This window comes from Bifidobacterium samirii, from assembly GCF_003952945.1.
Classification (GTDB): domain Bacteria; phylum Actinomycetota; class Actinomycetes; order Actinomycetales; family Bifidobacteriaceae; genus Bifidobacterium; species Bifidobacterium samirii.
The window spans coordinates 1-57,671 of the sequence record NZ_QXGK01000003.1; the positions used below are offsets into that span (position 1 = coordinate 1).

At 64.3% G+C, this 57,671-nt stretch carries 46 protein-coding genes and 2 pseudogenes (1 of these 48 running past the window's edge); 35 read left to right on the top strand and 13 right to left on the bottom strand.

Features of this window, described 5'->3' with window-relative positions; all coding sequences use genetic code 11:
* Nucleotides 1-201: 201 nt before the first annotated feature.
* The 10 genes from rfbB (at nucleotide 202) to D2E24_RS02170 (ending at nucleotide 10,804) form a co-directional block, all read left to right on the top strand.
* Nucleotides 202-1,224, top strand: a complete 1,023-nt coding sequence (rfbB, locus tag D2E24_RS02130) for a dTDP-glucose 4,6-dehydratase (protein ID WP_125967692.1) — start codon at nucleotides 202-204, stop codon at nucleotides 1,222-1,224.
* A 79-nt stretch (nucleotides 1,225-1,303) separates the two neighbouring features.
* On the top strand, nucleotides 1,304-2,752 hold the full coding sequence (locus D2E24_RS02135) for a sugar nucleotide-binding protein (RefSeq protein ID WP_125967693.1): 1,449 nt from the start codon (nucleotides 1,304-1,306) through the stop codon (nucleotides 2,750-2,752).
* A 344-nt stretch (nucleotides 2,753-3,096) separates the two neighbouring features.
* On the top strand, nucleotides 3,097-3,996 hold the full coding sequence (gene rfbA / locus D2E24_RS02140; RefSeq protein WP_125967694.1) for a glucose-1-phosphate thymidylyltransferase RfbA: 900 nt from the start codon (nucleotides 3,097-3,099) through the stop codon (nucleotides 3,994-3,996).
* A gap of 87 nt (nucleotides 3,997-4,083) precedes the next feature.
* Nucleotides 4,084-4,749, top strand: coding sequence for a hypothetical protein (locus tag D2E24_RS02145; RefSeq protein WP_125967695.1), 666 nt, complete (start codon nucleotides 4,084-4,086; stop codon nucleotides 4,747-4,749).
* 537 nt (nucleotides 4,750-5,286) lie between these two features.
* On the top strand, nucleotides 5,287-5,466 hold the full coding sequence (locus D2E24_RS10535; RefSeq protein WP_241222811.1) for a hypothetical protein: 180 nt from the start codon (nucleotides 5,287-5,289) through the stop codon (nucleotides 5,464-5,466).
* A gap of 6 nt (nucleotides 5,467-5,472) precedes the next feature.
* On the top strand, nucleotides 5,473-5,694 hold the full coding sequence (locus D2E24_RS10540) for a hypothetical protein (RefSeq protein WP_241222812.1): 222 nt from the start codon (nucleotides 5,473-5,475) through the stop codon (nucleotides 5,692-5,694).
* Nucleotides 5,695-5,896: 202 nt separating this feature from the next.
* The gene (locus tag D2E24_RS02155; RefSeq protein WP_125967696.1) at nucleotides 5,897-7,117 is read left to right on the top strand and encodes a Shedu immune nuclease family protein; all 1,221 of its coding nucleotides are present in this window, start codon (nucleotides 5,897-5,899) and stop codon (nucleotides 7,115-7,117) included.
* Nucleotides 7,118-7,441: 324 nt separating this feature from the next.
* The gene (locus D2E24_RS02160; RefSeq protein ID WP_164520962.1) at nucleotides 7,442-8,500 is read left to right on the top strand and encodes a GmrSD restriction endonuclease domain-containing protein; all 1,059 of its coding nucleotides are present in this window, start codon (nucleotides 7,442-7,444) and stop codon (nucleotides 8,498-8,500) included.
* Between the two features lie 11 nt (nucleotides 8,501-8,511).
* Nucleotides 8,512-9,162: a HEPN domain-containing protein gene (locus D2E24_RS02165; RefSeq protein ID WP_125967698.1), complete on the top strand. Its 651-nt coding sequence runs from the start codon at nucleotides 8,512-8,514 to the stop codon at nucleotides 9,160-9,162.
* A gap of 205 nt (nucleotides 9,163-9,367) precedes the next feature.
* Nucleotides 9,368-10,804, top strand: a complete 1,437-nt coding sequence (locus D2E24_RS02170) for a glycosyltransferase family protein (protein WP_125967699.1) — start codon at nucleotides 9,368-9,370, stop codon at nucleotides 10,802-10,804.
* Between the two features lie 334 nt (nucleotides 10,805-11,138).
* On the opposite strand, the gene D2E24_RS02175 is transcribed toward D2E24_RS02170, so the two are convergent.
* Nucleotides 11,139-12,596 carry a hypothetical protein gene (locus D2E24_RS02175; protein WP_164520963.1) on the bottom strand — a complete coding sequence of 486 codons (1,458 nt, stop codon included), beginning with the start codon at nucleotides 12,594-12,596 and terminating at the stop codon, nucleotides 11,139-11,141.
* 457 nt (nucleotides 12,597-13,053) lie between these two features.
* Between D2E24_RS02175 and D2E24_RS02180 the strand changes: the two genes are divergently transcribed.
* From D2E24_RS02180 to D2E24_RS02190, 3 genes are all read left to right on the top strand, one after another.
* On the top strand, nucleotides 13,054-14,793 hold the full coding sequence (locus tag D2E24_RS02180; protein WP_241222813.1) for a DUF4012 domain-containing protein: 1,740 nt from the start codon (nucleotides 13,054-13,056) through the stop codon (nucleotides 14,791-14,793).
* 170 nt (nucleotides 14,794-14,963) lie between these two features.
* Entirely contained in the window at nucleotides 14,964-16,436 is a 1,473-nt protein-coding gene (locus D2E24_RS02185) for a tyrosine-protein kinase domain-containing protein (RefSeq protein ID WP_420897464.1), read from the top strand.
* A 144-nt stretch (nucleotides 16,437-16,580) separates the two neighbouring features.
* Nucleotides 16,581-17,633 (top strand): 5'-nucleotidase, encoded by a 1,053-nt coding sequence (locus D2E24_RS02190; RefSeq protein WP_125967703.1) that lies wholly within the window; start codon nucleotides 16,581-16,583, stop codon nucleotides 17,631-17,633.
* 42 nt (nucleotides 17,634-17,675) lie between these two features.
* Here the strand turns inward: D2E24_RS02190 and D2E24_RS02195 are convergent, their stop codons facing one another.
* The 3 genes from D2E24_RS02195 to D2E24_RS02205 all read right to left on the bottom strand — a co-directional run bounded on the left by D2E24_RS02195 (nucleotide 17,676) and on the right by D2E24_RS02205 (nucleotide 20,223).
* Nucleotides 17,676-18,485, bottom strand: a complete 810-nt coding sequence (locus D2E24_RS02195) for a hypothetical protein (protein ID WP_125967704.1) — start codon at nucleotides 18,483-18,485, stop codon at nucleotides 17,676-17,678.
* Nucleotides 18,482-19,549 (bottom strand): DNA-processing protein DprA, encoded by a 1,068-nt coding sequence (locus D2E24_RS02200; RefSeq protein WP_125967705.1) that lies wholly within the window; start codon nucleotides 19,547-19,549, stop codon nucleotides 18,482-18,484. Before D2E24_RS02200 ends, D2E24_RS02195 begins: the two co-directional genes overlap by 4 nt.
* Nucleotides 19,550-19,788: 239 nt before the next feature.
* On the bottom strand, nucleotides 19,789-20,223 hold the full coding sequence (locus tag D2E24_RS02205) for a hypothetical protein (protein WP_125967706.1): 435 nt from the start codon (nucleotides 20,221-20,223) through the stop codon (nucleotides 19,789-19,791).
* A 269-nt stretch (nucleotides 20,224-20,492) separates the two neighbouring features.
* Between D2E24_RS02205 and D2E24_RS02210 the strand changes: the two genes are divergently transcribed.
* From D2E24_RS02210 to D2E24_RS10245, 4 genes are all read left to right on the top strand, one after another.
* Complete coding sequence (locus tag D2E24_RS02210) at nucleotides 20,493-21,761, top strand: nucleotidyltransferase domain-containing protein (RefSeq protein ID WP_164520964.1); 1,269 nt, start codon at nucleotides 20,493-20,495, stop codon at nucleotides 21,759-21,761.
* 300 nt (nucleotides 21,762-22,061) lie between these two features.
* Nucleotides 22,062-27,353, top strand: coding sequence for a discoidin domain-containing protein (locus D2E24_RS02215; RefSeq protein ID WP_125967708.1), 5,292 nt, complete (start codon nucleotides 22,062-22,064; stop codon nucleotides 27,351-27,353).
* A 29-nt stretch (nucleotides 27,354-27,382) separates the two neighbouring features.
* Nucleotides 27,383-28,120: a hypothetical protein gene (locus D2E24_RS02220; protein WP_125967709.1), complete on the top strand. Its 738-nt coding sequence runs from the start codon at nucleotides 27,383-27,385 to the stop codon at nucleotides 28,118-28,120.
* Nucleotides 28,121-28,183: 63 nt separating this feature from the next.
* A complete protein-coding gene (locus tag D2E24_RS10245; RefSeq protein ID WP_164520965.1) occupies nucleotides 28,184-28,330 on the top strand; it encodes a hypothetical protein in 147 nt (48 codons plus the stop codon).
* Between the two features lie 104 nt (nucleotides 28,331-28,434).
* On the opposite strand, the gene D2E24_RS02225 is transcribed toward D2E24_RS10245, so the two are convergent.
* The 7 genes from D2E24_RS02225 to trxA all read right to left on the bottom strand — a co-directional run bounded on the left by D2E24_RS02225 (nucleotide 28,435) and on the right by trxA (nucleotide 33,979).
* The gene (locus tag D2E24_RS02225; protein WP_125967710.1) at nucleotides 28,435-29,922 is read right to left on the bottom strand and encodes a hypothetical protein; all 1,488 of its coding nucleotides are present in this window, start codon (nucleotides 29,920-29,922) and stop codon (nucleotides 28,435-28,437) included.
* Nucleotides 29,906-30,472 (bottom strand): arsenate reductase/protein-tyrosine-phosphatase family protein, encoded by a 567-nt coding sequence (locus D2E24_RS02230; protein ID WP_125967711.1) that lies wholly within the window; start codon nucleotides 30,470-30,472, stop codon nucleotides 29,906-29,908. The genes D2E24_RS02225 and D2E24_RS02230 overlap by 17 nt, the downstream gene beginning before the upstream one ends.
* 179 nt (nucleotides 30,473-30,651) lie before the next feature.
* Nucleotides 30,652-31,191, bottom strand: coding sequence for a hypothetical protein (locus tag D2E24_RS02235; RefSeq protein WP_125967712.1), 540 nt, complete (start codon nucleotides 31,189-31,191; stop codon nucleotides 30,652-30,654).
* Between the two features lie 358 nt (nucleotides 31,192-31,549).
* Nucleotides 31,550-31,750: a helix-turn-helix transcriptional regulator gene (locus tag D2E24_RS02240; RefSeq protein ID WP_125967713.1), complete on the bottom strand. Its 201-nt coding sequence runs from the start codon at nucleotides 31,748-31,750 to the stop codon at nucleotides 31,550-31,552.
* Nucleotides 31,740-32,159, bottom strand: a complete 420-nt coding sequence (locus D2E24_RS02245; RefSeq protein WP_125967714.1) for a hypothetical protein — start codon at nucleotides 32,157-32,159, stop codon at nucleotides 31,740-31,742. The genes D2E24_RS02240 and D2E24_RS02245 overlap by 11 nt, the downstream gene beginning before the upstream one ends.
* Nucleotides 32,160-32,370: 211 nt before the next feature.
* Nucleotides 32,371-33,396 carry an aggregation-promoting factor C-terminal-like domain-containing protein gene (locus tag D2E24_RS02250; RefSeq protein WP_125967715.1) on the bottom strand — a complete coding sequence of 342 codons (1,026 nt, stop codon included), beginning with the start codon at nucleotides 33,394-33,396 and terminating at the stop codon, nucleotides 32,371-32,373.
* Between the two features lie 223 nt (nucleotides 33,397-33,619).
* Complete coding sequence (gene trxA, locus D2E24_RS02255; protein ID WP_125967716.1) at nucleotides 33,620-33,979, bottom strand: thioredoxin; 360 nt, start codon at nucleotides 33,977-33,979, stop codon at nucleotides 33,620-33,622.
* A gap of 255 nt (nucleotides 33,980-34,234) precedes the next feature.
* Here trxA and D2E24_RS02260 point away from each other — a divergent pair, with 255 nt between their 5' ends.
* The 11 genes and pseudogenes from D2E24_RS02260 (at nucleotide 34,235) to D2E24_RS02305 (ending at nucleotide 47,087) form a co-directional block, all read left to right on the top strand.
* Nucleotides 34,235-34,861 (top strand): NUDIX hydrolase family protein, encoded by a 627-nt coding sequence (locus tag D2E24_RS02260; protein WP_125967717.1) that lies wholly within the window; start codon nucleotides 34,235-34,237, stop codon nucleotides 34,859-34,861.
* A 90-nt stretch (nucleotides 34,862-34,951) separates the two neighbouring features.
* A complete protein-coding gene (locus tag D2E24_RS02265) occupies nucleotides 34,952-35,809 on the top strand; it encodes an alpha/beta fold hydrolase (protein ID WP_125967718.1) in 858 nt (285 codons plus the stop codon).
* A gap of 80 nt (nucleotides 35,810-35,889) precedes the next feature.
* Nucleotides 35,890-37,026 carry an NAD(+) diphosphatase gene (gene nudC, locus D2E24_RS02270; protein WP_125967719.1) on the top strand — a complete coding sequence of 379 codons (1,137 nt, stop codon included), beginning with the start codon at nucleotides 35,890-35,892 and terminating at the stop codon, nucleotides 37,024-37,026.
* A 49-nt stretch (nucleotides 37,027-37,075) separates the two neighbouring features.
* A complete protein-coding gene (gene gcvH / locus D2E24_RS02275; RefSeq protein WP_125967720.1) occupies nucleotides 37,076-37,480 on the top strand; it encodes a glycine cleavage system protein GcvH in 405 nt (134 codons plus the stop codon).
* Nucleotides 37,481-37,643: 163 nt separating this feature from the next.
* The gene (locus tag D2E24_RS02280; protein WP_241222823.1) at nucleotides 37,644-38,873 is read left to right on the top strand and encodes an App1 family protein; all 1,230 of its coding nucleotides are present in this window, start codon (nucleotides 37,644-37,646) and stop codon (nucleotides 38,871-38,873) included.
* Between the two features lie 78 nt (nucleotides 38,874-38,951).
* On the top strand, nucleotides 38,952-41,426 hold the full coding sequence (locus D2E24_RS02285) for a S9 family peptidase (protein WP_125967722.1): 2,475 nt from the start codon (nucleotides 38,952-38,954) through the stop codon (nucleotides 41,424-41,426).
* Between the two features lie 45 nt (nucleotides 41,427-41,471).
* Nucleotides 41,472-42,503, top strand: a complete 1,032-nt coding sequence (locus D2E24_RS02290; RefSeq protein ID WP_125967723.1) for a 3-isopropylmalate dehydrogenase — start codon at nucleotides 41,472-41,474, stop codon at nucleotides 42,501-42,503.
* A gap of 152 nt (nucleotides 42,504-42,655) precedes the next feature.
* The gene (locus D2E24_RS02295) at nucleotides 42,656-43,729 is read left to right on the top strand and encodes a lipoate--protein ligase family protein (RefSeq protein WP_125967813.1); all 1,074 of its coding nucleotides are present in this window, start codon (nucleotides 42,656-42,658) and stop codon (nucleotides 43,727-43,729) included.
* A gap of 214 nt (nucleotides 43,730-43,943) precedes the next feature.
* Nucleotides 43,944-44,294: pseudogene (locus tag D2E24_RS10835) on the top strand (cyclic nucleotide-binding domain-containing protein); the annotation flags it as partial.
* Nucleotides 44,295-44,639: pseudogene (locus tag D2E24_RS10840) on the top strand (Crp/Fnr family transcriptional regulator); the annotation flags it as partial.
* A 117-nt stretch (nucleotides 44,640-44,756) separates the two neighbouring features.
* Entirely contained in the window at nucleotides 44,757-47,087 is a 2,331-nt protein-coding gene (locus D2E24_RS02305) for a transglycosylase domain-containing protein (RefSeq protein ID WP_125967724.1), read from the top strand.
* A gap of 104 nt (nucleotides 47,088-47,191) precedes the next feature.
* Here the strand turns inward: D2E24_RS02305 and D2E24_RS02310 are convergent, their stop codons facing one another.
* On the bottom strand, nucleotides 47,192-48,340 hold the full coding sequence (locus D2E24_RS02310) for a quinone-dependent dihydroorotate dehydrogenase (RefSeq protein WP_125967725.1): 1,149 nt from the start codon (nucleotides 48,338-48,340) through the stop codon (nucleotides 47,192-47,194).
* Between the two features lie 180 nt (nucleotides 48,341-48,520).
* Here D2E24_RS02310 and D2E24_RS02315 point away from each other — a divergent pair, with 180 nt between their 5' ends.
* The 4 genes from D2E24_RS02315 (at nucleotide 48,521) to D2E24_RS02330 (ending at nucleotide 52,557) form a co-directional block, all read left to right on the top strand.
* Nucleotides 48,521-49,324, top strand: coding sequence for a DeoR/GlpR family DNA-binding transcription regulator (locus D2E24_RS02315; protein ID WP_125967726.1), 804 nt, complete (start codon nucleotides 48,521-48,523; stop codon nucleotides 49,322-49,324).
* Between the two features lie 5 nt (nucleotides 49,325-49,329).
* A complete protein-coding gene (gene galT, locus D2E24_RS02320; protein WP_125967727.1) occupies nucleotides 49,330-50,580 on the top strand; it encodes a galactose-1-phosphate uridylyltransferase in 1,251 nt (416 codons plus the stop codon).
* Between the two features lie 56 nt (nucleotides 50,581-50,636).
* A complete protein-coding gene (galK, locus tag D2E24_RS02325; RefSeq protein ID WP_125967728.1) occupies nucleotides 50,637-51,887 on the top strand; it encodes a galactokinase in 1,251 nt (416 codons plus the stop codon).
* A gap of 175 nt (nucleotides 51,888-52,062) precedes the next feature.
* On the top strand, nucleotides 52,063-52,557 hold the full coding sequence (locus D2E24_RS02330) for a DUF2798 domain-containing protein (RefSeq protein ID WP_125967729.1): 495 nt from the start codon (nucleotides 52,063-52,065) through the stop codon (nucleotides 52,555-52,557).
* Between the two features lie 147 nt (nucleotides 52,558-52,704).
* On the opposite strand, the gene D2E24_RS10250 is transcribed toward D2E24_RS02330, so the two are convergent.
* On the bottom strand, nucleotides 52,705-55,017 hold the full coding sequence (locus D2E24_RS10250) for a hypothetical protein (protein ID WP_164520966.1): 2,313 nt from the start codon (nucleotides 55,015-55,017) through the stop codon (nucleotides 52,705-52,707).
* Between the two features lie 388 nt (nucleotides 55,018-55,405).
* Here D2E24_RS10250 and D2E24_RS02340 point away from each other — a divergent pair, with 388 nt between their 5' ends.
* The 3 genes from D2E24_RS02340 to D2E24_RS02350 form a co-directional block, all read left to right on the top strand.
* Nucleotides 55,406-56,881, top strand: coding sequence for a DHA2 family efflux MFS transporter permease subunit (locus D2E24_RS02340; RefSeq protein ID WP_241222815.1), 1,476 nt, complete (start codon nucleotides 55,406-55,408; stop codon nucleotides 56,879-56,881).
* Nucleotides 56,882-57,037: 156 nt separating this feature from the next.
* Complete coding sequence (locus D2E24_RS02345; RefSeq protein WP_125967730.1) at nucleotides 57,038-57,310, top strand: ACT domain-containing protein; 273 nt, start codon at nucleotides 57,038-57,040, stop codon at nucleotides 57,308-57,310.
* A 28-nt stretch (nucleotides 57,311-57,338) separates the two neighbouring features.
* On the top strand, nucleotides 57,339-57,671 hold the start of the coding sequence (locus D2E24_RS02350; RefSeq protein WP_125967731.1) for a PFL family protein. It continues 1,032 nt past the right edge of the window; only the first 333 of its 1,365 coding nucleotides appear in the window; it begins with the start codon at nucleotides 57,339-57,341; its stop codon lies beyond the right edge, outside the window.

Consider the following 57,671-nt stretch of genomic DNA (forward strand, 5'->3'; position numbering starts at 1 on the left):
TGCCGCTTCGTCGCCATGCTGATCCTGTCTTCCATAAGACAAGCCAAACAGGACCGATACCGTTCGCGCTCATTCCCGATGAGGCACCACCACACCCTACGCGCTCAAAAAACGTGAGGCACGTCGCGTATACAGACAAGCTTATATGGCATGATTAGAATTCAATCATGAAATGTGAGCGCACAAGATTAGGATAAAGTTATGGCTGAAGATTTTTTCTCTCCGAGGAACATCATTGTGACCGGTGGCTGTGGTTTCATCGGGTCGAACTTCGTTCACTACGTGTATGACAACCATCCCGACGTGCATGTCACCGTGTTGGACGCGCTGACGTATGCGGGCAATCTGGAGAACATCCGTGGGATCCTTGGGGATCGTGTGGAGTTCGTGCACGGCGACATCTGCGACGCTGAGCTCCTGGACCGTCTGGTCCCGGGTCATGACGCGATCGTGCACTACGCGGCCGAGTCGCACAACGACAACTCGATTGCGAACCCGGAGCCGTTCCTGCGTACGAACGTGGAGGGCACGTACCGGCTTCTGGAGGCCGCGCGCAAGTACGGGGTGCGCTATCATCACGTGAGCACGGACGAGGTGTACGGCGACCTCGCCCTGGACGATCCGGCGAGGTTCACGGAGGAGACCCCGTACCGTCCGTCCAGCCCGTATTCGAGCACGAAGGCGAGCTCGGACCTGCTGGTGCGCGCGTGGCACCGCACGTTCGGGGTGCGCATGACGATCAGCAACTGCTCGAACAACTACGGTCCGTTCCAGCATGTGGAGAAGTTCATCCCGCGTCAGATCACGAACATCCTCGAGGGCCAGCGTCCGAAGCTGTACGGGGACGGTCTGAACGTGCGCGACTGGATCCATACCGAGGACCACAGCTCGGCCGTGTGGACGATCCTGACCCGAGGCCGGTTGGGCGAGACGTATCTGATCGGCGCGGACGGCGAGCGCAACAATCTGACCGTGCTTCGTGACATCCTGACCGTGATGGGCAGGGATCCGGACGACTTCGACTGGGTCAAGGACCGTCCGGGCCATGACCGCAGGTACGCCATCGACGCGACGAAGCTGCGCCGCGAGCTGGGCTGGACCCCGTCGCATACGGATTTCCAGGCGGGCATCCGCGGGACGATCGACTGGTACGTGAATAACCGTGCGTGGTGGGAGCCGGCCAAGGCCGCGACCGAGGCGAAGTACAAGCGGCAGGGCCAGTGAGCGGCTGCCGCTGAAACAGGGGTGTGGCTCCTCCGGACCGTGGCGTCCGGGGGAGCCGTTCGTGATGGAGGTGACTGGTATGGAGTTCGGTAAGGAACTGAAGGTTACGGAGACGAATATTCCGGGTCTGCTGGTGTTCGATCTGCCGGTGCATGGTGACAATCGTGGCTGGTTCAAGGAGAACTGGCAGCGCGCGAAGATGACCGGACTGGGTCTGCCGGATTTCGGTCCGGTGCAGAACAACATCAGCTTCAATGCGTCGAAGGGCGTGACGCGCGGCATCCATGCGGAGCCGTGGGACAAGTACATCAGCATCGCGGCGGGTTCGGTGTTCGGCGCGTGGGTGGACCTGCGTCCGGGCGAGAGCTTCGGCCAGGTGTACACCACGGTGCTGGACCCGTCGAAGGCGATCTTCGTGCCGCGTGGCGTGGGCAACAGCTTCCAGGCGTTGGAGGATGGTACCGCGTACACGTATCTGGTGAACGCGCATTGGAGTCTGGAGCAGAAGGGCTCGTACACGTTCGTGAACCTCGCGGACCCGGATCTGGCGATCGGGTGGCCGATCCCGTTGGACGAGTGCGAGCTGAGCGACGCGGACACGCGTCACCCGATGCTCAGGGACGCGCGTCCGATGGCGCCGAAGCGCACGCTGGTGACCGGCTGCAACGGACAATTGGGCCGTGCGATCCGCGCGTACGCGGAGGCGCATGGTCTGGAGGGGTTCGAGTACACGGACATCGACGGGTTCGACTTTTCCGACCCGACTGCCTACGACCGGTATGACTGGAGTCTGTACGGGACCATCATCAACGCGGGCGCCTACACCGCGGTCGACCTGGCCGAGACCCCCGAGGGGCGTGCGGCGGCGTGGAAGGCGAACGCGCAGGGCCCGGCCCTGCTGGCGCGCGTGGCGGCGGAGCATCACATCACGCTGGTGCATGTGAGCTCGGACTACGTGTTCGACGGGACCGCCGGGGAGCATGCGGAGGGCGAGGCGTTCTCCCCGCTGGGCGTGTACGGGCAGACCAAGGCGGCGGGCGACATCGCGGTGGCGAACGCGCCGGAGCATTACATCGTGCGTTCGAGCTGGGTGATCGGCGAGGGCCGCAACTTCGTGAGGACCATGATGACGCTGTCGGACCGTGTCGCGGACCCGCAGGACGCTCTCGAGCAGGTGACCGTGGTGGACGACCAGTACGGCCGACTCACGTTCACCAAGGACATGGCCGAGGCCATCTTCCATCTGCTGGACAGCCGCGCCCCGTACGGCACGTACAACCTGACCGGTTCGGGCGCGGTGAGGAGCTGGGCCGAGATCGCGGCCGAGGTGTTCGACCTGACGAACGGGAACGGCGACCGGGTGAAGCCGATCAGCACCGCGGAGTACTTCGCGAACGCGAAGAACCCGGTGAGCCCGCGCCCCACGCATTCCGCGCTGGACCTGTCGAAGATCGGGTCGACCGGTTACACGCCCGCGGACTGGGAGGAAACCCTCAGCGCCTACGTGAAGCAGGAGCTGGGCAAGTAGTAGGTAACGGTCCGTGTTCTTGACGGACTGTGGTGGGGCGTCGCGCAGATAGTGTGCGGCGCCCCACCATTATGAACAGAGTGACCTGCATGCAGGAGCCACTGACGACAACGTCCCTCCGGATCATCAACAATAGGATAGGAAAGTCATACTGGAACCGGCGACCAGGTCCCGACTATCGGACCTACCAAACATGGTAACGGGCGGGAGCGTCGTGTTGTCTGTCACGTATTGCGTATTAGGGGAGTGGTTGGGCGTGGGCGCTGCTGCATGTGAGAGGATATGCGGGTAAGCTGGGACTTGTTTGCTTGTCAAATGTGTATATATAGGAAGGCGTTCCGATTATGAAGGGCATTATTCTCGCCGGTGGTTCGGGCACGAGGCTGTACCCGTTGACGACGGTCACGTCGAAGCAGCTGCTACCGGTGTACGACAAGCCGATGATTTACTACCCGCTGAGCGTACTCATGCTCGCGGGTATTCGTGACATTTTGATTATCAGCACGCCGAAGGATTTGCCGAACTTTGAACGGCTCCTTGGCGATGGTTCGGCATATGGCGTGCACTTCAGCTATGTCGTGCAGCCTTCTCCCGACGGTCTGGCGCAGGCGTTCCTGCTGGGCGAGGAGTTCATTGACGGCGAGCCGTGCGCACTGGTGCTGGGCGATAACATCTTCTACGGCAATGGCCTTGGCACGACCTTGCGTAAGGCGGCTGACCGCGCTGAACACGGAGGATCGAGCGTGTTCGGCTACTATGTGGACGATCCGGAACGCTACGGCGTGGTGGAGTTTGACGCTGACAACAAGGCCGTGTCGATCGAGGAGAAGCCCGCCGAGCCGAAATCCCATTACGCGGTGACGGGCCTGTACTTCTACGACAACCGCGTTGTCGAATTCGCCAAGCAGGTGAAGCCCTCCGCGCGTGGAGAACTGGAGATCACCGACCTCAACCAGATGTATCTGGATGACGGGTCCCTGAACGTGCGTACGCTGGGCCGCGGCTACGCGTGGCTGGACACCGGCACGATGGACTCGCTGTACGAGGCGGGCGAGTTCGTGCGCACCGTGCAGCGCGCCCAGGGCCTGCCGATCGCGGTAGTGGAGGAGATTGCGTTCGAGAACGGCTGGATCGACCGTGAAGCGCTGCTGCAGTCCGCCGACCGGTACGGCAAGTCCCCATATGGTCAGCACCTGCGCGATGTTGCCGAAGGCCGAGTGGTCCTCGTCTCCAACCATTATTAGATATAGGAGATGGATGCTATTTGGCGGCTGTCATATAGCATCCATCATAAGAGATGAAAATGAAGCCCCTTTTATACAATTATAAGTATGACGTGTGTTGAAACAAGTTCGATGAGCTGGTGGGAAGCTGTCACTCTGTTGCTCGCTCTCATATCAGCGATTGGTATGGGGTGGCAGATATTCAGAGCGGAGACGGTACTGCCTCCAGCTGTGTTGAACATTGAATGGGATGATCATGGACTGGTATGGGATTCAGTATTGAATCGTCTGCGAATTGATATTGCCGTGCGGCCGGCTTTTGGTTTCGTTCTTTATGACGCTAAAATTATCGAAACGACTGATTGGCCTCAACCTCGAGCAAACTGGTTGAAACGGTATTGCAATCGTGTTACCGAAGATGGAGAACCGTTACGTCATATCGTTCGGTTCGAAGAGAACGACTCTGTGAAATTTGTCGTGCAATCTTTTTCCTTATCTGTTGCGTTGCGTCGTCCGGTAGCGAATGCGTGGCTTGTTGAAGTCTCTGATTCTGGTGAGATTGAGAATCATGTTCGCCTTCCAAAGGTAACGATTAAGATGTGGAGATGGTTCCCGGGTGCCGTCATCATCGATTTTTGTAACCGCTTCTTGCGAAGGTGCTGTTGCCCGCTACGTTTTCCATTGGGACAATGGAAGATTGAGAAGACCGACTGCCGTAGTGTAATTCCATACGACGCTCTATCTCGCAGCAGACATAATGGTAAGCCATTTTAGAGTGTGTCTATTCAGCGGGGGGGGGCTTGTGTCTGAACTTTGTTGTTTCCGGAATTGCTCAACCCGATATCGTATACGTTCGTGCGATTAGTCTGGGACCGATGGTCCGGCTATGAGGCCGATTCATGCTCGGTCTTGATGCGAATATTCTTAGCGCCAGACAATGGAGTCCAGTAAAACATCGCCATCCTTAACGAAAAACACCGACTTGATAAAACAAAGAGGAGTTTCTGAGGCGTGAGCATTTACGGGCTCTTGGTGATTCTGGACGAGTACATAGTCTGGTACAAGGGAGCCACATCAAGGCTGAGCATGAACATCATGGACAGGCGTGTCCGGCTGTGGTTCGTCGTCTGAGTGCTATCCACGACACTGACAAACGACTGCTCAGACAACAAAGTCCAACAAAACACTGTCACCTCGAATTGGAGTTGGAGTAACATTATTTATTATATTTTACTTTCTTGAGCAATTCTGATTAATGAGGTGCTCGAGATAGTAAGTATAATTTGGTAAACCGATATCAAAGGTGGATGAATGTCATCATCATTCAAAATCAATAAGAATGCGATTCGGAAAATGCGTGAAGAAATTCAAAAAGAAATTAATAAAAAGCCGGTAACTATTCCTCTATATGCGGAACCGACTATGATAGGTGAAACATCATTTGCGGCTTCTAATAATACTATCACCATTAATGCTGGAGATAATGCGTAGATTGCGTTGAGCGGACAGAATGTACATCAGGAACGGACTATTCGTATTGGTAGTGATGATTCCGAGGAGCTAAAAGATATCCTGCAGGACATCTTGACTAAGTTGGATAATCTGGAGTTACCTGCTGAAGATGATCAAGAACTACGCGAGTCTATTCAGGAAACAATTACCGAGATCGATTCGCCAACACCGGATACGGGGGGAAGATTTGTGGACTTTTGCGATTGATAAAAAGAATCATTGCCCCAATTGGAACATCAATGATTAACGGTCTGGCGAGTGATGCGAGTGATCTTGTTCGACAATGGTTGGAACAAATTTCGCAATTCATGTAGTTTCAATCAACGTGACTTGGTTTGTTTTATCTCGCTAAGAAGGTGGCGCAAAGCAAGTCGTATTGGATATTATATTATCAATTGGTGAGGTTGATATGACTATTCGTTTTGAACGCAGAGATGATAAGTTGGTTTTAATTTATTGGCCAGAATTCATGACAGCTGAAGAAATTCTCGATAAATTAAGAGACGAAGGTGTCTGGCACATCAAAACATGTTTCCATATTACCGAGAAGCATATTATATATTCAGATGATGCTGATGAATTGCTTTTCTGTGTTGGTGAGGTGGGTGTGGAATATACTAGAATAGATAAAGATGTCTTTGGTGTTGATCATGATTTCTATTTCTCAAATTCTTTCAATCTGTATGAACGTCATTTTGTTGCTTCTCGGAATGTTTGTATTCTCCCTAAAATTGATAGAGTTATAAACTCTGACGTATATATAGGTGGGAGCGCAAAGGAGTGTTGCATTCCAAAGAATGACTATGAGTTTTTAATTAAGAACTTTCCTAAAACAGCTGAGTTAAATCGCTATGTAAATGCTCGAATTGCTTCTATTGTTGAGGAGTTTTTCCCGCTGGTAAATTACCATGAAGAAAAGTTTGATGCTATCTTGAGAAGAAAAAATAAAGCTCTGTCAGATAGATTCTCTCGTAAAAAAACATTGTTTCAAAAAAGACTTGATGATGAACGTGATCGAATTGATGAGATTCAAGAAGAATTCGAAAATATCTTAAGCCAAGAAGAAGTTGTGAGTGAAGAAGAGTGGCAGGAGAAGGTGTATAGCATTCTGCGACTTCTTTATCCTAAGTATATTGCTGGTATTCGTGAAGTGAGAATTGATGGGGTGGACCGTAATGACAAGCGCCCAGATTTTGTTTTGGTTGATGCAAATGGATATCTCGATGTACTGGAAATTAAAAAAGCGAATGTCAAAATTCTGACTGAACAACCTTCATATCGTAATAATTATATACCTGTACGTGAACTCGCTGGCGCAGTGCAGCAAATGGAGAAGTATCTCCAATGTCTCAACGCATTAGAAAAAACTGGTAAGAAAAAGCTTTGTGAGCAGATGTATGATTTTCTACCTGATGCGATTGAAGTCAAGATTTTGAATCCTCAAGGTCTTCTGCTCTTGGGGAGAAGCAAGGATTTTAATGAACGGCAGAAGAATGACTTTGAACTAATTAAGAGACAGTATAAAAACATAGTGGAAATTATGACTTATGACGACTTGTTGCAGCGAATCAAGAATATTAGTGCCGCGCTTCATCATGAGCCGCAAAATAGCAGCGGTTCCACTCGATAGCTAAGATTGTCATCTATTGCGCTTATGAAAGCGTTCTGCTGATTCTGTTTGCTCCTAGCTGGGGTGGGAGAGAACCAGCAGAATTTCTTATCGCCATAGCGGTGAATTCTCCCAATCGTCGGGAATTCCATATCAGACTTTGGAATCTGAGGATAGCTGCTCATGAGAGAACGGAACTTGCCCTTTCCAAGAAGAACGGATACCGATAATCCTTCAGGCGGAAGTGCCCCACTTGTTTGTATAAAATATATAATTGTTTATTCTTGAAAATATGTGATAAAATCTAATGGTCACTATTTATGAAACGGATTAAGGATGTCGGTGATGAATCAATCGGAGATACGTGAAGAGTTGTTGCAACAGCGGAGAAAGGTGGATTTTGATAACTATGACTTAACTGTTGATGAAGTAATTAGACGAGTTTCTTCTAAAAGAATTGAAATAGCTCCTTCCTATCAAAGACAATTTCGATGGAATGCGGAGAGACAGTCGGCGTTAATTGAGTCTTTGCTTTTGGGTATCCCAATCCCTAATTTGTTTATGGCAACAAATTTAAATGAGAATGATGGCATGCAATGGGAAATTGTAGATGGCTTGCAGAGAACCTTATCTCTTGTATCGTTCGCGGGGACGGAAACACAGCGCATTGATGCTGGACTCAGCAAGGAACCATTAAAGATTCAAGGTCTGCAAAAACTTAAATCAATTAATGATTTAACCTTTGATGAACTACCTAAAGATACGGCCGACTTGTTTCTTGACAGGCCGGTGAAGATTACTGTGCTTAATGATAAAAGCGACAAGCAAGTTCGTTTTGATTTATTTGAGAGATTGAATACTGGTGGCGTGACTCTAACTCCACAAGAAGTGCGGGAATGCATTTTCCGCGGAGATTTTATGGATATGCTGCAGGATCTATCGCAGTATGGGCCCTTTAGAGAAGTTGTTAAATTGCCCTTGGTAAAGGAGAAGGACGGTACGAGAGAGGAATATGTACTTCGTTTCTTTGCTTTTTATGATAGATATAAGGAATTTAATCACTCTGTGAAAGATTTCCTCAATTCATATACTGATTTCGCCTCTTCTCATGTGGATTTGCTAGAAGAAAAAACTTTACTTTTTAAGAGAACTTTTGATTTTCTTGCAGAATGCTTTCCGAATGGACTCACTCGTTCTAGGTCGACAACTCCAGTTAATTTCTACGAAGGAGTCTCTGTGGGGGCTGCTTTAGCTCTTAAGAAAAATTCTCGTCTGGAGCCATCGAATGATCAATGCTGGATGGAGAGCCGTGAATTTGTTAATTCAGTAATTGGTGCAACTAACTCTGCTGTCAAAGTTCGTCGCAGGATTGAGTTGTCGAGGGATGGGTTCTTGAGCGCATGAGAAATGTTAACTTGGAATCGATTGAAAATGATTTTCATCATAGAATGAGCTGTATACGGGACCTTATAAACGCTACGCATCCGAACGCTGATTTATCTGATGAGAGTCCACGAATTTCTCCTACTGTGCAAAAGAGTGTCAGAGGCCTTGTCATTGTTATGCTGTTTGGTGCGTATGAGAAGACTGTAAAGTCTTTGTGTCAAGAATTGATTGAAACGGCATCTACGTTCCGCGGTAAACAAAAAAATTTAACGATGCCATTTCGTCTAATTGGAATTTTTAATCAAATTAATGCACTTCGAGATCAATCTATAAAACGTTCAACTATTTGGGAGCGAACACTTCCTGATCTCTTGGGGCGGATAGAAGGTGATGCCTCATTGCTTTGTAATACTTGGCCGGACAACGGTGAGTACATGAAGAGAAGTCAACTTAAATTATTTTGTCGTGTGTTTAATCTTAGTCAGGCGCTTCAACAATTAGGGCCGATTAATGATAAGTTGGATATGATTGTTGTAGAGAGAAATCAGATTGCACATGGTGAATTGACTGCCGAGGAAGTGGGGAGGCGTTATTCGGAAACTGAGATTCGAAGTTTAGTTGATGAGTGGGAAACGCGATGGACTTCTTTTTTTGACATCAGTCTCATCGATTGTGGATAATAGGTCATATTTTGTTTATAAAAATTCTTAATCTATTTAAAGGATTTAAGGTAATTTCAAAATGAGTTAAGTTGAAATATGTGTGTGAATTTATTCATTCAAAACTTATATTAATAGATACTGCACTGGCAATATACTGGTTGATATGCATCAACATGTGAAGACGGACCGGTCGCGTACCGGTAGGGGAAAAGCTGCTTCTTTAGTGAGATCGGCGGGCTGGGGCCTGCTGAACCTGCTGGTGGTGGCGTCGACGCTGCTGCTCGCGGACACGGAATCACCGTTGTTCCATGATCATACGATTTCGTATGATTCCGACATCTTCGCACTGGCGGGCAGGATCTGGGCCGACGGCGGACTGCCGTACGTCGACTACTGGGATCATAAGGGGCCTCTGATCTTCCTGGCCAACGCAGTCGGATACGTGCTGACCGGCTCCACCGTAGGTGTGCTGATCGTCGATGCCATACTCATCACCGTCACCATGCTGTTCCTCTGGCTCGTAATCGACGAACTGGCCGAACGCACGCTGCACATCGCGGTGCGAGTTCTCATCCTATGGACATTGCTGCCGTGGCTGTCGGAACTGTTGATTCCGTCATGGAATATGTGTGAAACGGTATGCCTGCCGTTCCTCGCGGCGGCGCTCTGGCTGGCCGTATGCGACATGAAGGCCATCGGCGACGGACGGACCGACCGCATCGCGCCGGCGACGGCGCTCGCCCAAGGCATCGCATGCGGCGCCTCGCTGATGACCCGCGCCACCAACGCCATCGGCGTATGCGTCCTCACCCTGACGATGGTCATCTGGCTGGTCGCGAACCGACGCTGGGCCAACCTCGCCCACTGCGCGCTCGCGTTCATCGGCGGCATGCTGCTCCTATACGCGCCGTTCGCGATTTACTTCGCCGCCCGCGGCGCGTTCGACGACTTCATGTACGGCACGCTGATCTACAACCTGGGCCATATCAGCAACGCCCCGACACGACTGGTGACATCAGGGAAGATCTACGACATGGCGCTCATACTCGGCGTGCCGATGCTGATGATCCTGGTGCCGCTCCTGCGCATCCTGCGCCGGCAGCGGGATCTGCTGACGTTGTCCATGATGGCCGCGGGAATCACGCTCACCGTGTTCTTCGCCGTAAGCGAACCCTACAAGCACTATGTTGTCATCGCCGTGCCGTTTCTGCCCGTACTGATGGTCTGGTGCTGCGAACTGGTACGTCGGCCGATCGTATACACCACCGTGCTCACGTTGGTGTTCGGACTGCTGAGCGCCTACGCCGTGATTGAGCACCGGCATCTGATGGGATGGCCCACATACGACAATCCCGCCGTGGAACGCGTGGTGCGTGAATCGCACGGTTCGGTCGCGTTCTACGGACTGCCGGCGGTGGTCTACGAACGGTACGACGTGACGCCGGCCTATCCGCTGGCGAATCTGCAGGACTGGCAGGCGCTGTTCAGTGACGGCTACAAGGCGTGGCTGCGCGACATGTACGCGACGCCGCGCACCGAATACCTGATCGTCAACCCGACGGCCGCCCTCGACGAACCGGTGATCCAACCCGAACTGGACGCCCACTACGACCTGGTCGAAACCACCGAAGACGGCCTCGACATCTACCGCGCCCGCTGAGCGGCGTCATGGAAGCGGCCGCATCGGCATCTCCATCGTCTCGACACGCCCGGATTACGGGTACGGAACGGCGGATTGGGGCGACTTTTGGCTGATTCTGTGGGGTATCGGACGTTCTGTATACGCACTCCGGGCGTGTCGCGTCAGTGCTGCTGCAGAGTCTGCCAGGACAGTGCAGGTGGAAGACCCTGGCAAGGCAACGTTGCCAATATTTTCATTTTTGGCAAGGCAAATTGGCCACTTTTCCGGGACTTGTTGCGAGGAGTCCGGTCGTCACGAAGAAAACCGAGATTTTCCGTTTGATGACAATCATGAATTGATGGGGAAGCCCAGCTCACGCCGACTGCATCGTCTGCGGACCATAGTGCAGGTACCAGAGGAACAGGGGGAGCGCGTAGAAGGCGTAGGCCTCGAACTGGGCGTACAGGTACGTAAGAAGCAGCAGCCAGCAGCAGAGGAATTTGACGGTTCCGCCGTCGGCGCAGGTCGAGGTCCTGCGGATCGCGCATCCGCGGACCATCGCACGGACGATCAGCATGCAGGCGACGACGAACGGCATCAGACCGAATTCGGTGATGAACGACACGTATGCGTCCATCGTGAACACATTGCCCGCCCGGTTCGCGACCGGCGCATACGGGTCGGCCAACTGCGCGATCTCGCCCGTCATCATGCCGCCATGCGTCGTATACCAGGCCGACGCCTCCGCATAGCCGCGCGCCATCGCCTCGCCCACATTGCCCGCGCCGAACCCGAACAGCAGATGCCACGGATCACGCAGCGCGGCGACCATCGGCGCCAAAGACCGGAACAGACGCGCGCTCATCGACACGTCGCCGGACAGCAGCCCGTGCGACAGGATCGAACGGATGCGCGGCTGGGCGGCCATCATCGCCGCTGCCGCGCCGCACAACGCGACAAACCCCGCCACGACGGCGGCCATCATGCGCGGACGGCGACGCAGACGACGCACGGTCCCGCGCCACGGGACCATCATCACCAGACATACGACCGCGGCGACGATGCAATCCAACACGATGCGCACACCGCACCCCATCGCGACCGACCCGAGCGCGAACACGCCGATCAGCCATGGCAGCCGGCGGTCGCGCGACAGCCAGAACAACGGCAGCAGCACGCCGAACACATGCACGCCGATATAACTCGGCTCGGCGAACAGGAACTGCGGACGGACCACGAAATACTGACGCAGATACAGATTCATCAACGGATTGCGCAGGAACACGATATCCAGATGACCCGGTTGGATCAGCCACGTGAACACGCCGAACGCGAACGCCACCCCATACGCGGCCGTAACCACCGAGACCGACGCGCGCAACGGCAGACGCTTGACGGACCAAGCCAGCGCGAACGAGACGAACGTCGCCGACGCGCACAGCAACGCCAACAGCGACAGCACCGCATGCGACGGATGCGCGCCGACCGTCAGCCAGCCAAACCCACTGACCGCCAGACAGACGAGCGGCAGCCCGATCAGCGCCGGATGACGTCGGACCAGCGCGAGTGAACGACGCCCATTGCACACGGCATACGCAAGAAACAACAACGGGGCGATCGGCGACCAGTACGCCATACGCACCCCGAACACCGTCCCGTCGACCGGCAGCAACGCCAACGCCGCATACCACAGCCAATCCGACCTGTCGCGGATGTAGTCCTTGACTGTGAAGGTGCGATCCCTCCCAATCGAAGTCCGAGCGACACTTGTCATAATGAATGAGCGCATGACGTCCTCTCTCATCCGTGGGCTGCGGGAGTGCATGCTCATGAATCGGTCTGGGCGTACACACGCATAGTAAAAGGCCGATACCCGTAGCCGGGACCGGCCTTTACTCAATCCAAGATGGATTTCCGAAAAACTGAATCAGTCGGCTCCGGCACCTTTGCAGGCGATGGGTGGCGCGCCAGCTGATCTGCATGCCAGTATAGGCGGCAGCATGGATGAACATGACCGGTCCTTAGGTAGAGTGGTCGGCATGAGCGAAAACTTGGATGACGGACAGTGGGGGCAGGACGAGCTTCGTGGTGAAGATCGTCGTGATGGAGAATCGGGTGGATCGGAGCGTCGAGGTACGGCGCGACATGGGCGGCATGGGGGAGTCGGCCGCGGATCGCGAAGCGGGCGATCGTCCCGCAGCAGTCGTGACGGTCGCAGCGGTCATGGTTCCCGGCGCGCCCGCAGCGGATCGGCGCACACCGGCCGGAACATCGGCATCGGGGTCGGCGTGCTGCTGGCGGTCGTCGTGGCGCTCGCAGGATGGTTCGCCGTATCGGCGCTGAAGGCGAAGACGGAAGTGCAGGCCGCGGTGCAGTCGGCGACCACGCTGAGCGGCCAGGTCGCCAACGGCGACATGAACGGCGCGAAGGCGAGCATCGGCGCATTCGGCGAGCATATCGACGCCACGTACCGGCAGACGTCCAACCTCGCCTGGATGGCGGCGACGCTCATCCCGTACTACGGCGACGACGTGCGCGCCGTGCGCGACGTCGTCAGCATCCTGCACGACGTGAGCGCGAACGCCCTGCCCGACCTGACGCAGGCGGCCGGCGAACTCGACCCGACGACCATCGGCATCGCCGACGGCACCATCCGGCTCGGCGGCATGCAGCAGGCCGCCGGCCGGCTCACGTCCGCCAACACGGTCATCGCCGACGCGGCCGACCGATTCCGCCAGATCGGCGGCACGCACATCGGCAGGCTGACCGACATGATCAGCCAGGCACAGACACGGTTCGACCAGCTCGCGTCGCTCACCGACATCGTCACGCGCGCGGCGAACGTCCTGCCGTCGATGCTCGGCCTCGCCGGCGGCGACGGCACGACCGACGGCTCGGCGGCCGGCGGCTCGACCCGCACCTACCTCGTGCTCGTGCAGAACAACTCCGAACTGCGCGCCACCGGCGGCATCGCCGGATCGTGGGGCACGCTCACCGTCAGCGACGGGCATGTGAGCATCAGCGACTTTACCTCCACCTCGCAGCAGTGGGACGAACCCATCGCCGACCTCACCCCCGACGAGAAGACCCTGTTCGGCACCAAGATGGCGTTCTTCCAGCAGGACGTCAACTTCACCCCCGACTTCCCCCGAAGCGCGCAGATCGCCACGGTCATGTGGCAGCGCCTCAGCGGACAGAGCGTGGACGGCGTCATCAGCGTCGACCCGGTGTTCCTGCAGAACCTCCTCGGCGCGGTCGGCGGCATGACCCTGCCCGACGGCACCGTGCTCGACGGCGGCACCACCGCGCAGATCCTCCTCAACCAAACCTACTTCGACAAGACCAGCCAGGACGAGCAGAACGCGTTCTTCACCGACACCGCATCCAGCGTGTTCGACCACATCGTCGCCTCCACCGGCGGCGACAACACCGCGCTCGTCAAGGCGCTCGTCAAGTCGGTGACCGACGGCCACGCGTACGTGTGGAGCGCGCACGAGGACGAACAGACGCAGATCGCGGACACGGCCATCTCCGGCGCGCTCGAAACCGACCCGGCGCGCCCCGTCACCGGCGTCTATCTCAACGACGGCACGATGGGCAAAATGGACTGGTATCTCGACCGGACCATCACCGCCGCCTACGACAAGACGTATCCGAACGGCGCGAAACGATACACCGTGACCGTCACCCTCACCAACACGCTCGACCCGGTCACCGCGGCGAACCTGCCCGAACTGATCCGCGGCTACGAGGACGGCGACACCAGCCGGCCGCGGCACGGCGAGATCGACACGGTCATCCACGCGTACGCGCCCGCCGGCGGACGACTCGCCGACTGGACGATGACCGGCAGCGGCATCGGCGACGGCCAGTTCGACGCGATCACCACGCATGAGGGCCTCACCGTCGGCTCGAAGAACGTGATCCTCGAACCGGGTGAAAGCATGACGCTCACCTTCCACGTGATCACCAGCGCCGAGGGTGGAGATAGTGAGATGATTCTGCGCACCACGCCGCAGTCGAAGTAGAGTTCGACGGCCGGTGCCGGTAGAATGGCGCATGGTGTCGCATGCGCAGGGACGTGCGTCGTCGGAACGTCCGGCGCAGGCCGTTTCCGTGACGCGGACGATCCGAACGGGGGCATCCGGGCGGCATGCGACGACAAGGGCCAGAACGGCACGGACCGGAAGAGGATGGAGTGGGTTTGGAGAACACGGGATCCGTCGATAACGACGTCATCACCATCGACGTGCTCGGCGCACTGAAGAAGCATGTGGTGACCGCGGTCATCACGTTCGTGGTGGTCGTGGCGGGCGTATGCGCGTACACGTTCACCCGCACGCCCATGTACACGGCGTCCGCACAGCTGTTCGCCACGTACCGCAACACCGCCGCGGACAGCAGCAACGCCAACTCGTACAACGCGGGCGCATCCTACATCAGCTCCCAGATCGCCACCTACCCGGACCTCGTCAAGACCGAGGCGGTGCTCCAGCCCGTCATCGACGACCTGGGCCTCGACACGAGCGTCGGGGCGCTCTCCCGGCAGGTGAGCGCGTCGAACCCGACCGACACGATGATGCTGAAGGTGAGCGTCAGCGACGCCGACCCGGAGATGGCGGCGAAGATCGCGAACGCCGCCGCCGCAAGCCTGCGCGACCAGATCACCGGCTCGCTGTACAGCGAGGGCGGCAGCGAGCTGATCTCCCCGGTGAACCTGGCGATCGTGCAGAAGGCCGGGACGCCGGGATCCCCGAGCTCGCCGAACGTGAAGATGAACCTGGCCGTCGGCCTCGCCGGCGGACTGGTGCTGGGCGTGATCGCCGCAGTGCTCAAGGACCTGCTGGACCGCCGTGTGCGCACCGTGGCCGACGTGCAGGCGATCGTCGACGAGACGCCGATCCTGGGCACGCTGACGCAGGGCGAGGTGTTCACCGAGAAGGCGCCGGTGATGGTCGGCCACGCCTCGTCGCGTGAAGCCGAGGACCTGCGCCGACTGCGCACGAACCTGACGTTCATGGAGAACGGCGAAGGACTGTCGAACGTGATCGTGGTGACGTCGAGCAGCCCGTCGGAGGGCAAGACCACGACGAGCGCGAATCTGGCGGTCGCGTTCGCGGAGAACGGCGCGAAGGTGCTGCTGATCGACGCCGACGTGCGCAACCCGTCCATCGCCAAGTCGCTCGACGTCGAGAACAGCGTGGGCCTGACCCATCTGGTGAGCGGCGAAGTGTCGTCGCGCGACGCGATCCAGAAGTACTGGAAGTCGAACCTGCACGTGCTCACCTCCGGCCAGCAGACCCTGAACCCGAGCGTGCTGCTCAACTCGATGGCCATGAAGGCGCTGATCCACCAGGTGGCCGACAACTACGACCATGTGATCATCGACACGGCGCCGATGCAGGTGTCGAACGATGCGGCCGTGTTCGCGAAGGAAGGCGCGCAGCTGCTGATGGTGGCCGGTCTGGGCGTGGTCGAGAAGCGTCGCCTGACCACCACGATGGACGAGCTGGAGACGCTCGACATCGAACCCGTGGGCATGGTGCTGAACTTCGCCGAACAGGAGAAGGCCAAGGACAGCTACTACTACTATTACTACGGCGAGAAGGACGGCAAGCGTCAGGGCCGCCGCCACAAGAAGAAGGGATCGAAGACCGGATCGCAGGCGTGAGCGAAGGCTCGGCGGCAGATGATGACGTGAGCGCTTCGGCTCGGATCTGGGATGCGCCCCGATTGGTGCCGATGCCGTGACGGCATGGCTCCGGTCGGGGCGCATCGTCATATCGGGATGACCGTAAATGGGAAGGGGATGCGGATGGGGAGCACGTTGGCGAGGAAGGCGCTGGTGATCGGGGTCGCGTCGAGTGCGCTGTTCGATCTGGAGCATAGCGACCGGATATTCCGCGAGGAGGGCGTCGCCGCGTACGAGGCGTATCAGGAGCAGCACATCGACGACCCGTTCCGGCCGGGCGTCGCATTCCCGTTCATCTCGCGGCTGCTGCGGTTCAACGAATTGTTCGATGACCCGGATGAGGGCGTCGAGGTGATCGTCATGTCGCGTAACAGCCCCAAGACCGGGTTGCGCGTGATGAACAGCATCGAACATTACGGGCTGGGCATCACCCGGTCCGTGTTCCGCAGCGGCCTGTCGACGTTCTCGTTCATGCCCGTGTTCGACATGTCGCTGTTCCTCACCGCCGACGCGCAGGACGTGGATGCCGCCGTCGCCGCGGGCCTGCCCGCCGGCTGCGTGCTGCCGTCCGACGGGATGCGGTCCGGCGTGCCGTCGTCTGATGTCCGGGGGAGTGCGGATCGGCCGTCGGATGGTCCGATGACGCCGCACGATGATGCCGCCGTCGCCACTGATGGCGCCGATGCCGCGACGGACGCGGATGACGGCGAGCTGCGCGTCGCGTTCGATTTCGACGGCGTTCTGGCCGGCGATTCCGCGGAGCGCGTGTTCCAGCAGGCGCGAGTCGAGGATCCGTCCACCGCGGTCGCACGGTATTCGGAGCATGAACGCGCCTACGCCGACCAGCCGATCGAGGAGGGGCCGTTGAAGCGGCTTCTGGCCGGCATCAACCGGCTGCAGGATGCGTCGCGCGCCTGCAAGGCTCCTGGCCATCCGACGCTGCGGGTGTCGCTGGTGACCGCGCGCAACGCGCCGGCCCACAAGCGTCCGATACAGACGCTCGAACGGTGGGGATTGACGGTCGACGATGCGTTCTTCCTCGGCGGGCTGGACAAGACGCCGGTGCTCAACGAGCTGCGCCCGCACATCTTCTTCGACGACCAGCTCGCGAACCTCGACCGTCCCGACCTGCGCATCCCCGCCGTGCACATCCCGTTCGGCGTCAGGAACCGATGATTCGGGTATGCGTCAGGGAATCCGTCTGTCGAGGGATACCATTCAGACCAGTGGGTGCGGTGGCAGACCCCAAATACAAGCATCCTGATCGAATTCGCGTTCACGGAACTCCTGCGCCGTGGATTTATCGAGCTTTTCGGTGCAGTATTCCAGGTCAAGAATTCTGGCGACGCAGAAAACGGATACCTGCTGCGCCCCGGCCTGTTTCAAAGCCGCGGCAGCGGATTGAACCGTCGTGCCGCTGACCCATGAATCCTCGATGAGCAGCACATGCTGAGCCATGTCATCCGGTATGGTTTCCTCGGATACGGAGAACAACGACTTTGAGAAGCGTCGTTTCTTCTTCTCTTCGGCGTTCAAGAGGATTTCGGGAACCTTCTGGCCGAAAATCGACGACACTATGGCATTGAGTGGATGCTGCTCTCCATATCGTCTGCTGGAAGAGGTCGAAGGCACGGTCGCCCAAGCCGAAACCGGGACATTACCGGCGACTTGAGTCAGACACTGGAAGTGAAGAACCAGCGGGTCGAGCAGAAGCAGTTCGACCGTCTTCCGATACTCGGTTGAAGTGGGAGACTTCTCCTTATAGCCAAAGACGGTCTTGTACATCCGGTCGCGGTATTCGATGGCGTAATAGCCAAGGCGTACCCGATTCGCAAGCTTCTCCTCCGGAACGCCTTGGGCCTCTGCATCAGCGATGGTCTTCTGGCAAGCCCAACAACGATCTGGGCGCGAGCTCTTCGGTCCTCCGCAGGTTGGGCACACGCACTTGGCGGGGCTGCTGTAGACGACGGTGCGCGCATACCTTCCGACACTATTTACGATTTCCTGATGAATGTCGGCGTCACTCATTGACATATGCCTTCCTGCATCTTCGCTTCAGGGGACTGGGTATGGTCACGGTTCGGTGTCTGTTCTATCAGGTCATCTAGATTCCGCTTGAAATTCAGCAGACGGTCGATGATCTTCTCCACCTCGTCAACGGAACCGACGACGTGAACGCCGGGCTTCCCCGCCAAAGCGCGTCCCCAGTCCGTGTGTTCCACGACCATCCTGTGCAGAATGACCGGACGGCCATGCCGTTGCGATTGACGGGCCTGAATCCGCGTGCCGGAATACTCCGAAGCCTCCACGACCACCGAAACCATGCCATAGCCGGACATAAGCGCATTGCGCATCGGGAACGTGCTCTTCGTCGGAGGCGTATCCGGCCAGAACTGAGACAGCACCAAACCCCCGGACTGCGGTGACGCGATCAGGCGCTGCAGGTCACGGTTCGTCGCCGGATACACGCGATTGATGCCGGTGCCGATGAAAGCGACGGTACGGCCTCCTCGCCGAAGCGCCTCACGGTGAGCCTCCGAGTCGATGCCGTCCGCAAGACCCGCGACCACGGTCATGCGCCTATCGACCAGCATCGAAGCGCATCGGCGGGCGAACAGCGCTCCTTCAGGGGAACAGTGACGTGATCCGACGACGGAAACCGCGGAATCCTCCGGATTCAGCAGGCCATCGGCGAATACGAACGGCGGCATATCCACGATCGTGCGTAGCCGGAGCGGATACCGGTCGTCGAAGATGGACACAAAATCCAATCCGCTGTCGGACCAGTCCCGCACCAGACGTCGGGCGATATCCCATTCCGCACGAAGCCTCCTGGCCTCTTCGGCAACGGGCGGAATCTCATCATCCCGGAACAGGGAATCCTGAACATCGTCGTTGCCCGAGACGGCATGGTCGTCATCGTCGACGAGATGAACATGACGAGGGTCGATCCTGTGCTCCAGCACGCGAACCGCACTGTGATTATGGGCGCATAGGTCGGCGATGGAACACCAGGTATCGGGTTTCCGGCAAGTGCGCAACAACGTCACCAGCGCGGCGTTTTCCTCCAACAACTCTTCTGCCGAGCGCATGCTCTCCCCAATCCGTGTATGTGCATGTACATGGCCAGTGTAGTGGTATAGGGCGGAGTCGGCATCAGGATGACCGTGACCTCCACTGTTTCGTCCCGGCCGGACATGTCGATGATGTCGTAGACGCAGCCACGCCGAATCCGGATGTTCGGCGGGACGTGCGGGGCTGATCGCGTCGATACGGAAAAGGCCGGTCGCGTGGGGCGACCGGCCTAGGCGTCATGGGTGCGCGTGACGGATCAGGCGGCCTTCTTGCGGCCGCGGCGCTTCATCGTGCCGGCGACGGCGTCGGCGACGTTGAAGATCACGACCTTGTCGAGCTGGTGGGCCTCGCCGGTGACGGACTGGTAGGCGACCTCGCCCTCCGGGGCCTCGGCGAACTCGAAGAAGCGGGTCACGGCCTCGATGACGGTGGCATCCTTGACGCTGATGGACGCGGTCTGCTTGTCCTCGCCCTTGCTGAACTTGATGCCGTTGTCCGCCTTGGCGGTGGTCGGGACGATCGCGATCTGCTTGGCGTTCTCGTTGACGAGCACCTTGACGTACGCCGGGAAGCCGAGGGCGGCGGCGGTGGCCTTGTTGAAACGCACGGCGGACGCGGTGACGGTCATCACGGTCTTGCCGATCGGCTTGATGAGACGGACTTCCTCAAAACCCTGAAGCAGAGATGCCATAATTCGATCCTTAATACGTGGGAATACCTGCGGACAATACGATTGCCATTATAAAGACAATATCGCGACAATAAGGATTGTCATCCGCGGAAGCGAATAGCGGATTCATGGTATTGGAATTTGCATGAATAGGCGATGAATCCTGCTGAGAATCATCGGAGAAGTCATGAGGAAATTACGGAGAAGGAATGCGACGGCGATTGCGATGGAGGGCGGACGGTATGATGCGAGGAGCATCATCATCCACGAATCCGGAAGGACCCGCGCGCATGAACGCCGACAGCCGTATTTCGCCGTCCGTCATCCACGTCGATGCCATCATCCGTCTGTCTGCCGCCGGACTGCGCGCCACGACCGTCGACGCGGGCTCGCTTGCAGGATTGACGGCAGCGGATTGGGCGGCGATCCATGCGATGGCGCACACGCAGAGCATCGAAGCGCTGTGCTTCGCCGGACTGCCCGAGGAGGCGGCGGAGACGATGGATGCGCCGACGCTCTCCCGGTGGCGTCGCGAATCGGATCTGACGCTGTACCGCCAGTTCGCCTATGACGCCGAGCGCGACACGTTCCTCGCGCAATTCGCCGCACACGGATTGTCATGGCTGACGTTGAAGGGCATCGATATGGTCGCCTATTATCCGCAGCCGGGATTGCGTTCGATGGGCGACCAGGATCTGGTGGTCGCGTTCGTCGAAAACAAGGCCGCGGATGTGACGCGCACCGCCGAAGCGGAATCCATCATGACGGATGTCATGACCGGACTCGGATACACGCGGAACAAGGATTCCGAACGTGAATTGGGATTCGTCAAGGACGGCCTGCATGTCGAATTCCATCGCGCGATGATGTCCGACATGGAAAGCGCCAACGGATTCTACAGCCGTGACGTATTGGAGCATTACCGCAACCCGTGGAGCCTCGCCGTAAGCGATGACGGGCGCGCGTATCGATTGCCTCCGGACGAGGAATACCTGTTCCATGTGGCGCACATGTGGAAGCATTACAACTGCACCGGGTTCGGCCTGCGGTTCCTCGCCGACACGATCGTATTGCGGGAACGCTACCGCGACGTCATCGACTGGGCGGCGATGGGGGAGACGCTGGACGCGATGGGCATGGGCGGATTCGAACGCACCGTATGGTCGCTGTCGCGCACGCTGTTCGACCATCCCGAGGACTGGGCGGACCGGCTGGGGGAGCGAGAAGGCGAGATGCTGGCCGAGATCATGGGAGGCGGCACGTACGGGAACGCCGACCTGCTGATCGCCAAGCAGGTGCAGCGGCGTGCGTCCGCGTACCGCGAGCGCAGCGGCGGGAAGACCGGCCGTATCGGTTTTCTGGCCGACTACTGGATGCGACGATTGCTGCCCGACCGGGAATGGGTGCGCATCTACTATCCGAAACTCGCCCGATTGCCTCTGTGGCCGCTGTTCGTGGGGTGCGCCCGCGTCGGCAGCGCGCTGTCCCATCCCGGGAAGATCATGCGGGAGATCGACGAGACGCTTCGGCGTGTCGGACGCGACGCCAACAGGGAGTAGACAGGGGCGTAGACGACGACGCAATCCGGGCGTTTTCGCCGGCGGAGATAACGCCACGGTTCGTGGTAGCGTCCTACGACGTATGTCTTGCACAGGACTCCCGCACACGCTGCCGGGAGCGCCTCCAGTGCGGCCAACTGCGAGTGGGGAGAAACCTTGGAATTATTGGGTTTGCCCCGTCCTCAGCCGATGCGCCGCACCCACCGTGCCGTACCGCGGAAACGAGCCCGCGCGGCACGAGAAGAGAACACGATTCGTCCGTGACTCCACGGATCGAAACCGCACTATAAGGAGAACAAGGTGACGCTACACAGGCGCGTGAAGTCGCTGCGCGGTGCCGCCCATCGAACCATCGCCATGGCGGCGGTCTCGTCCCTGCTCGCAGGAACGGTCATGCTGGCCATGCCGACGCCCCACGTCCACGCCGACGAGGCGCAGCTGCAGCAGCTGCTGGAGCAGCAGCTCGCCGAGCACGCCGACCATGCCGACACGGTCCTCGACGCCGACGACGTCACGCAGGACGGGGCCGTCGTCGAATACCCGAACGAGGATGCCGAGACGGACGGCGCCGACGGGTCGGATCAGTCCGCCGACGCCGCCGGCCAGCAGCCTGCGGACGGCGGTCAGGACGACGCTGCGGCGGCGGACGACGGGACCGCGACGGTGGATGAGAGCGCCGGCATCGTCCGCGCCAACCTCTCGGCCACGCCCAACTGGAACACCGCGGACTACCTGGCCCGCTATCAGGCTCCCGTGACCAGCTATACGGCGAGCATCCCCGGCTTCAACAACAACTACTCCATCGACAAGGCCTTCGACAACAACTGGAAGAGCATGTATTCGGCGCATGACGCCGGCGAGACCGTCATCACCATGAACTTCGGCAAGGTGGAGGACCTCAACCGCTTCCTGTTCCAGAGCCACGACAGCGGCTCCAAGGACGGCTATCCGACCAGGTTCTCCATCCGCGCGTCGCTCACCGGAGACCCCGATTCGTACACGGACGTCATCACCGGCTACGAGTCCGAAGCGGCCGGACAGCAGCTCTCCTTCAGCTTCACCACCCCCTTCAAGGCCAAGAGCGTGCAGCTGGTGATCCACACGGCGCATAACGACGGCAAGGCCCGCGTGGCCGAAATCAAGTGGCTGCGCCACGACGCCGTCGAAGAGGAGGTCAACAGCCTCTTCGCCGACGCCGCACGCACCCAGCTCGCCGAGGAATGGAAGTCCGAGGAGAAGCTCACCGCACTGCGCGAGCGCGTCGAACAGCACGACTACGCCGACACCATGATCGGCTACGTGGAGCGCGCCTTCATGATCCTGCGCGGCGAATGGGCGCTGAACGCGACCCTCACCCGCTCCACCATCAAGGCCGGTGAAGGCTACGACGCCGAGGCGTACCTCAAGCAGTTCCAGACGCCGGTCGACGTGAAGGGCTCCACGACGAGCAACCCGGGCCAGAACGGCAACGAGTTCGAGAAGGCGTTCGACGGCGACTGGAACACGCGCTACTTCTCCACCAACACCGTCCCGACGACCGTCACCATGAAGCTCTCGCACGAGACCAAGGTCCACCGCATCCTGTACAGCACCGGTCAGGGCAATGCCCACGGCTACCCGAACTCGCTCAAGATCAGCTTCTCGGATACCGGCCACGAGGGCTCCTTCCGCGAGGTGAACGCCTCGTTCAGCGCCACTGCCGACAAGGTCATGTTCACGCTTTCCGAGCCCGTGACCGCCACGTACGTGCGCTTCTACTTCGACGGCATCCACGGCGGCTTCAACGGATTCCGCTACTGCGCCTCCGAGATCAAGGTCCTGGGCTTCGACGAGGTCGGGGACATACTGAACAACAAGCTGTTCTCCGACGAGGCCCGCACGAAGGTGGCGGACGACTACGCCACCACCGAGGCGCTCGACGCCCTGGAGGCCCGCGTGAAGCGGCATCCGAACAAGAACGGCATGCTGGGCTACATCGAACGCGCCCGCATGATCCTCGCCGGCACCTGGGGGCTCTCCGCCACGCTCACCCGCACCACCATCAAGGCGGGGGAGGGCTACGACTCCGAGGCGTACCTCAAGAAGTTCAAGGCGGACGTTGACGTGGCGGGCTCCCGCACCTCCAATGCGGGCAGCAACGGCAACGAACTCGCCAAGGCCTTCGACGGCAACTGGAACACCCGCTACCGCGCGACCGACTCCGGCACGTCCACCGTCGTGGTGAAGCTGAGCAAGAAGACCAAGATCCACCGCATCCTCTATGCCACGGGCGAGGGCAACGGCTACGCCTATCCCACCAAGCTCAGGATCGGCTTCTCCGATTCGGGCCTCGACGGCTCCTTCCAAGAGGCGAGCGCCGCTTTCAACGCCACGGGCGACAAGGTCATGTTCACGCTGTCCGAACCGGTCGAGTCGAAGTACGTGAGCTTCAACTTCGGCGGTGAGATCAGCGGCGGCTTCGGCCAGTTCCGCCACGCCGCGGCCGAGATCAAGGTCCTCGAATTCGACCAGACCGCCTACGACGTGAGCGACCTGTTCGCCGACGAGCTGCAGCACACGCTCAAGGACCAGTACAACAACGAGGAGTTCCTCACCGACCTGCAGGCCCGCGTGGATGCGCACCCCAACAAGGACAGCTTCGCCAACGCCATGGCCCGTGCGTGGACGGTGTTCCGCGGCGAGCTCCCGGAAGAGAAGAAGGACCGCTTCGACTGGCCGCTCTACACCGTCCAGAAGACCGGCCCCGACTACCAGCGTGCCGTGTGGGTGATCCTCTGCGACGGCTACCGCGCCGAGGAGCGCGAGCGCGCCATCAAGGACGTGCAGAACCTCATGGGCCAGCTCATGGAGCGCGAACCGTACCGTTCCATCGCGAGCCGTCTCAACATCTACGCCTACGTCCCCGAATCCGTGGACAGCGGCTTCTCCAAGTACTGGAACGACACCGCGTATCGTCGCAACACCTTCTTCAACTCCGTGCGCAACCCGTCCGTGGGCGGCACCTATATTCCCGGTCAGGTGCAGACGGCGCGCGAGTACATCCAGAACAACCTGCTGGACAAGGCGCCCGGCACCACCATGACGCAGATGATGCACGCCACGCTGCTCGTGAACGACTCCGACTACTGGGGTTCCGGCGGCTGGACGTCGGTCGCCTCGCGCGGCGGCGGCGCCTTCATGATCAGCCATGAGGCGGCGCACTTCTTCGCCGGTCTGGTCGACGAATACGCCGACAAGGGCGGCGCGGGCGACTCCCTCGGCAACAACGAGACGCTCAACGACGACCCCAAGACCGTGCGCTGGCGCGAGTTCCTCGGCCTGCGCCGTACGGGCATCTACCGCCAGGGCGCCAATGCCACCGGCTTCACCGCCTACGAGAGCTGCACGATGCGCGACTCGTACCTGCTGCGTTTCTGCGAGATCTGCCGCGAGACGGTGTTCCGCAAGATCAACGACTGGGCGAAGGGCGACCCGCTGCCCATGTACGTGGCGCAGCCGCAGGTGACCATCGTGCGCACCGATCAGGAGAAGGCCGACGGCAACGGCACCGGCTGGGACAAGTACGACAAAGCCGGCAACGCGCCGGAGTACCTGTCTGGCCCCGAGATCGGCAACGGCAACATCACCTCCGCCAACGGCCGTCAGCTGGAGTACCGCACGGTGGTGGAGAACTTCACCTCCACGTACCAGGACGTGACGCTCAAGTTCTCCATCGTGGGCGCGGACGGCACGACGAAGTACGCCAAGGAGCAGACCTTCTCGGTGCGCCCCAACACCGAGATCCCCGCCGACGTCAAGCCGAACAACTCCAACGACATGCGCCAGGCGGCGGCCCAGTCGCTCGCCATCACCACCGATGAGGCGATGTCCGGGCTCGTGGACGGCGACAAGATCGTGGCGAGCGTGGTCTACGACGGCGACGTGCTGGCCACCGCGGGCGACGAATACATCGCCAACGACTTCAACAAGTCGAGCTACGCCACCGTCAACGTGGCCTACAAGCTGGTCGACGTGAACGGCAACGTGACGGGCGACGTGCCCTACACCGTGGCCATCCCGCGCAAGCTGGTCGCCGGCGAGAAGCTCAACACCGGTCTGCCCGAGATCTACGGCTACTCGTATCTCAGGACCACGGCCGACGACGTGGAGATCGACAACGACACCTACTCGCCCGAGGCGGGCACCACGGTCAACGTGGTGCACTACTACCGGGAGAACTCGGCCATGGTGACCAAGCGTCTGGTCGACGTGAACGGACTCCTGATCTCCGAGACGTCCTCGCGCGTGGTGACTGGTGCCACGGTCACCCCGGTCAAGGGCGACTTCACCGTGGGCGAAGGCTATGTCATCGACGTGCCGGACGCCGTGACCGTCGGCTCCGAGGACGTGACCTTGACGTACACCGTGCGCAAGGGATCCGACGTGACCAACGCCGCGCTCGGCTCGACCGTCAAGGCGTACAACCCCGACGGCACGCCCGGCTTCGAACGCGAATCCCGCCCGCTGAAGATCGGCGTGGACGGCAAGAAGGACAGCACGGACTCCTACGGCGACTTCAGCGGCTCGGACAACAAGGCGGCCAGCTACGCCGAGTTCGACCTCGGCGGCACGTACGAGCTGATGGGCGAAGGCGACGACCCCACCAAGGACGTCATCCGCCTGTGGCGATACTGGGGCGACGCCCGTGTTTATAAGAACACGGTCATCGTGGCCTCCGAGAAGGGCACCTTCGAGGACGGCGACTACACCGTGCTCTACAACGCCGACGCCGACAACAAGTTCGGCTTCGGCATCGGCACGGCTACGACCTACGGTGAGACGCAGGACGGCCTGCATGTGGACGTGGCCTCCGGCGTGCGCGCCAGCAGGATCCGCGTGTACATGAACGGCAGCAACAAGAACCAGTCCAACCACATCGTCGAATTCGAGGCGATGGGACGCAAGCTCGACCTGACCTACAACACCGAACTCGAGCAGATGATCGATGAGTTGTCCGCCAAGGTCGAAAGCGGCCTGTACACCGAAATGTCGGCGGCCGCGGCCCGCACCGCCATCGAAAGCGCACGACGCAAGCTCGTCGCCGGCGTCGGCGTGGACGACATGGTCGCCATCCGCACGCAGTTCGAGGCCGCGGAGAAGAAGCTGCGCGTCAAGGACGCGAGCGACGGCGTCATCCAGTTCCTCGGCGGCAGCCTGCGCTACTCGGATAGCGCGGCCTCGTCGCTCGACGGTCTGCGTGTCGGCTTCGGATTCATCGCCCCCAAGGGCGCCGAGATCGTGTGGAGCAAGACCGGCTGGCATTACGGACGGTCCGCCGACGGACTCGACGGATTCAAGGCCGTCGAACGGTACGTCACCAAGGACGGCCAGTACGTCGCCAACCTGGTCCTCACCGACATCCCCGCCGACAAGTACGGCATGATCCTGTACACGCGAGCCCAGCTCACCTACCGCAAGGACGGCAAGGAGACGACGATCACCGCGTCCAGCGTCAACTCGCGAAGCGTCGAAGGCGTGGCCGGCAAGATCATGAACGCGTCCGGCGCGACCGACGACGAACGCGAGCTCGCCACGGCCATCCTCGAAGGCTGACCCGACGCGACGGTCGAAAGGAACTGACGATGGCTTCCCAGGAAACCCCTCACGGCACCGGTCCCGTCGTGCATGACGACGGCATCGGCGCGGAACCCGCCGCGAAGGCCGACGCCGTCATGGCGGCGTCGGCGGACGCTACGGACGCTCCGATCATGACGGCGACGGACGCATCATCGGATGCGATCGTCATGCCGTCCTCGCCGGTCATCACGCCGACCGTACGGTCGGTCGCCGAGACCGACGAGCCGACCCCGTCGCGGCTGCGCGTCGCCTGGTGGTGGCTCACCGAGCAGGACTGGCGGGCGAAGGCCACCGCGGTGGCGTTCGTGCTCGCCTGCCTGCTGACCGTGTTCGCCGTATCGCAGGCCATCTGGCGTGCGACGATGACGCCCGGCGTCGACCGCGAACTCCAGGAGTGGGCGCTGAGCGGCCGCGACGCCGACAACGAACTGTCCTCCTCGGACCTGTTCGGCGGCGACGTCGAAACCCCGACGGAAGACGGGACGTCGGAAGGCCCGGACGCTGCCTCCGACGAAGCGTCCGGATCCACGTCCGGCAATGCGTCCGGCAACGGCTCGTCCAGCGGTACGGGAGCGTCATCCGGAACGTCGACCGGCGGCCAGAACACGGCCGGCGACGGCACGCAGGACACGCCGTCGGACGATCCGGCCGACGACGTCGACCCGACCCCCGACCCCGGCCAGCCGGACGACGGCAAGGACGAGCCGTCCGACGGCGACGGCCGCTGGACCGGCTACTACTGATCGACCGGCCCGCGGCGACACCGCGGGCCGCAACGAACCCCCATCCACAATGAAAGGACCGACATGAACCTCCGCAACGAATACGAGACCGCCCGCATGGATATCGTGCGCTTCGGAGCCGCCGACGTGGTGCGCACCAGCGGCGGCACCGACGTCGACATGAGCGACGCCGACACTGATCTGTCGTTCTTCGACGTGTTCGGCAACTGAATCCGGCGGTTCGTCTGACGGACGAACATTCGCCGACCCGACGAGAGGCCCTCACCGGAACTCCGGTGAGGGCCTCTCATCATAGTTGCCCGGCCGACGGCGAGTCAGACGCGGCGCCGCGCGACAAGGGGAGCGGCCCAGACCAGCATCGGGAGGGCGGCGAAGGCATACCCCTCGAACTGGATGTACAGATAGGCGACGAGGACCGTCCAGCACACCAGCGTCTTACGCCAGGAACGCATGCCGGGGATGTCGGCGGTGGAACCACAGGCAGGGCCTGCGACGGCGCTCCCGTCACCGAATACCGGCTCCACGCTCGTCCGGCAGACGGTGACGATATGCCGGATCACCAGTACGACGACCAACGCAAGCCCCGTCAGCCCATACTCGGTCAGGAAGCTCGTGTACGCGCACATCGTCCACACCGTGTCCGGCGTCATCGACGCGAACCATGCGGACGCCGGCGACGGGTCGAACCCGAACGCGGCGAGCAGCGAGGACGCCGCATCGGCGCCGGCCTTCGTCGCATCGTCGATATTGCCCGCGCCGAAACCGGTCAGCAGGTACAGCGGACGCCGCAGCAGTCCGCACAACGGGCCCAACGACTGGTAGATGCGTGCGAAGAACGAGCCGTCGCCGTCGGCGCCGTGGTGCACGATCGACGACAGCCGGCTGTTCGCCACGATGCTCAGCACGCCCAGCACGGCCGCGCCGGCAAGCCGGACGACGCCGCGACGGCGGTCCGCGGCATCATGCCAGCGGGTGCACTCCACGATGACGACGACCAGTGCGACCAGCGCGTCGAGGATGATGCGCACGCCCGCACCCATCACGACCGCCCCGACCGAAAACACGGCGATCAGCGTGCGCAGACGATGGGCGAGCACCGAATCACGGCCGCGCGTCAGCCACATCAGCGGCAGCAGCACGCCGAACAGATGCATGCCGATATAACTCGGCTCGGCGAACAGGAACTGCGGGCGGCCGCCTCCCCACGGTGGGGTCGACGACACGTACGAGCGCAGCATCAGATGGTCGAAATACCACAGCACCGCGCCCAGTTCGAGACGCGCCGCCGCCCACTGCAGCGCGCCCACCGCGAACGCGAACCAGTAGGCGGCGAGCACGATGCCCACCATCGGCCGCCACGGCAGCCGCTTGACATGCAGCGCGACATCCAGCGCCGCCAGACAGGCCAGCGCGCCGACCACGGCCATCAGACTCGTCACGGCCGGCACCGGATGGAACGCGACGCACGTCCACCCCGGGGCGGACAGCACCACCAGCGCGGCCGGCAGCAGGAACCACACGCGCCATCGACGGTACACGACGCGCAGCGCGCCGGGATTGGCGAGCACGTACACGAGGAACAGCCATGGCGAGATCGGCGACCAGAACGGCGCGTACGGGCCGATCACGGTGCCGTCGACGGGCAGCGCGATCAGGGCGAGATAGAACAGGACGTCGCTGCGGTCGCGCAGATGCGACGCGGCCAGACGGAGGCGCAGCGGCGGCTGACCCGGCGACGGCTGCGCCGGCCGCGGCTGGGTCAGCCGTCGCCGCGGGGAGGCGGGTTCAGACGGCGAGCGCATCGATGATGGTGACGAGGCCGCGCGTGATCTCGCCGTGCACGCGCTCGAACACCTCCTGCGGCTGGCGGTGCGGGTCGGTCGTCTCCCTGGCCTTCGGCAGGAACGGGCGGATCAGCGGCGTATCGTCGATCAGACGCTGGATGCGCGCGTCAGTGGTCGTGTCGGCGTCGAAATAGCCGTTGAGCTTCATGGAACGGCAGGCGTTGACCGCGTCGTCGAACAGGAACGTGCGGGCGCGGGCGGTCGGATACTGGGAGAGCAGTTCGCCGATCTGTCCGCGTTCGAAGCACAGGATCAGGTCGGCGGCGGCGCTCATCTCACGGGTGAGGACGGTGGAACGGAAGTCGTCGATGGCCTGCGGGTCGTTGCCGTCGGCCTTGAGCAGTGCGGCGGCGCTCGGATCGATCGGATGGGCGGGGTAGCGCAGGATGCCTGCGCTGGTCACGTCGATGCCCTGGATGCCTCGTTCGGCGAGCAGCCGGCGCATCGTGAACTCGCCGATGGGGGAGCGACACTGGTTGCCGGTGCACATGAACATGATGGTGGTCATTACGGGGCCTTTCGTTTCGGATGGGTTGGATTCGGTGGGATGCGAGGGCGGGTACGGGGGCATGATGTCCCATGGGTGCGAAAAACCCCGGAAACCGTTGGTCTCCGGGGCTGTTCGGAACGGACGGATGCCGTGTGCGGGCCGGACCTGCCGACCGGCTACGCGGCGGCGATCCGGGTTCAGCGGGCGTTGGCCTTGCGCACCGAGAAGATGGCGATGCCCGCGGCGGTCAGCAGGGCCACGACGATCGCGTACGGGGCGATGGCGGCGCCGGTGTCGGCGGTCGTGCCCTTGTCGCCGGCGCCCTGATTGTCGCCGGACTGGTCGCCTTCGCCGGTGGCCGGGGCGACGAGCGTGATGGTGAACACGGTGCCGCTGGTCTCGCCGGTGAGGATGATGTGCGGCATCTTGCCCTCCTGGGCGGCCTTGACGCCGGCATCGGTCAGGGTGACGCGCAGGTCGAGGCCGCCGTCGGCCTTGGCCTGGAACTGCTTGGAGCGCTGGGCGGCGAGTACCACGTCGGTGACGTACCCGTCGTCGAAGGTGGCGGTGACGGTCTCGTACGGCTGGAAGGTGCCGGCCGGCACGGAATAGGTGACGGTGTTGCCGGTGACCGGGATGGTCGCGCCGTAGTCGACGGCCAGCGCGGTGTTGGCGGCGAAGCCGAAGCCGAACACGGCGGCGACGGCGGCCAGCAGGGCCATGAGCTTCTTCTTCATATGATTACCTCCTAAAAGCGGGAACGGTCGGACGGTTCCCGGGAACACGTCCGCGGCGGGCGCCGCATGCGCGTGCACGCTGGCGGCGACCGGCCGTGCCGTTTCCCCGACCTCGTTCACGCGGGCCACGATACACGCGGCCATGGGCCGGCGGAAGGGAGTCGGGGCCGGCGGATGGGAGGGCGGGTGACAAGGATGTCACGCGATGTGATGACGTTCGCACACCGCGCGAAGGCGTATTCGCGTGTTCAAAACGTTGGAATCAAGCGGTTCCTGAGGAATCGTGCGCGGTGTGGCGGAGCATCGTCCCGCCGCGACACGCCGAAGCGGCCGGAATGCGGGGCGGGCGGACGGTCCGTCAGCGTTCGTCGTCGAAGCTGAACAGGTCCTCGACGGTCGTGTCGAAGATGCGCGCCAGATCCATCGCCAGCCGCAGCGACGGGCAGTACTGCCCCTGTTCGAGCCGGCCGATCGTCTCGCGGCGCACATTGACCATGTCGGCCAGTTCGGACTGCTTGAGCCCGCGTTCGAGCCGGCGGATCCTCAGACTAGTCCTCATCGTCGCCTCCCGCGCCGCCGCGCTCCAGCCACAGGTAGCGCGCGTCGGCCACGGCCAGCGCGAGCATCGCCATCGTGGGCAGGAACATCGGACGGAACTGCACGTAGGTGCGCGTGTACAGGGAGACGAGCACCGCCGCGAACCCCACGGCGGACATCACGGCGACGAGCGTCAGGAACGCGAAGCGGAACGCCGCATGCTGATGCTGGTCCGACAGCTCGTCGGTACGCGGATTCGTGCGGTTGAAGATCAGCGTGACCCACACCTCGCCGGCGATCCACACCAGCGCGATCGCTCCCGACATGGCGAGCGCCGCGACGCTGTCGTCGCGCAGCAGCTGGAAGGCGCACGAGACCGCGCCGATCAGTTCGATGACCATGCGGATGGCGACGTAGCGGTTGAACGTCAACGGAACCTCCTTGCGGGTGGACGGGACGACGGTGCGGGACGGAACGGATCGGGACGGATCGGATCGGGACGGCGCGATGCGGCGTCCGGAGAGCGGCCTCCACGTCCGGGGCGATATGGAACGTCCGGCCCGCATGGGCCGGACGGGAGCGGGCCGGACGTCGTCGGCCGGTCGGTCGGATGGACGGAACCTGCCGGCGGGCATCCGCCGATCAGTACCAGTGGTTGGCCAGCCAGAACGAGTAGGCGCCCTGGATCGAACCGTAGCGGCCGGCGCAGTAGCTCCAGAACCACTTGAGCTGCGTCTGGTAGTTGGTGGCCCAGTCGGCGCCGGCGGACGCCATCTTGCTGCCCGGCAGCGCCTGGGCGAGGCCGTATGCGCCGGACGAGGCGTTGGTCGCGTTGACGCGCCAGCCGGACTCGTGGCTGATGATGTAGACGGTGGCGGTGAAATCGGCCTCGGAGTAGCCGTTGGCCAGCAGATAGTCGTGCGCCCACTGCTGCATGTCGCCGGCCGGGACGGTCGTGCCGATGGATGCGGCAGCGTCGGAGCCGGACGATCCGGACGTGCCGGCGGACGTGCTGCCGGTGCCCACGAGGATGACCTTGTCGACGGGCGCCTTCTTCACGTACGAGGTGAACACGTTGGAGGAGATGACGGTGTCGCCGGCGCGCTTGACGAGGCTCGTCGTCTCCATGACGCCCTCCTCGCCCTCGGTCTCGACCTTCTCCTCGCCCTCGGGCAGTTCGTCGGTCTCCTTGCGCACCTCGTTGAACGCGATCGGCTCCTCGCTCGTCTCGACCTGCACGCCGGCGCGTTCGATCGTGATGACGGTGGACTCGTCGACCTTGTCGGTGAGCGCGGGGCTGACCGTGTCGTCGGGTTCGAGGGTGATGTCGCCCGCGTCCAGCACGGACTTGACGTCGGTGAAACCGGAGCCGAGGACGGTGCGCGATTCGCCGTTGATGCGCACGGTCACGTACGTGGTGTCCTTGTCGGCGCCGCGCAGCTCGTCGCGCGACTGGCCTCGGGAGACGTCCAGCGCATCCGGGTCGGTCGCCGAATAGGCGGTGACCTGCTGCGACTCCGCCGCCTGCTGATGTCCGGCCATGTACATGGTGCGCGAGGCGACGCCGCCCACGACCAGCGCGACCCCCGCGACGACGCCCAGCATCCGCGTCCACTGACGCCTGCTCAGGGATCTCAACGTGGGGGTGTGCCTGGCATGATTGGCCATATCGCTCCTTCGACGCCCGGTCGTAATGCTGCCGATTCATATGCGCCCGTGAACGGCGCACCATGCACCAGTCTAGCCGCATGACGGTACGAGAGACGGTCGGCCGTGGTTCGGGGGAATGGGGGAATATGGGGGGCGGGCGTCGACTGCATCCGACGCCCGCCCTCCCCGGCGCTCATTCGGCCATCCGGCCGGTCGGCGGTCCGACCGCCCGATCATCCGATCACTCGGCGGATTCGCCCTGCTCGCCGTCCTTGGACAGGTCGAGGGCCTTGGCCTGGGCGATCACGTCGTCGAGATCGGAGGCGCGCAGCGCGCCGGCCTGCTGGAACACGATCTGACCCTGCTTGACGATCATCAGCGTGGGCACCGCCTGGATGCCGGCCGCCTGCGCCAGCTCCTGGTTGGCGTCGATGTCGACCTTGGCGAACACGACGTCCGGATGCTCCTCGCTGGCCTTCTCGTACACCGGGCCGAACGCGCGGCACGGGCCGCACCACGTCGCCCAGAAATCCACGAACACCAGCTCGTTGTCGGTGATCGTCCTCTCGAAATCCTTCGCCTCCAGCGCAACGGTCGCCATGGCGGACCTCCTCATTCGTCTGCTTCGTATGCTGCGTACACGTAAGTTCGCCGCCGAACCGGCGGACGTGCATCCCAGCATCGCATCACCACGCAACAACCGGCGGCCGTCGCGCCACGACTTCTCGAAGAGCGGAACGAGCGCGTCGGCCCGACACGCCGCCGGGCGCACGCTTGCGCGCATCGCCGGGCGCTTCGGGCCCGCTTCGGGCGCGGCGTGCGGGCCGACGGGCGAAAGGGGACGATAATGAAGGGTATGCCAGTCTTGAACGATGAGGTGCCCGACGAGGGCGACTTCGACGCGGGCCGCCGCCGCGGGGAATTCGACGACATCACGCCCGAGGACTTCATCCGGGGCTCCGGCCGGGGCAACCCGCCCGGATGGCTCGGATCCGCCGACATCGACCGGTTCCGCCGGCAGATGCCCGTCGCCTACGTCGAGATCGTGCCGGTGCGCACCGACGACCTCGGCCGCGTGCGCCAGGTCGGCTCGCTGCTGCGCGTCGGCGACGACGGATCGATCGAACGCACGGTGATCGCCGGCCGCATCCTGTACCACGAGACGATCCGCGAGGCCATCGCGCGCAACGTCGCCAAGGACCTCGGCGACATCGCGCTGCCGGTGCTGCCCGCATCATTGCAGCCGTTCACCGTCGCCGAATACTTCCCGACGCCGGGCATGTCCGAATACCACGATCCGCGCCAGCATGCGATCGCACTGTGCTACGTGGTGCCGATCGCCGGCGACTGCCATCCGCAGGACGAGACGCTCGACGTGGAATGGGTCGATCCGCACGGCGACCTCATCGACACGTTCATCGCGCAGATGGCCAACGGCCACGGCGACGTCGTGCGCAAGGCCATCGCCTGGGCCGGGCAGTGACCCGACCACGGACCCATCGGCATCAGGGGGACACGGCGCCGGGCGGCAGAGCGCCGGCCGGCACGGACACCGGATACACACGGAGGAATCATGACGTTCGCCATCACCAACACCATCCACCGCGAGGGAGAACCGGGGGAGGGGACCCCGCTCGTGCTCGTGCACGCGTTCCCCATCGACCACCGCATGTGGGACGAGTGCGCCGCCGAGATCATCCGCCAGGCCGACGAGGCCGGACTGCCCTCCTTCCCGATCTGGGCGCCCGACATGCCCGGCGCCGGCGACGGCCCCATCCCCGACGAGTCGCAGTCCGGCGGCGCCGACCCCGACGGCGCGTACCCGCATGCGATGGACCTGCTCGCCGACGCGTACGTCGCGATGCTGCACGACGCCGGCCATGACAAGGCCGTGTGGGTCGGCCTGTCGATGGGCGGCTACGTCGTGCTCGACATCCACCGCCGCCACCCCGACGCGGTCGCCGGCATCGCCCTGTGCGACACGAAGGCCGACGCCGACGACGCCCGCCAGCGCGCCAACCGCACCGCCATCGCCGACACCTGCATCCGCGAGCGCACCGTCGAACCGGTGATGCACTTCGCGCACGCCACCGACGCCGACTCCAGCTTCAAACGCTCCGACGCCGGCAAGGCGCTGTTCGCCCGCTGGATCGGCGACCAGCGGCCCGAAGGCGTCGCCTGGCGCCAGCGCATGGCCGCCGCCCGCCCCGACCTCAACGCGCAGCTGCCGCTCATCGACGTGCCCGCGACCGTCCTGACCGGCGACCGCGACCCGTCCAGCCCGCCCGCCGTCATGCATCCGATCGCCGCCGCGATGACCGCCACCGCCCCCGCCGTCGTCGACATCGCCGACTGCGGCCATTTCAGCGCCGTCGAACACCCCGACCAGGTCGCCGCCGCGCTCGTCGACCTCATGCGCCGCGTCGGCTGACCGCCCGGCCGGTGCCGTCGGGACGGCCCTCCGGGCGCTCCGACGGCACCGGCGCAACCATCTTCGCTAAGGAGACCATCATGTTCTCGCCGTTGGCGCTCACCCAGGCGCTTCCGTTCCTTCCCCTCGCCCAGGGCGACATCGACTACCGCAGCGACCTGCGTTCGCAGGACGGCATCATCGCCCGGCTGCTGGCCGACCCGTCCACGACCGTCATGCTCGTGCGCGGCGGCCGGATCGCCGTCCCCAAGGGCCAGGGCGTGCTCGCCGAACGCGAGACCGCCCGCATGCGCCTGGCCACCCTGCCCGGCGCCTACCTCGCCGACGAGCTCGCCGCGCACCCGCAGGCCGTCGCGATGATGCTCGGCGCGTACGGCGCCGACGCCGGCTCCGGCGACGGCCACGGCGCGCACGTCATCGCCATCGACCTGACGCGCGTGAGCGAACGCCCCACCGACGCGGACGAACAGGCGGCGCTCGCCGTCGTGCCCGATGCGGCCGGCAACGGCGCCGACGACGCGTTCGACGAGCGCGCCGGACGTCCGGCGGCTCCGCCCGTCCCGGCGCGTCCGAGCATCCTCGAGCAGGCGATCCGCCGGTTCGACTGGGTGGACCTGCGCGGATTCGCGCCGCACGCGTCGGCGCGCGAGGCCGGGCAGGCGACGACGGCGGTGCCGCTGTCGATCTGGCACAACCGCAAGCGGTTCTGCCCGACGTGCGGTGCGCCGGTGGAGACGGCGATGGCCGGCTGGGCGCAGCGCTGCACCAACGACGAGGACGGGCGCCGCCTGCTGTTTCCGCGCGTCGAACCGGCGGTGATCAGCGCGATCGTGGACCGCGACGACCGGCTGCTGCTCCAGCACAACGCGGCATGGTCGGATCCGCGCCTGTATTCGGTGTCGGCCGGGTTCGTGGAGGCCGGCGAGAACCTGGAGCATGCGGTGCGCCGCGAGGCGCGCGAGGAGACGGGTCTGACGATCGGCGAGGTGCGCTATCTGGGCTCGCAGCCGTGGCCGTTCCCCGCGTCGCTGATGATGGCGTTCAAGGCGCTCGCCCTCGACACGGACATCCGTGTGGACGGCGAGGAGACGATGCACGCGAAGTGGGTGACGCGCGACGAGTACACGGCGGAGCTCGTGTCGGGCCGCATGGTCGCGCCGGGCAAGGCGACGATCGCCCGCTACATGATCGAGGAGTGGTACGGCCGCGAGATCTGACGGGCGACGGTCGGGCCTGTGCGTGCGCCGCGTGCGTTAGGCTGGGGGCATGAGCGAAAACACCGCGGCGTCCATGCCGAACCTTGATGTCCCCGACCAGCTGATGTACTCCGAGGAGCACGCCTGGCTGGATGATTCCGTCTCGCCGGCGATCGTCGGCATCACCGAATACGCGGCCGCCCAGATGGGCGAGCTCGTGTTCGTGGACCTGCCCGAGCCGGGCACGCGCGTCGAAGCGGGCGACGAGATCGTGGAATTGGAGTCCTCGAAGGCGGTCCAGCCGCTGGTCAGCCCGGTCGCCGGCACGATCCGCTACGTCAACCGCGACGCCGCCGACGATCCGTCGGTCATCACGTCCGACCCGTACGGCGAGGGCTGGATCCTCAAGGTCGAGCTCGACGACGACGAGCCCGACCTGCTCGACGCGGCCGCGTACGCGAAGCTGACCCGCTGAGCCGCCGCTTCCATCCGATGCCGTCCGCCGCGCCCCCTCTCCGGATGGACGCGGCGGACCCCGCGTAACCCGCCCGCCGTATAGTGTGACCATGAGCAGGGAACGCCACAGCAGCACAGTCAGGGACGGCATCGGCGCGGGACTGCCGCCGCTGCGATCCGTCATGCCGTCGCCCGCCGCGCCGTCGGCCGGCGAGGGCGGCGACGGCGGCGACGCCGACGCGATGGCCACCGTCCCCATCCCCGCGCACCGCGTCGTCACCACGTTCGACGCGGCGTCGCGCCATGAGCGGATCGAGTCGAAGCCGCTGCCGGTGCGCCTGTTCCGCCGCGCCGTGACCGGCGCGTTCGAGGCGTGGGTGCGCGTCTCGACGCGCGTCGTACGCCATTGGGACTGGTATCCGAACGTCGAACCGTACGTCGGCTACGGCACCGAGGACTATTCGCGGCTCATCTGCCGCACCCTGTACGCGCCGCGCAACGCCACGCCCGGCAAGCTGATGCGCGGCATCCACGGCATGCTCACCGTGCCGGCCGCCCAGCGCCAGGTGCGCATCTCGATCGACGGGATGCCGCTGCAGACCGTGCAGATCGGACGATCCGAATCCTACGACCGTCCCGACCGCTCCCGTGCGTGCGGCAGCGAATACGCGATCTCCGACTCCAGCGGCTACCTCGACCTGGTGGCCGAATACCTGCTGTCGCCCGGCATCCACCGCGTCGCCTACCAGGTGCGCGGCCGCCGCGAGGTCGAATCGAACCTGTTCACGATCCCGTCGGGCGCGCGCGTGGGCATCATCTCCGACGTGGACGACACGATCATGGTCACGCAGGTGCCGACCCTGTGGAAGGCCGCCTACAACCTGCTGCTGCGCAATCCGAAGACCAAGGCGTCCGTGCCCGGCATGAGCGTGCTGTTCAACAAGCTCGCCGACCTGTACCCGGATGCGCCGTTCTTCTACCTGTCGACCTCGCCGTGGAACGTCGAAAGCTCGATCCGCCACTTCATCATCGACCACGGCTTCCCCGAGGGGCCGCTCCTGCTGCGCGACCTCGACCCGCGCCCCAAGACGTTCGTGCCCAGCGGCACCCAGCACAAGCTCGAATTCGCCGAACAGCTCATGGCCGACTTCCCCGACATGAAGTTCATCCTCATCGGCGACGACGGGCAGAAGGACCCCACCACGTACGCGACGATCGTCAAACGCTACCCGGGGCGCGTCCTGGCGATCGGCATCCGCCAGCTCAGCCCGCGCGAATCGTCCGCGCTCGGCTCGGTCGCCGGCGTCACCGCCACCCAGCCGATGCCCGTCACCGACGTGCCCGTCTTCACCGGCACCACCGGCGCCAACCTCATGAAGACGATGCTGCCGTACCTCAAAAGCCGCATGTAGCCGCATGCAGCCGCATGCGCGACCGCACATGAACGCGGCCGGGCGGAAGCCGCGCGCCCGGCCGCTAGAATGGCGGTCATGACCCAAGAACCCGCCATCGCGCCCGCCGCGCCGCCGGCAGCCAGGCGCACGCCGTTCGCCCGCACGTTCCACGGCGACACGTTCACCGACCACTACGATTGGATGCGCGACAAGGAGTCGCCCGAAGTGCGCGACTACGTCGCCGCGCAGAACGCCTACTGCGAAGGCCGCATGGCCGGCCTGCAGGGACTGCGCGACACCCTGTTCGACGAGCTCAAGTCCCGCATCCGCGAGACCGACATGTCCGTGCCCACGCGCATGAACGACTACTGGTACTTCGCGCGCACCGTCGAAGGCAGCCAGTACGGCATCCAATGCCGCATGCCCGTGCGCGGCGAGGACGACTGGGATCCGCCGCAGGTCGACCCGGCCAGCACGCCCGGCAGCCTGCCCGGCGAGGAGATCATCTTCGACGCGAACCGCGAATCCGCCGGCCACGACTTCTTCCGCCTCGGCGGCATGGACCTGAGCCGCGACGGCCGCTGGATGCTCTACGGCACCGACGTCACCGGCGACGAACGCTACGACTTCCGCATCCGCGACCTCGTCACCGGCGACGAGCTCGACGAGACGCTCGCCGGCATCGGCGGCGCCTCGCTCAGCCCCGACGGCAAGTGGGTGTTCTACGTGATAATCGACGACGCATGGCGACCGTACGCGGTGCGCCGCCACCGCGTCGGCACGCCCGTGACCGACGACGTGGAGGTCTACCGGGAGGACGACGAGCGCTTCTGGGTGGGCGTCGGCATGAGCTTCGACGAACGCAGCGTCGTCATCGGCACCGGCTCCAAGACCACCACCGAAGTGTGGATGCTGCCGCTCGACGACCCCGAAGGCGAGTTCAGCGTGTTCATCCCGCGCGAGGAGGGCGTCGAATACGACGTCAGCTTCGGCTGCTTCGAAGGCGCCGGCGAGGACGGCGCGGACATCCCCATCGCCGTCGTCTACCACAACGCGCACAACCCCAACTTCGAGATCGACGTGATCGACATGCGCGGCCACGAGCCGCCCTACCGACTCGGCGAGGGCGTCGTCGTCGCGGCCGGCTCGCCCTACGGGTGCGAGCGGGGCGACGCATGCGAGCCGGGCGCCTCGGCCCGGCCCATCGGCGCCGCCTACCGCAACCCCGCCAACCCCGCCATCCTGCAGGGCGCGCACGGCCTGGCCGTCGAAGGCATCGCCATCCACCGCCACTTCGTATCCCTGTCCTACCGCGCCGGCGGACTCGTCCACTCCGCGCTCATGACCAAAGACCAGGCCGCCGCCGACTTCCTCGCCGGCCGCCCCTGGTCGTTCCGCGAACTCAACCCGCCCGCCCTCGACGGCGACTGGGACGCGTACGCGCAGGCCGCGGCGCTCGCCGCCGACGGTCCGGAAGCCGGCACCGACGCGGACGCGTCGGCCGACGGCAACGACATGGTCACGACGTGGGACGGCGCCGCCGACGACCTGCTGCCCGGCGAGACCCGCCGCCTGTACACGATCGGCGCGGGCGGCAACCCGTCGTACGACGCGCCGCGCATGCGCTACTCGTTCTCCAGCTACACGCGCCCCGGCGAACTGCACGAGATCGACCCGGCCACCGGCGAGGACCGCCTGCTCAAGCGCGGCGTCGTGCTGGGCGGCTTCGACCCGCGCGACTACATGGAACGCCGCGTGTGGATCACCGCGCGCGACGGCGAGCAGATCCCCGTCTCGCTCGTCTGGCGGCGCGACTTCCCGGTGAGCGAATCCGCGATGTTCATCACCGGCTACGGCGCGTACGAGATCAGCTCCGACCCCGGCTTCTCCGTGGCGCGCCTGAGCCTGCTCGACCGCGGCGTGCTGTACGCCGTGCCGCACATCCGCGGCGGCGGCGAGATGGGCCGCGCCTGGTACGAGCAGGGCCGCCGCCTCAACAAGAGGCACACGTTCGAGGACTTCGTCGACGCGACGGTCGCCCTGCAGGAGGCCGGACTGGCCGACCCGCGGCGCACCGTCGCCAACGGCGGCTCCGCCGGAGGCCTGCTCATGGGCGCGGTGATGAACATGGCGCCCGAACGCTACGCGGGCATCGAGGCGGACGTGCCGTTCGTGGACGCGCTCACGTCGATCCTCGACCCGTCGCTGCCGCTGACCGTGACCGAATGGGACGAGTGGGGCGACCCGCTGCACGACGAGGACGTGTACCGCTACATGAAGTCGTACACGCCCTACGAGAACGCGCCCGAGCCCGGCGAGGACGGCTCGCCCGACCCGCGCGCCGCCGCGTTCCCGAAGGTGTTCGTCACCACGTCGATGAACGACACGCGCGTGCTCGTCGTCGAACCGCTCAAATGGACCGCCCGGCTGCAGGCCGCCGGCGTGGACGTCGTCACCCGCATCGAGGTCGAGGCCGGCCACGGCGGCACCACCGGACGCTACAAGCAGTGGCGCGAGGTGAGCTACGAGAACGCGTGGTGCCTGGCCATGATGGGCCTGTCCACCAGCTGAGCGGACCCGTTCCATCCCGGGGATGCGCGAGTAATGTCGCCTGCCATGAGCAAGACATACAACATCGCCGTCATCCCCGGTGACGGCATCGGCAAGGAAGTCACCCCGTGGGCCCAGAAGGCCCTCGAAAAGGCCGCCGAAGGCGTCGCCGACTTCACCTACGAGCACTTCGACCTCGGCGCGGAACGCTACCTGCGCGACGGTGCGATCCTGCCCGACGACGAGCTGGAGCGCATCAAGACCACCGACGCGATCCTGCTGGGCGCCATCGGCGACCCGCGCATCAAGGCCGGCATCCTCGAACGCGGCCTGCTGCTCAAGCTGCGCTTCTCCCTCGACCAGTACGTCAACCTGCGCCCCTCCAAGCTGTACCAGGGCGTCACCTCGCCTCTGGCGAACCCGGGCGACATCGACTTCGTGGTCGTGCGCGAAGGCACCGAAGGCCTGTACTGCGGCGCCGGCGGCGCGGTCCGCCGCGACACCCCCGCCGAAGTGGCCACCGAGGTGTCCATCAACACCGCGTACGGCGTCGAACGCGTCGTGCGCTACGCGTTCGAACTGGCCATGAAGCGCCGCAGGCACATCACGCTCGTGCACAAGAAGAACGTGCTCATCAACGCCGGCGACATGTGGCAGCGCATCGTCGACAAGGTCGGCCAGGAGTACCCGGAGGTCACCTGCGACTACTCGCACATCGACGCCGCCACCATCTACCTCGTGTCCGACCCGTCGCGCTTCGACGTGATCCTCACCGACAACCTCTTCGGCGACATCCTCACCGACGAGGCCGGCGCCGTCGTGGGCGGCGTGGGCTACTCCGCGTCCGGCTGCATCAACGCGTCGAACGAATACCCGTCGATGTTCGAGCCGATCCATGGCTCCGCGCCCGACATCGCCGGCCAGAACAAGGCCAACCCGACCGCCGCGATCCTGTCCGCCGCGATGCTGCTCGAGCATCTCGGCTTCGACGAGGCCGCGCAGCGCATCCACAAGGCCGTCGAGGCGGACATCGCCGAACTCGGCTCCACCGTGCGCTCCACCGACGAGGTCGGCCGCGACATCCTCGCGCGCATGTGATTCCCGCACGGCGGACGGCGGCGCGTCCCGCCGTCCGTCGTCTCCGCAAGGCCTCCCTCCACCGGTTCCACCCGGGAGGGAGGCCTTGCGCATTCCGCCCGCTCGCGGCGCGCATCCGATAGGGTGGAGGCGTGGAGCTCGAAACGAACACGATGACGCATGCGCTGGACGGCGCGGCGACGCCGACGCGCGCCACCCGACGCGGCGAATGCAAGACCCCCGGCGGCAAGCTGGCCGCCGTCACCATCGCCGGCGGCGCGTGCCGGCTCGACGGCGACTTCTTCACCGACGGCGACGACGCGGCCTCGGCTGCGCTCCTCGCCGACATCGAACGCACGCTCGGCGCGATGACCGACGCCGTCGACGCCGCGACGGACGCCGCCGCCGATGCCGTCGACGCCGCGATGCGACGACACCCGGACGCGCGGCTCGTCGGCACCGACGCGCGGGCGATCGCGCTCGCCTGGCAGCGGGCGCTCGCCGGCGGCGATGCGCCCGCGGCCCTCTGCGCTCCGGCCGCCGCGGCGGAGCCGCCCGACGACGACTGGCGGGCATGGTGGCGCGACCTGCGCCCGGTCGTCGTGATCGACGACGTACGCGACCCGGACGAGCAGATGGCGCTCGACGAACGCTGGGCGCGCGAGGTCGCGGCGGGGGAGAGGCCCGCCACCGTCCGCTTCTGGCGGTGGGGCGCGCCGGCCGTGGTCGTCGGCCGCTTCCAGTCGATCCGCGACGAGGTGCATCTGGACGCGGCGCAGGCCGAAGGATTCGCCGTCGTGCGCCGCTGCACCGGCGGCGGTGCGATGATCGTGCGCCCCGACGACGTCATCACCTACTCGCTGTACGCGCCCGCGTCGTTCGTCGCCGGCGTCGACGCGGCCGCCGCCTACCGGCGCTGCGACGGGTGGGCGGTCGACGCGCTGCGGCGGATGGGCGTCGACGCGCGCTTCGGCGGGCTCAACGACATCGTCTCGCCGGACGGCAAGATCGGCGGCGCCGCCGCACGGCGCTTCCCCGGGGCGGTCGGCGCGATCCTGCACCACACGACGCTCGCGTACCGCATCGACGCGGACGGCATGGCGCGCATCCTCAACACGTCGGCGGAGAAGATGCGCGACAAGGCGGTGCGCTCGGCGCGCCGGCGCGTCGACCCGCTCGCCAACCGGACGACGCTGGACCGCGACGAGATCATGCGACGGCTGGCGGACGCGGCCCGCATGCGGTGAGCGGCGACGCACCAGTCCGGCGGCCGGCGCCGGCGGGCGGGTCGGACGTCGGCGCGGAAGCCACTACAATGGACGCAGTCAACAACGGCGGGCGTCGTCGTCGGCGCTCGGTCAACGTCTGGGAGGTGCGATGGAAGCGAACGGGACGAACACCACGCCGAACACCACTGCCGGCGCCGCGTCGAACGTCACTCCCCACGCAGTGCCGAACACCATGCCCGACGAAGGCAACACGCTGCTGCACACCGCCCTGTTCGCCCAGGTGTCTCCCGACGAGGCCGGCGAACTGCTGCCGTTCCTCAACGAGGCGGTCTACGACAAGGGCGAGTCCATCTTCTCCGAAGGCGACACCGACCACCGCCTCTACGTGCTCGAATCCGGCAAGGTCAAGCTCACCCGCACCTCGTGCGACCAGCGCGTGCAGCTGCTGTCGATCCACGCGCGCGGCGAGGTGCTCGGCGAGATCCCCGTCTTCGACCCCAACGGCGGCCCGCGCACCGCGTCCGCGGTCGCGATGACGGACGGCACGCGCGTCGTCTGGCTCGAACGCGACGTGCTGTTCGCCTGGCTCGACCAGCATCCGCGCGTCGCCGTGGACATGCTGCGCGTGCTCGCCGGACGCATGCGCTCCAACAATGAGCACATCAGCGACCTCGTGTTCATGGACGTGCCCGGCCGTCTCGCCAAGACGCTCCTCAACCTCGGCAGCCGCTTCGGCGAACCCGTCGAGGAGGGGCTGCTCGTGCCGCACGACCTGACCCAGGAGGAGATGGCCCAGCTGGTCGGCTCCTCGCGCGAGACCGTCAACAAGGCGCTCACCGACTTCTCCAACCGCGGATGGATCGCGCGGCGCGGCCGCTCCATCGTCATCTACCAGCCCGGCATGCTGATCCGCCGCTCGCGCCGCTAGGCGTCGGTCCATGCGTTTCTAGCGTTTTCCCAGCGAATCACAGGGTCTTGCGGGTTTTGTGACGAAGCCGGCCGGACCCGGACGGGTCGGACGGCAAGGTAGAGCGGGGCTCTTAGAATGGGCCGCATGCCCAAGAAGAACTCCCTGACTGCTTCGCGCGTGCTCGCGCTTCTGATGGCCTATCTGACCCTATGCGTGGCCGGCGGCGTGGTGTCCAGCGTCCTGCTCATGCCGGCCGTGTTCGGCGCCAACAAGGTGGCGCAGGCGGTGGCTCCGTCGCTCAAGGTCGAGGGCATCGATTTCGATGTGACCAGCCTGCCGCAGAAATCCACGATGTACGCCTCCGACGGCACGACCAAGATCGCCGAATTCTACGAGGACAACCGCATCGTCGTGCCCATCAAGGAAGTCTCGACCTACATGCAGAAGGCCATCGTGGCCCGCGAGGACAGGCGCTTCTTCGACCATTCCGGCGTCGACGTGCAGGGCGTGGCCCGCGCGTTCGTCAACACGTACCTGCTGCAGAAGGCCCAGCAGGGCGGCTCCTCGCTCACCCAGCAGTACGTCAAGAACGTGCTGCTCACCCAGGCCGAGCAGAGCGGCGACCCGATCGCCCAGTACCATGCGTCCGAGGACACGATCGCGCGCAAGCTGCGCGAGATGCTCATCGCCGTGCAGATGGAGAAGAAGTACTCCAAGTACGAGATCCTGCAGGGCTACCTCAACATCGCCCAGTTCGGCAGCCAGCGCCTGTACGGCGTCGAGACCGCCGCCCGACGCTACTTCGGCGTCTCCGCCAAGGACCTCAACATCGTCCAGTCGGCCACGATCGCCGCCATCACCAAGAACCCCGAACACCTCGACCCGTCGATCGAGGCGAACCAGGAGGAATCGCAGAACGAGCGCAACACGGTGCTCATGCTCATGCACGATCAGGGCATGATCACCGACGAGGAGTACGACGAGGCGGTCAACACGCCGCTCGTCGACACGCTCAACATCCAGCCGATGACCGCCGGTTGCGCCAACTCCGGCGAATACGGCTTCTTCTGCTCGTACGTGACGCAGAAGATCCTCAACTCCGAGGAGTTCGGCAAGACCGCCGAGGAGCGCAACAGCCTGCTCAAGGAAGGCGGTCTGACGATCGTCACCACGCTCGACGTGGACACGAGCAGCCTGCTCATGGAGACCGCCCGCAACACGATCCCCGCCGACGACCCCAGCGGCTTCGAGATCATGATGGCGTCCGTCCAGCCCGGCACCGGCGAGGTGCTCGGCTTCGGCATCAACCGCACGTACACCGGCTACGAGACCGACGACCAGACCGAGACGTCGATGAACTACATGGTCGACGCGATCGACGGCGGCGGCTCCGGCTACGGCATCGGCTCGTCGATCAAGCCGTTCAACCTCGTCGCCTGGATGCAGGCGGGCCATTCGATCAACGAGAACCTGCAGACCACGACCAGCTACCCGACGTACGAGTTCGCCTGCGACGACTACTCCGGCAGCTCCACGATGTACACGGGCGGCACCGACTCGTGGTCGGTCAGCAACGCACTGACCAACGGCACCGTCAACCCCGAAAGCCCGTTCCTCGGCCTCGTGCGATCGCACAACACGACGATGGCGTCGATGGGCGCGATCATCGGCCTGTGCCGCGTCGCCGACGCCTACACGGCCGCCGGCTACCATGACGCGTACAGCGGCGAGACGATCGACAAGTCGTCCGTGTACGCCCCGGCCATGATGATCGGCTCGATCAACGTGTCCCCGCTGACCATGGCCAACATGTACGCGACGCTCGCCGCCGACGGCGTCGAATGCACGCCGATCGCGATGAAGAAGGTCACCCGCATGAACGGCGAGGAGATCGACGTGCCGAAGGCCAACTGCCATCAGGCGATCGACTCCGACATCGTGCAGACCGTCGCCTACGCGATGAACCAGGGCACCGTGCGCTCCGACGGCGCCGGCGTGTACGCCAAGCTGCCCAGCGGCCGCAAGACCTTCGCCAAGACCGGCACCCACGAGGACCTGATGGTGAGCACCGGCGGCTTCATCCCCAAGCAGATCGCCACGTTCGTGCTCGTCGGCGACGCGCAGGCCCCGGGCTCCAACCGCATCGCCAACATCGCCATCAACGGCGTGTACAACAGCTACTGGGACGGCGGCACCATCGCCGCCCCGGCCTGGCGCTCGTTCATGGACGCGTGGGCCGACCGCAAGGGGCTGGGCACCGACGTCGGCAACGACTACGGCAACCCGGCGGCCAAGTACACGGCCACGACCGGCGGCGTCACCAACATCAAGGGACAGACCGTGGGCGGCTCGACGCGATCGAACTCGGGCGCGACGTCCAACAGCGGAACCGGGACCACGTCCACGGACGACCGGAACCAGTCGGCTCAGTCGGATGACGCCGACGACGAGTCCGACGACGAGTGATCCCGCCCGGACGGACGGAAACGGGGAGGCCCCGCACCGGATGGTGCGGGGCCTCCCCGTCTGCGTGACAGGCTCGCGTGCGCGCCGATGCGCGCCGCCGCGGTTCAGGCGTCGACGCCGACGGCCTGAGCCACCGAGTCGAAGCCGTCGCGGCGCAGCAGCTGCGCGAGCCCGCGCTTGAGGACGGTGATCTGCTGCGGGCCGCGGTACATGAGCGAGGAGATGAACATCACCAGACTGGAGCCGGAGCGGATCTTCGCATACGCCTGCTCGGGCGTGGACACGCCGCCGATGCCGGCGATCGTGAACCGGCCGCCGTACTCGCGGTAGACGCGGCGGATCAGCTCGTTGCTGGCACGGTAGGTCGGGCCGCCCGACAGGCCGCCCTCCCATTCGCGCGGGATCTGCAGGCCGGTGCGGTCCTTCTGCAGGTTCGCGATGCTCACGCCCTGCACGTCGTGCTCGGCGAGCACGTCGAGCAGCGCTTTGAACTCGTCCCAGCTCTTGTTGAGCGGCATCTTGACGAGCGTGGGCTGCGGGCGCTCGATCGCATCGAGCGCGTCGAACAGGCGGTCGAGCGCCTCGGGGCTCTCGTTGAACGGTTCGCCGGCCATCGTGTTGGGGCAGGAGATGTTCACCTCGACCATCGCGGTGCGGCCGGCGGCGCGGCGCATCGACGTGCAGTAGTCCTCGATGCCCTCCTCGACGTCGCCGGTCAGATGGTCGTTGGTGCGGGCGATCGACACCGACATCTGCAGCGTCTTCGCCTGCGTCCAGGCGCGTTCGGCGCGCGGGATCACCTGCTCGGAGCCGTCGTTGGCCAGGCCGACGTGCACCATCATCGAATCGTATTCGGGCAGACGGTGGAACCACGGCTTGGGGTTGCCCGGGCAGGGGCGTGCGGTGGTCGAGCCGACCGTCTCGAAGCCGAAGCCGGCGTTGTCCATGAGGACGGCCATGTCGCAGTTCTTGTCGAGGCCGGCGGACAGGCCGAACGGATTGGCGAAGTCGACGCCCATCACGCTCGTCTCGAGGATCGGGTCGGTGTAGTCGAGCATCTCGCGCAGCAGCCACATGAGCGGCGGGATGTTCCGCGTGACCCGGCAGAACGCGATCATCTGGTCGTGGGCCTCGTCGGGGGTGTGGTTGAACACGAAGCACGGCTTGACGATGTGCTTGTATCCGAAGGTGAAGAGGTCGGTGGTGGCTTTGTTCACGGCGTCGTGCCAGAAGCTTTCGGAAACATAGGTCATGGGCTCCATTGTGGCACCGGCCCCGGGCGCGGGCAAGACTCGGCGGCGCGTGTTGCCGCGCGTGCGGTTTTGTGCGGTTGTGCGTCCGGTCGGATCCAATTCGCGCTCGTATTCGGCGTGTCGTGAGGGAAACGCACGCCTCGGTTTTGTTTCTGCGCGAATGTGTGCGATAATGTTCGAATGATTTCCTCACAACGTCAGCACCTGATCCTCAGCAGACTGCGCACCCGCGGCGCCGTGCGCATCACGGCGCTGTCCAAGGAACTCGGCGTCTCGGCGATGACGATCCGACGCGACATCGCCGAACTGTCCGACAAGGGGCTCCTCAAGCGCGTCCACGGCGGCGCCGTCACCACGAGCACGCTGCTGAGCGAACCGCTGTTCTCCGTCAAATCGCAGATGGACATCGGACTCAAGGACGCCATCGCCCAGGAGGCCGTGCGCTACGTGGCCCCCGGCGACGTGATCGCCATCGGCGGCGGCACCACCGCATACGTCTTCGCCCAGCATCTGCTCGAATCGCAGCAGTCGAGCGGCATCACGATCCTCACCAACTCGATCCCCGTCGCCGAACTCGTCCAGGCGCTCGAATCGAAGGACGTGGAGGTCATCGTCACCGGCGGCGTGATCACCCGGTCGAACTCGCTCGTCGGCCCCATCGCCGACAAGGTCGTCGCCTCGCTGCGCGTCAACACCGTCTTCCTCGGCACGCACTCCGTGTCGCTGCCCCGCGGCTTCCTCATGCCCAACTCGCTCGAGGCGGCCACCGACATGGCGATGATGGACATCGCCGACAAGACCATCATCCTTACCGACCACACGAAGTGGAGCTGTACGTCGCTGTCGCTGTTCGCACGCTTCGACCAGGTGGACACGGTGATCACCGACGACGGGCTCGACCCCGACTCGGCCAGCAAGACCAGGGAACTGGTCAAGGAACTCGTTCTGGCCCGCCAGAGCGAACAGCAACAGGAAAGTGAGTGAGACACATGGCACAGTTCGCCAACTACACCCCGGATGCCTATGCGAAGGAGCACATCCGCATCACGCCGACGACCCTCGCCGACGGACGCGACTTCTTCTACCTGGACGACGACCCCGAGTACGTGAGCGGCGCCAAGACCCGCGAGACCACCGATCCGCGCCAGCTGGCCTACCGCTTCAGCAACCAGCTCAACGCCGCCGGCGAGGAGGTGCCCTACGCGGCCCCCGAGATGCGCCGCGACCCGCTCACCGGCGACTGGATCCCGATGGCCACCGCGCGCATGAACCGCCCGATCACCGCCGGCCCCGGCGCCACCGCCACCGGCAACCCGCTCGCCGCACGCAAGCCCGGCGACCCCTACCAGGACGGCGAGGTCCCCGACACCGACTACAACGTCGTCGTCTTCGAGAACCGCTTCCCGTCCATGGTGCGCGTGCCCGGCCGCTCCGAAGCCGTCGAATACGTCGACGGCAACCCGCTGTGGGAGAAGAAGCTCGCCGCCGGCCGCTGCGAGGTCATCTGCTTCGACCCCAACGAGACCGGCCTGCCCGCCGACCTGCCGGTGAGCCGACTGCGCACCGTCGTCGAGGCGTGGGCGTTCCGCACCGCCGAGATCTCCACGATGGAGGGCATCGAACAGATCTTCCCGTTCGAAAACCACGGACAGGAAATCGGCGTCTCCCTGGCACACCCTCACGGACAGGTCTACTGCTATCCGTTCATCGCGCCGAAGATGGAAGCCGAACTCAAGCAGACCGAAGCCTACCACGAGAAGACCGGCGGCAACCTGCTCAAGGACATCATGAACGCCGAGATCGAAGCCGGCGAGCGCATCGTCATGCGCAACCACAGCTGGGTCGCCTACGTGCCCGCCGCCTCCCGCTGGCCGCTCGAAGTGCACGTCGCCCCCGTGCGCGACGTCCTCACCCTCGACCAGCTCGACGACCAGGAGCGCTGGGACCTCGCCCAGATGTACTCCACGCTCCTCAAGCGCGGCAACGCGTTCTTCGACAAGGGCGACGGCCTGGGCATGGACCTGCCGTACATCGCCGCCTGGCATCAGGCTCCGATCCACGACGCGCGCCGCGAGAACTACCGACTCAACCTGCAGTTCTTCTCGTTCCGCCGCGCCGCCAACAAGATCAAGTACCTCGCCGGCTCCGAATCCGGCATGGCTGCCTGGATCTCCGACACCACGCCCGAACTCATCGCCAAGCGATTCCACGAGCTCGGCCCCGTCGACATCGCCGACTGAGCCGCGCCGCGAACGAACCCATCCCACGAACGAACCCATCCCACGAAAGAACACCGATGACCGCTGTTGAATTCATCGAACCCATCGCCCCCGCCGACGGCGTCGCACGCGCCAAGGCGCTGTTCGCCGCCACGTACGGCACCGAGCCGCACGGCGTGTGGGCCGCCCCCGGCCGCGTCAACCTGATCGGCGAGCACACCGACTACAACGCCGGCCTGTGCCTGCCCATCGCGCTGCCGCACCGCACGTACATCGCCCTCGCCCCGCGCGAGGACACGACCGTGCGCGTCGTCTCCGACATCGCCCCCGACAGGATCGCCCAGGCCGACCTCGATGGCCTCCAGGCGCGCGGCGTGGACGGCTGGTCCGCCTACCCGACCGGCGTCGCCTGGGCGCTGCGCGAAGCCGGCTACGACACCGTCAAGGGCTTCGACGCCGCGTTCGTCTCCTGCGTGCCGCTCGGCAGCGGCCTGAGCTCGTCGGCCGCGATGACCTGCTCCACCGCGCTCGCCCTCGACGACGTGTACGGCCTCGGCTACGGCGCCACCGACGCCGGCCGCGTCACGCTCATCAACGCGGCCATCACGTCCGAGAACGACATGGCCGGCGCCTCCACCGGCGGCCTCGACCAGAACGCCTCCATGCGCTGCTCCGCCGGCCACGCGATCCGCCTCGACTGCCGTCCCGGCCTGAGCGCCGTCGACAGCGTCAGCCCCCAGGAGTTCGACCTCGACAAGTACGGCCTCGAACTGCTCGTCGTCGACACCCAGGCCCCGCACCAGCTCAACGACGGCCAGTACGCCAAGCGCCGCGCCACCTGCGAGGCCGCCGCCGCCACGCTCGGCGTCGACAACCTGCGCGTCATCGCCGACCAGGTCGCCGCCGCCGACGACCCCGCCGCGGCGCTCGCCGACGTGCTCGCCCGCCTCGACGACGAGACCAGCGTCAGGCGCGTGCGCCACGTCATCACCGAGATCGAACGCGTCGACCGCTTCGTCGCCGCGTTCGCCGACGGCGACATCGCCACCGCCGGCGACCTGTTCAACGCGTCCCACGACTCGCTGCGCGACGACTACGAGGTCACCGTCCCCGAACTCGACGTGGCCGTCGACACGGCCCGCGCCAACGGCGCGTACGGCGCGCGCATGACCGGCGGCGGCTTCGGCGGCTCCATCATCGCGCTCGTCGACAAGGGCCGCGGCCGCGAGGTCGCCCAGCTCATCGCCGACGAGTTCGAACGTCGCGGATTCCACGCGCCGCGCGCCCTCGCCGCCGTCGCCGCGCCCAGCGCCTCGCGCGAGGCCTGACGCGCCGCAACACGCCGGGGCGCCCCGCGCAGGACGCCCCGGCGTGGTAAGTTGCGTTCCTGTTTGAAAAACCGCATGGCCACGAGCCGAAATTCCACGAGTTTCGGTCCTGGGCCATGCGGTTTTTGCGTTTTCAGCGAATCAGCAACCAACGAATGTAGGAGTGTATCCCTTCATGCCTCAGACCAAGCTTCAGGACGCCGTCTTCACCCTCATCATGGCCACCGTCATGGTGTACGGCATGGTCGTGTACAACGTGGCCCTCAACATGGGCGACGTGACCGGCGCGACCTTCCTGGCCGCGCTGCACGAGATGCCGATCATGGTGCCCGTCGCGTTCATCCTCGAATTCTTCGTCGTCGGCAGGATCGCGCCGGCGCTCGCGTTCAGCGTCATGCGCCCCGACGACCGCCCGCAGTTCATCACCTACGCGATCTCCATCTGCATCTGCTGCATCATGTGCCCGGTGATGAGCCTCGTCGCCACGTTCCTGTTCAAGGAGCCGAGCTTCGGCATGTGGGTGCGCACCTGGGCGCTCAACTTCCCGATGGCGGTCTGCTGGCAGCTGTTCTACTGCGGCCCGTTCGTGCGCCTCGTGTTCCGCACGCTGCTCAAGGCCAAGCACCGCGTGTTCGGCGTGCGCGTCGCGCGCGTCGCCGAAGCCGCCTGATGACGGCCCGATGACGGCCCGATGACGACGAGGGGCGTCCGACTGCATGTCGGACGCCCCTCGTCATAGGTGGCGGTGTCCGTCGTGGCCGGCCTCTACCGGTCGGTCACGACGGACGGGACGATGGCCGCCGATGGCGGTCGTCCGTCAGCCGATGTAATGGTCGGCGTGACGCGCGACGCGGACGCGGGTGAACGCGACGCCGGCGCCCGCCAGCGCGGCGATGGCCATCAGGCTCAGCGGCAGCGACGCCTCGGCGCCGGTGGATGCGAGGGACTGCTTGCCGGCGTCGCCGTTCTTGTCGGTCTTGCCCGCCGCGCCGGGCTGGGACGCCTGGTCGTTCTTCTTGTCGGCGTCGGCCTGCTCCTTCTCGAGCTTGGCGGCGAGCGCCTTGGCGTCGGCGAGGGCGCGGTCGGCGTCGTCCTTCTCGGACTTGGCCGCGTTGTAGGCGTTCTGGGCTTCCTCGAGCTTGCCCTTCGCGGTCTGGGCGGCCGCTTCGGCGTCGGCGAGTGCGGCGTCGGCCGACTTGGCCTGCCGCTGGGCTTCTTCCAGCGCCTTCTTCGCTTCGGCGAGTGCGGCCTGGGCGGTGGTCGGGTCGAGGGCCTGCAGTGCCTTCTGGGCGGCGTCGAGTGCGGCGTCGGCCTGCTTCTTGTCCTTCTCGGCGTCGGCGACGGCGTTTTTGGCGTCCTGGAGGCCTTCGGACGCCTGGTTGTTGCCGTTGGTGGCGTCGGTGAGCTTGCGGTTGGCGCTGGTGAGGGCCTGCTCCTTGCCGGCGAGCGTCTTGCGGGCCTGCTCGAGCGCTTCGGCCTGGGCCTTGTTCTCGTCGACGGCCTTGTCGTAGGCCTGCTGCGCCTGGTTGAGCCGCTGGTTGGCGTCGGCGAGCGCGGTGTCGGCCTCCTTGCGGGCCTTGGTGGCCGCTTCGGCGTTCTTCTGGGCGTCGGTGGCGGCCTTGTCGGCCTCGTTGGCCGCCTCGTTGGCCTGCTGGGCCTTGCCGAGGGCCTCCTGGTAGACGGCTGCCGCGTTCTCCAGTCCGCTCTTGTAGTCCTGGATCATCTGACGGTATTCGGCGACCGTGTATCCGTCGCCCTTCATGGTCGTCATGTTCTGCGCGTCGGTGACGCGGTATGTGCCGCCGAAGGCGCGGCCGTAGCCGGTGACGGTGGCTTCGGGGTCGATGATGTTGAGATAGTGGCCGGTCTGGTGGTAGATGTCCGGGTAGTCGCGGCTGATCTCGATGACGGACAGGTCGCGCAGTTCGGGCATCGTCTCGCAGTACTTGTCGAACTTCTTCTTCTCGGCGTCATACCAGCCGCTGTACGGGTCGGCGTAGCCCCATGCGAGGTTCTGGCTCTGCGTGTACGTGCCGGACAGGTGGCCTTGGACGGGGCCGAACGTGTTGGCGTCGGCGGCGAGCTGGGCGAGCGCGGTCTGGTAGTCGTCGACCGTCCACGCCTCGAGTCCGATGCTCGTGCGGATCGCGTTGCCCTCGTCGAGCAGGTCGAGCGCGCGCAGCATGTTGTCGAGGCTGGTGGAGCTGGTCTCGTCGCCGAGCTTGACGTAGAACTTGTCGCCCTTCGTGGTGAGCGCCTCCGCGGCCTTGGTCGCGCCCTTCGACTCGAAGAAGCCGAGGGAGCCCTTGGCGAGCTGCTCGTCTGCGGTGTCGGCCTGCTGCTTCTTGGCGTCGGCGTAGGCCTGCGCCTCGTCGGCGGCCTGCCGGGCCCGCCGGGCGGCGAGATTCTTGTCGTTGAGGTCGTTCGATGCGGTGGTTTCCCGGTTCACGGCGTCCGACTGGGCCTGTACGGCCTGCTGCTGGGATGCCTTGGCCGCGTCGAGCCCGTCGATCACCGACTGGGGGATGCCGAGTGCGGCCTCCTTGTCGGCGACGTCCTTGGCTGCGGCGTCGCGCTCCTGCTGCGCCTGCGCCGCCGCGGTCTTCGCGGCGTCCAGCGCCTTGGCGGCGTCGTCGGCGTCGGCCTGCGCGTCGTCGAGCGCGTCGTTCGCATCCTGCAGCGCCTCCTGCGCGTCGGCCACGGCCTGCTTGGCCTCGTCGACGGCCTGCTCGGCCTCCTGCTTGGCCGCGGGGTCATTGACCTTGTCGAGGTTGGCCTGCGCCTGATCGGTCGCGGCCTGCGCGTTCTTGAGATCGTCGGCGGCCTCGTCGGCGGCCTTGCGGGCCTGATCGAGCTTGGCCTGCGCCTCCTGATCGGCGGTCTTCGCCTGATCGAGCTTGGCCTGCGCATCCTTGAACGCCGCGTCGGCCGCGTCGGCCTTCTCCTGGGCCGCCGGCACGCCGGCGATGATCTGCGGGTCGCCGCTCGTCTGCTGCCGGGCGGTCGTGGCGGAGGATTCGGTGCGGTCCGCAGTGACGGTGGTCTGCTCGTCGGCCATGGCTGCGTTCGGCGCGAGCAGCGTGCCCGCGACGACGATGCCCGCGACCGCGGCCTTTCCCGGATTCTTCATCGGTCTTCTCCTTAGCGGTGGGGGAGGGGATTCCCAACGCCGCGATGCGCCCCCGACCCCCGTCCATCCGCACCGCAGGCATACGTATGCCGCCGAGATCGTTCTCGGCGCATGACCACACCAGTGTATCGCCACCATGCGAACGACATACGAGACATCGTCCACCGTATGAGCGCCAAAGACCCCGCGGAATCTGGCCGCAACACGCATGGGCGTTGATTTTTCCGCGAATTTCATTAGGGTAACGTACCGATTGCGAAGCGCATGTCCGACGCCGGGCTCCGGCGGGACATGCGCTTTTTTCATCACGGCCGGAGGCCCGGACGTTAGGGGCTCGACGATGCAGCATCGCCCGACCGTGATGCCGCCGCACACAAGTGAGGTATCGTTGTCCGCGACACAGCAGACTTCCCACGACAGTACATTCCCCTCATCCTCCGCCTCCGCTGAATCCTCCGGCCGCAGGAAGGCATCCCCGGCCATCTCCCGCCCGCATCTGGTGATGCTCGGCCTCTACATCGGCGCGTTCCTCGGCATGCTGTCCGAAACGTCGATGAACATCGCCCTGCCCGACCTCATGGGCGACTTCTCCGTATCCTCCGGCACCGCGCAGTGGATGGTCGTCGGCTACATGCTCGCCATCGGCATCGTGCTGCCCTGCGTGGGCTTCCTGCTCAAATGGGTCAAGGCCAGGACGCTCGTCCTGTTCGCCCTGACCTGCTTCCTCGTCGGCGCGATCGTGTGCATCATCGCGCCCAGCTTCCCGATCCTGCTGGCCGGCCGCATCGTCCAGGGCGTGAGCACCGGCATCGTGCTGCCCACCATGTACGCCGTCGTCGCACGCATCTTCCCCGCCGAACGCATCGGCGCGGCGCTCGGCGTGGCCGGCCTGACCGTCATGGTCGCCCCCGTCATCGGCCCCACCCTCTCCGGCGCGCTCATCGGCGCGTTCTCCTGGCGCGCCATCTTCATGCTGCTCGCGCTCGTCGCCGCCGTCGCGATCGTCTGCACCGCGGCGTTCTTCACCGCACCCATCGAACGCACCCGCCCCGCCGTCGACATCCCCTCCATCCTTGCCTCGGTCATCGGCTTCGGATGCCTCGTCGCCGGCGTGAGCATGATCAGCGATATGGGCCTGTCCGCGGGCGTCATCGCCCTGATCGTCGTCGGCGTCGTCGTGCTCGCCTTCTACGCGCACCGCCAGCTCACCATCGACAACCCCGTGCTCGACCTGCGCGCGCTCGGCATCGCCATGTTCCGCACCCCGGCCGTCATGGTCAGCTTCTCCTTCGCCTGCACGCTCGTCGTCATGTACCTCGCGCCGCAGGAACTGCAGAACGGCCTCGGCCTGAGCTCCACGCTCGCCGGCCTGCTCATGCTGCCCGGCGGCATCGTCAACGCGGTGTGCACGCTCTCCGTCGGACGCCTGTACGACCACTACGGCGCCAAGCGGCTCGTGCTCATCGGCATCGTGCTCACGCTCATCGGCTGCGCCCTGTTCCTCACCATCGGCGCCGACTCCGGCGTCGGCCACTTCCTCATCGCCCACATCGTCATCATGGCCGGCATCCCGTTCATCCAGCAGGCCACGCAGTCCGCGGCGCTCGCCGCGCTGCCGCCGGAGCTGTCGACCGACGGCAGCACCATCCTCAACACGCTGCAGCAGGTCGTCGGCGCCATCGGCACCGCCATCGCCACCTGCCTGCTCGGCATCGGCCAGACGCACTATGCGGCCGCCGGCGGCACGGACGCGGCCGAAGGCTTCGTGGAGGGAGCCCGATGCGGCTACCTGCTCGGCGTGGTCCTCATCGTGCTCGTCCTCATCGGCTCGTTCATGCTGCGCGACGACAAGCGCCGCGCCTGACCGTTCCGACGGCCGTTCCGACGGTCGTTCCGACGGCTTCCCCGGCGGCTTCCGGACCGTGGCCCGTCCCACGGTTCGGGAGCCGCAGGGCGAGATGCGGGGCCTTCCTTATACTGGGAAGGGCCCCGCTTTTTCGTTTTTTTCTAGGGAGTCCCCATGAACAAGGCCATCATCACCGTCGTCGGACAGGACACCGTCGGCATCATCGCCCGCGTGTGCACCTACCTGTCCCAGCACAACGTCAACGTACTCGACATCTCCCAGACCATCATCGACGGCTTCTTCAACATGATGATGATCGTCGACTACGCCGAAGCCGACAAGGACTTCGGCGCCATGGTCGGCAACCTCGAAGACCTCGGCGACGAGATCGGCGTGCGCATCCGCTGCCAGCGCGAGGAGATCTTCACCCGCATGCACCGCGTCTGAACGGCGCAAACGGAAAGGAGAACCAGCCATGCTCAACATCATGGAGGTCCACGAGACCAACCGGATGATCGAACAGGAGAAGCTCGACGTGCGCACCATCACGATGGGCATCTCGCTGCTCGACTGCGCCACCGCCGACCTGGACGCCACCTGCGCGAACATCCACCGCAAGATCACCACCTACGCCAGGGACCTCGTGCCCACCGGCGAGGCCATCGAACGCGACTACGGCATTCCGATCGTCAACAAGCGCATCACCGTCACCCCCATCTCGCTCGTCGGCGCCAGCTGCTGCAAGTCCAGCGAGGACTTCGTACGCATCGCCCACACGCTCGACAAGGCCGCCAAGGAAGTGGGCGTC

Bases quoted from the DNA above. Each gene is read 5' to 3' on its own strand.
- D2E24_RS02230 (WP_125967711.1), bottom strand. From the start codon at position 30,472: ATGACCACCATCATGTTCATGTGCACCGGCAACCAGTGTCGCTCCCCC.
- D2E24_RS02135 (WP_125967693.1), top strand. From the start codon at position 1,304: ATGGAGTTCGGTAAGGAACTGAAGGTTACGGAGACGAATATTCCGGGT.
- D2E24_RS02145 (WP_125967695.1), top strand. From the start codon at position 4,084: ATGACGTGTGTTGAAACAAGTTCGATGAGCTGGTGGGAAGCTGTCACT.
- D2E24_RS02240 (WP_125967713.1), bottom strand. From the start codon at position 31,750: ATGAGGACTAGTCTGAGGATCCGCCGGCTCGAACGCGGGCTCAAGCAG.
- D2E24_RS02190 (WP_125967703.1), top strand. From the start codon at position 16,581: ATGGGGAGCACGTTGGCGAGGAAGGCGCTGGTGATCGGGGTCGCGTCG.
- D2E24_RS02205 (WP_125967706.1), bottom strand. From the start codon at position 20,223: ATGGCATCTCTGCTTCAGGGTTTTGAGGAAGTCCGTCTCATCAAGCCG.
- D2E24_RS02175 (WP_164520963.1), bottom strand. From the start codon at position 12,596: ATGAGCATGCACTCCCGCAGCCCACGGATGAGAGAGGACGTCATGCGC.
- D2E24_RS02250 (WP_125967715.1), bottom strand. From the start codon at position 33,396: ATGGCCAATCATGCCAGGCACACCCCCACGTTGAGATCCCTGAGCAGG.
- gcvH (WP_125967720.1), top strand. From the start codon at position 37,076: ATGAGCGAAAACACCGCGGCGTCCATGCCGAACCTTGATGTCCCCGAC.
- rfbA (WP_125967694.1), top strand. From the start codon at position 3,097: ATGAAGGGCATTATTCTCGCCGGTGGTTCGGGCACGAGGCTGTACCCG.
- D2E24_RS10245 (WP_164520965.1), top strand. From the start codon at position 28,184: ATGAACCTCCGCAACGAATACGAGACCGCCCGCATGGATATCGTGCGC.
- D2E24_RS02330 (WP_125967729.1), top strand. From the start codon at position 52,063: ATGCCTCAGACCAAGCTTCAGGACGCCGTCTTCACCCTCATCATGGCC.
- D2E24_RS02195 (WP_125967704.1), bottom strand. From the start codon at position 18,485: ATGAGTGACGCCGACATTCATCAGGAAATCGTAAATAGTGTCGGAAGG.
- D2E24_RS02345 (WP_125967730.1), top strand. From the start codon at position 57,038: ATGAACAAGGCCATCATCACCGTCGTCGGACAGGACACCGTCGGCATC.
- galT (WP_125967727.1), top strand. From the start codon at position 49,330: ATGGCACAGTTCGCCAACTACACCCCGGATGCCTATGCGAAGGAGCAC.
- trxA (WP_125967716.1), bottom strand. From the start codon at position 33,979: ATGGCGACCGTTGCGCTGGAGGCGAAGGATTTCGAGAGGACGATCACC.
- D2E24_RS02155 (WP_125967696.1), top strand. From the start codon at position 5,897: ATGACTATTCGTTTTGAACGCAGAGATGATAAGTTGGTTTTAATTTAT.
- D2E24_RS02285 (WP_125967722.1), top strand. From the start codon at position 38,952: ATGACCCAAGAACCCGCCATCGCGCCCGCCGCGCCGCCGGCAGCCAGG.
- D2E24_RS10535 (WP_241222811.1), top strand. From the start codon at position 5,287: ATGTCATCATCATTCAAAATCAATAAGAATGCGATTCGGAAAATGCGT.
- D2E24_RS02235 (WP_125967712.1), bottom strand. From the start codon at position 31,191: ATGAAGAAGAAGCTCATGGCCCTGCTGGCCGCCGTCGCCGCCGTGTTC.
- D2E24_RS02305 (WP_125967724.1), top strand. From the start codon at position 44,757: ATGGGCCGCATGCCCAAGAAGAACTCCCTGACTGCTTCGCGCGTGCTC.
- D2E24_RS02280 (WP_241222823.1), top strand. From the start codon at position 37,644: ATGCCGTCGCCCGCCGCGCCGTCGGCCGGCGAGGGCGGCGACGGCGGC.
- D2E24_RS02160 (WP_164520962.1), top strand. From the start codon at position 7,442: ATGAATCAATCGGAGATACGTGAAGAGTTGTTGCAACAGCGGAGAAAG.
- D2E24_RS02200 (WP_125967705.1), bottom strand. From the start codon at position 19,549: ATGCGCTCGGCAGAAGAGTTGTTGGAGGAAAACGCCGCGCTGGTGACG.
- D2E24_RS02315 (WP_125967726.1), top strand. From the start codon at position 48,521: ATGATTTCCTCACAACGTCAGCACCTGATCCTCAGCAGACTGCGCACC.
- D2E24_RS10250 (WP_164520966.1), bottom strand. From the start codon at position 55,017: ATGAAGAATCCGGGAAAGGCCGCGGTCGCGGGCATCGTCGTCGCGGGC.
- D2E24_RS02210 (WP_164520964.1), top strand. From the start codon at position 20,493: ATGAACGCCGACAGCCGTATTTCGCCGTCCGTCATCCACGTCGATGCC.
- D2E24_RS02265 (WP_125967718.1), top strand. From the start codon at position 34,952: ATGACGTTCGCCATCACCAACACCATCCACCGCGAGGGAGAACCGGGG.
- D2E24_RS02295 (WP_125967813.1), top strand. From the start codon at position 42,656: ATGACGCATGCGCTGGACGGCGCGGCGACGCCGACGCGCGCCACCCGA.
- galK (WP_125967728.1), top strand. From the start codon at position 50,637: ATGACCGCTGTTGAATTCATCGAACCCATCGCCCCCGCCGACGGCGTC.
- D2E24_RS02290 (WP_125967723.1), top strand. From the start codon at position 41,472: ATGAGCAAGACATACAACATCGCCGTCATCCCCGGTGACGGCATCGGC.
- D2E24_RS02225 (WP_125967710.1), bottom strand. From the start codon at position 29,922: ATGCGCTCGCCGTCTGAACCCGCCTCCCCGCGGCGACGGCTGACCCAG.
- rfbB (WP_125967692.1), top strand. From the start codon at position 202: ATGGCTGAAGATTTTTTCTCTCCGAGGAACATCATTGTGACCGGTGGC.
- D2E24_RS02310 (WP_125967725.1), bottom strand. From the start codon at position 48,340: ATGACCTATGTTTCCGAAAGCTTCTGGCACGACGCCGTGAACAAAGCC.
- nudC (WP_125967719.1), top strand. From the start codon at position 35,890: ATGTTCTCGCCGTTGGCGCTCACCCAGGCGCTTCCGTTCCTTCCCCTC.
- D2E24_RS02260 (WP_125967717.1), top strand. From the start codon at position 34,235: ATGCCAGTCTTGAACGATGAGGTGCCCGACGAGGGCGACTTCGACGCG.
- D2E24_RS02220 (WP_125967709.1), top strand. From the start codon at position 27,383: ATGGCTTCCCAGGAAACCCCTCACGGCACCGGTCCCGTCGTGCATGAC.